General features: G+C 68.0%; 59 protein-coding genes and 4 tRNA genes (1 of these 63 cut by a window edge). 26 read left to right on the top strand and 37 right to left on the bottom strand.

Annotated features, from left to right (window positions below; all coding sequences use genetic code 11):
- Positions 1-629, top strand: the 3' portion of a protein-coding gene (gene purQ, locus AC5Y5E_RS14660; protein WP_499903689.1) for a phosphoribosylformylglycinamidine synthase subunit PurQ. 46 nt of this gene lie to the left of the window's left edge; only the last 629 of its 675 coding nucleotides appear in the window; its start codon lies beyond the left edge, outside the window; the stop codon is at positions 627-629.
- Between the two features lie 27 nt (positions 630-656).
- Here purQ and AC5Y5E_RS14655 read toward each other — a convergent pair whose 3' ends face one another.
- Complete coding sequence (locus AC5Y5E_RS14655; RefSeq protein ID WP_499903688.1) at positions 657-1,472, bottom strand: lysophospholipid acyltransferase family protein; 816 nt, start codon at positions 1,470-1,472, stop codon at positions 657-659.
- A gap of 110 nt (positions 1,473-1,582) precedes the next feature.
- A complete protein-coding gene (locus AC5Y5E_RS14650; RefSeq protein ID WP_499903687.1) occupies positions 1,583-2,050 on the bottom strand; it encodes a hypothetical protein in 468 nt (155 codons plus the stop codon).
- A gap of 107 nt (positions 2,051-2,157) precedes the next feature.
- On the opposite strand from AC5Y5E_RS14650, the gene AC5Y5E_RS14645 reads away from it, so the two are divergent.
- On the top strand, positions 2,158-2,559 hold the full coding sequence (locus tag AC5Y5E_RS14645; RefSeq protein ID WP_499903686.1) for a VOC family protein: 402 nt from the start codon (positions 2,158-2,160) through the stop codon (positions 2,557-2,559).
- On the opposite strand, the gene AC5Y5E_RS14640 is transcribed toward AC5Y5E_RS14645, so the two are convergent.
- From AC5Y5E_RS14640 to AC5Y5E_RS14600, 9 genes are all read right to left on the bottom strand, one after another.
- Positions 2,553-3,020 (bottom strand): cupin domain-containing protein, encoded by a 468-nt coding sequence (locus tag AC5Y5E_RS14640; RefSeq protein ID WP_499903685.1) that lies wholly within the window; start codon positions 3,018-3,020, stop codon positions 2,553-2,555. The two genes, AC5Y5E_RS14645 and AC5Y5E_RS14640, sit on opposite strands and share 7 nt — an antisense overlap.
- 3 nt (positions 3,021-3,023) lie before the next feature.
- Entirely contained in the window at positions 3,024-4,478 is a 1,455-nt protein-coding gene (locus AC5Y5E_RS14635; RefSeq protein WP_499903684.1) for a dihydrolipoyl dehydrogenase family protein, read from the bottom strand.
- A 3-nt stretch (positions 4,479-4,481) separates the two neighbouring features.
- On the bottom strand, positions 4,482-5,174 hold the full coding sequence (locus AC5Y5E_RS14630) for a haloacid dehalogenase type II (protein WP_499903683.1): 693 nt from the start codon (positions 5,172-5,174) through the stop codon (positions 4,482-4,484).
- A 2-nt stretch (positions 5,175-5,176) separates the two neighbouring features.
- Positions 5,177-5,770, bottom strand: coding sequence for a TMEM175 family protein (locus AC5Y5E_RS14625; RefSeq protein WP_499903682.1), 594 nt, complete (start codon positions 5,768-5,770; stop codon positions 5,177-5,179).
- A gap of 11 nt (positions 5,771-5,781) precedes the next feature.
- Positions 5,782-6,213 (bottom strand): VOC family protein, encoded by a 432-nt coding sequence (locus tag AC5Y5E_RS14620; protein ID WP_499903681.1) that lies wholly within the window; start codon positions 6,211-6,213, stop codon positions 5,782-5,784.
- The gene (locus AC5Y5E_RS14615) at positions 6,210-7,091 is read right to left on the bottom strand and encodes a DUF427 domain-containing protein (protein WP_499903680.1); all 882 of its coding nucleotides are present in this window, start codon (positions 7,089-7,091) and stop codon (positions 6,210-6,212) included. The genes AC5Y5E_RS14620 and AC5Y5E_RS14615 overlap by 4 nt, the downstream gene beginning before the upstream one ends.
- Positions 7,092-7,145: 54 nt before the next feature.
- Complete coding sequence (locus AC5Y5E_RS14610) at positions 7,146-8,192, bottom strand: zinc-binding alcohol dehydrogenase family protein (protein WP_499903679.1); 1,047 nt, start codon at positions 8,190-8,192, stop codon at positions 7,146-7,148.
- 132 nt (positions 8,193-8,324) lie between these two features.
- Positions 8,325-9,662: a TetR/AcrR family transcriptional regulator gene (locus AC5Y5E_RS14605; protein WP_499903678.1), complete on the bottom strand. Its 1,338-nt coding sequence runs from the start codon at positions 9,660-9,662 to the stop codon at positions 8,325-8,327.
- 77 nt (positions 9,663-9,739) lie between these two features.
- Complete coding sequence (locus tag AC5Y5E_RS14600; protein ID WP_499903677.1) at positions 9,740-10,612, bottom strand: alpha/beta fold hydrolase; 873 nt, start codon at positions 10,610-10,612, stop codon at positions 9,740-9,742.
- Positions 10,613-10,813: 201 nt separating this feature from the next.
- On the opposite strand from AC5Y5E_RS14600, the gene AC5Y5E_RS14595 reads away from it, so the two are divergent.
- Together AC5Y5E_RS14595 and AC5Y5E_RS14590 are read left to right on the top strand one after the other, a co-directional pair.
- Complete coding sequence (locus AC5Y5E_RS14595; protein ID WP_499903676.1) at positions 10,814-11,530, top strand: SDR family oxidoreductase; 717 nt, start codon at positions 10,814-10,816, stop codon at positions 11,528-11,530.
- 24 nt (positions 11,531-11,554) lie between these two features.
- Complete coding sequence (locus AC5Y5E_RS14590) at positions 11,555-13,255, top strand: MOSC domain-containing protein (protein WP_499903675.1); 1,701 nt, start codon at positions 11,555-11,557, stop codon at positions 13,253-13,255.
- A 3-nt stretch (positions 13,256-13,258) separates the two neighbouring features.
- Here the strand turns inward: AC5Y5E_RS14590 and AC5Y5E_RS14585 are convergent, their stop codons facing one another.
- From AC5Y5E_RS14585 to AC5Y5E_RS14575, 3 genes are all read right to left on the bottom strand, one after another.
- Positions 13,259-13,999, bottom strand: coding sequence for an SDR family NAD(P)-dependent oxidoreductase (locus AC5Y5E_RS14585; RefSeq protein WP_499903674.1), 741 nt, complete (start codon positions 13,997-13,999; stop codon positions 13,259-13,261).
- Between the two features lie 69 nt (positions 14,000-14,068).
- Complete coding sequence (locus tag AC5Y5E_RS14580) at positions 14,069-14,866, bottom strand: family 1 encapsulin nanocompartment shell protein (RefSeq protein ID WP_499903673.1); 798 nt, start codon at positions 14,864-14,866, stop codon at positions 14,069-14,071.
- Positions 14,863-15,882, bottom strand: coding sequence for a Dyp-type peroxidase (locus tag AC5Y5E_RS14575; protein WP_499903672.1), 1,020 nt, complete (start codon positions 15,880-15,882; stop codon positions 14,863-14,865). Before AC5Y5E_RS14575 ends, AC5Y5E_RS14580 begins: the two co-directional genes overlap by 4 nt.
- A 51-nt stretch (positions 15,883-15,933) precedes the next feature.
- On the opposite strand from AC5Y5E_RS14575, the gene AC5Y5E_RS14570 reads away from it, so the two are divergent.
- Positions 15,934-17,190: a M18 family aminopeptidase gene (locus AC5Y5E_RS14570; RefSeq protein ID WP_499903671.1), complete on the top strand. Its 1,257-nt coding sequence runs from the start codon at positions 15,934-15,936 to the stop codon at positions 17,188-17,190.
- A gap of 14 nt (positions 17,191-17,204) precedes the next feature.
- Complete coding sequence (locus AC5Y5E_RS14565; protein WP_499903670.1) at positions 17,205-17,552, top strand: VOC family protein; 348 nt, start codon at positions 17,205-17,207, stop codon at positions 17,550-17,552.
- 103 nt (positions 17,553-17,655) lie between these two features.
- Here the strand turns inward: AC5Y5E_RS14565 and AC5Y5E_RS14560 are convergent, their stop codons facing one another.
- Positions 17,656-18,051: a nuclear transport factor 2 family protein gene (locus tag AC5Y5E_RS14560; RefSeq protein WP_499903669.1), complete on the bottom strand. Its 396-nt coding sequence runs from the start codon at positions 18,049-18,051 to the stop codon at positions 17,656-17,658.
- A gap of 125 nt (positions 18,052-18,176) precedes the next feature.
- Here AC5Y5E_RS14560 and AC5Y5E_RS14555 point away from each other — a divergent pair, with 125 nt between their 5' ends.
- The 6 genes from AC5Y5E_RS14555 (at position 18,177) to purM (ending at position 25,103) form a co-directional block, all read left to right on the top strand.
- Positions 18,177-18,965: a helix-turn-helix domain-containing protein gene (locus AC5Y5E_RS14555; RefSeq protein ID WP_499903668.1), complete on the top strand. Its 789-nt coding sequence runs from the start codon at positions 18,177-18,179 to the stop codon at positions 18,963-18,965.
- Positions 18,966-18,982: 17 nt separating this feature from the next.
- Positions 18,983-21,268, top strand: a complete 2,286-nt coding sequence (gene purL / locus AC5Y5E_RS14550) for a phosphoribosylformylglycinamidine synthase subunit PurL (protein WP_499903667.1) — start codon at positions 18,983-18,985, stop codon at positions 21,266-21,268.
- A complete protein-coding gene (locus tag AC5Y5E_RS14545; RefSeq protein ID WP_499903939.1) occupies positions 21,256-21,870 on the top strand; it encodes an Rv0804 family intramembrane glutamic endopeptidase in 615 nt (204 codons plus the stop codon). Before purL ends, AC5Y5E_RS14545 begins: the two co-directional genes overlap by 13 nt.
- A 3-nt stretch (positions 21,871-21,873) precedes the next feature.
- Complete coding sequence (locus tag AC5Y5E_RS14540) at positions 21,874-22,263, top strand: sterol carrier family protein (RefSeq protein ID WP_499903666.1); 390 nt, start codon at positions 21,874-21,876, stop codon at positions 22,261-22,263.
- A gap of 138 nt (positions 22,264-22,401) precedes the next feature.
- The gene (purF, locus tag AC5Y5E_RS14535; RefSeq protein WP_499903665.1) at positions 22,402-23,937 is read left to right on the top strand and encodes an amidophosphoribosyltransferase; all 1,536 of its coding nucleotides are present in this window, start codon (positions 22,402-22,404) and stop codon (positions 23,935-23,937) included.
- Positions 23,938-24,008: 71 nt separating this feature from the next.
- Positions 24,009-25,103 (top strand): phosphoribosylformylglycinamidine cyclo-ligase, encoded by a 1,095-nt coding sequence (gene purM / locus AC5Y5E_RS14530; RefSeq protein WP_499903664.1) that lies wholly within the window; start codon positions 24,009-24,011, stop codon positions 25,101-25,103.
- A 49-nt stretch (positions 25,104-25,152) separates the two neighbouring features.
- Here purM and AC5Y5E_RS14525 read toward each other — a convergent pair whose 3' ends face one another.
- Together AC5Y5E_RS14525 and ygfZ are read right to left on the bottom strand one after the other, a co-directional pair.
- Positions 25,153-25,329 carry a DUF3073 domain-containing protein gene (locus tag AC5Y5E_RS14525; protein ID WP_499881748.1) on the bottom strand — a complete coding sequence of 59 codons (177 nt, stop codon included), beginning with the start codon at positions 25,327-25,329 and terminating at the stop codon, positions 25,153-25,155.
- Positions 25,330-25,476: 147 nt separating this feature from the next.
- Entirely contained in the window at positions 25,477-26,571 is a 1,095-nt protein-coding gene (gene ygfZ / locus AC5Y5E_RS14520; protein WP_499903663.1) for a CAF17-like 4Fe-4S cluster assembly/insertion protein YgfZ, read from the bottom strand.
- A gap of 110 nt (positions 26,572-26,681) precedes the next feature.
- Here ygfZ and AC5Y5E_RS14515 point away from each other — a divergent pair, with 110 nt between their 5' ends.
- Positions 26,682-27,548, top strand: a complete 867-nt coding sequence (locus AC5Y5E_RS14515; protein ID WP_499903938.1) for an aminodeoxychorismate lyase — start codon at positions 26,682-26,684, stop codon at positions 27,546-27,548.
- A 250-nt stretch (positions 27,549-27,798) separates the two neighbouring features.
- Here the strand turns inward: AC5Y5E_RS14515 and AC5Y5E_RS14510 are convergent, their stop codons facing one another.
- The 6 genes from AC5Y5E_RS14510 to lmeA all read right to left on the bottom strand — a co-directional run bounded on the left by AC5Y5E_RS14510 (position 27,799) and on the right by lmeA (position 31,703).
- Positions 27,799-28,467, bottom strand: coding sequence for a heme-binding beta-barrel domain-containing protein (locus AC5Y5E_RS14510; RefSeq protein WP_499903662.1), 669 nt, complete (start codon positions 28,465-28,467; stop codon positions 27,799-27,801).
- A gap of 143 nt (positions 28,468-28,610) precedes the next feature.
- Positions 28,611-28,913 (bottom strand): DUF1416 domain-containing protein, encoded by a 303-nt coding sequence (locus AC5Y5E_RS14505; protein WP_499881751.1) that lies wholly within the window; start codon positions 28,911-28,913, stop codon positions 28,611-28,613.
- Between the two features lies 1 nt (position 28,914).
- Positions 28,915-29,748 (bottom strand): sulfurtransferase, encoded by an 834-nt coding sequence (locus AC5Y5E_RS14500; RefSeq protein ID WP_499903661.1) that lies wholly within the window; start codon positions 29,746-29,748, stop codon positions 28,915-28,917.
- A 38-nt stretch (positions 29,749-29,786) separates the two neighbouring features.
- A complete protein-coding gene (locus tag AC5Y5E_RS14495) occupies positions 29,787-30,251 on the bottom strand; it encodes a DUF4395 domain-containing protein (protein ID WP_499903660.1) in 465 nt (154 codons plus the stop codon).
- A gap of 226 nt (positions 30,252-30,477) precedes the next feature.
- Positions 30,478-30,894, bottom strand: coding sequence for a thioredoxin family protein (locus AC5Y5E_RS14490; RefSeq protein ID WP_499903659.1), 417 nt, complete (start codon positions 30,892-30,894; stop codon positions 30,478-30,480).
- Complete coding sequence (gene lmeA / locus AC5Y5E_RS14485; protein WP_499903937.1) at positions 30,891-31,703, bottom strand: mannan chain length control protein LmeA; 813 nt, start codon at positions 31,701-31,703, stop codon at positions 30,891-30,893. The genes AC5Y5E_RS14490 and lmeA overlap by 4 nt, the downstream gene beginning before the upstream one ends.
- A 174-nt stretch (positions 31,704-31,877) precedes the next feature.
- Between lmeA and AC5Y5E_RS14480 the strand changes: the two genes are divergently transcribed.
- The 6 genes from AC5Y5E_RS14480 to pstB all read left to right on the top strand — a co-directional run bounded on the left by AC5Y5E_RS14480 (position 31,878) and on the right by pstB (position 37,642).
- On the top strand, positions 31,878-32,657 hold the full coding sequence (locus AC5Y5E_RS14480; protein ID WP_499903658.1) for a winged helix-turn-helix transcriptional regulator: 780 nt from the start codon (positions 31,878-31,880) through the stop codon (positions 32,655-32,657).
- The gene (gene mshD, locus AC5Y5E_RS14475) at positions 32,654-33,577 is read left to right on the top strand and encodes a mycothiol synthase (RefSeq protein WP_499903657.1); all 924 of its coding nucleotides are present in this window, start codon (positions 32,654-32,656) and stop codon (positions 33,575-33,577) included. Before AC5Y5E_RS14480 ends, mshD begins: the two co-directional genes overlap by 4 nt.
- Positions 33,578-33,735: 158 nt before the next feature.
- Positions 33,736-34,860 carry a phosphate ABC transporter substrate-binding protein PstS gene (pstS, locus tag AC5Y5E_RS14470; RefSeq protein WP_499903656.1) on the top strand — a complete coding sequence of 375 codons (1,125 nt, stop codon included), beginning with the start codon at positions 33,736-33,738 and terminating at the stop codon, positions 34,858-34,860.
- Between the two features lie 44 nt (positions 34,861-34,904).
- Entirely contained in the window at positions 34,905-35,942 is a 1,038-nt protein-coding gene (gene pstC, locus AC5Y5E_RS14465) for a phosphate ABC transporter permease subunit PstC (protein WP_499903655.1), read from the top strand.
- A complete protein-coding gene (gene pstA / locus AC5Y5E_RS14460; protein ID WP_499903654.1) occupies positions 35,939-36,853 on the top strand; it encodes a phosphate ABC transporter permease PstA in 915 nt (304 codons plus the stop codon). The genes pstC and pstA overlap by 4 nt, the downstream gene beginning before the upstream one ends.
- Before the next feature lie 12 nt (positions 36,854-36,865).
- Entirely contained in the window at positions 36,866-37,642 is a 777-nt protein-coding gene (gene pstB / locus AC5Y5E_RS14455) for a phosphate ABC transporter ATP-binding protein PstB (RefSeq protein ID WP_499903653.1), read from the top strand.
- A gap of 6 nt (positions 37,643-37,648) precedes the next feature.
- Here pstB and phoU read toward each other — a convergent pair whose 3' ends face one another.
- The 5 genes from phoU to AC5Y5E_RS14430 form a co-directional block, all read right to left on the bottom strand.
- On the bottom strand, positions 37,649-38,317 hold the full coding sequence (gene phoU / locus AC5Y5E_RS14450) for a phosphate signaling complex protein PhoU (protein ID WP_499903652.1): 669 nt from the start codon (positions 38,315-38,317) through the stop codon (positions 37,649-37,651).
- A gap of 58 nt (positions 38,318-38,375) precedes the next feature.
- Positions 38,376-40,481: an LCP family protein gene (locus AC5Y5E_RS14445; protein WP_499903651.1), complete on the bottom strand. Its 2,106-nt coding sequence runs from the start codon at positions 40,479-40,481 to the stop codon at positions 38,376-38,378.
- Between the two features lie 204 nt (positions 40,482-40,685).
- The gene (gene dusB, locus AC5Y5E_RS14440) at positions 40,686-41,819 is read right to left on the bottom strand and encodes a tRNA dihydrouridine synthase DusB (protein ID WP_499903650.1); all 1,134 of its coding nucleotides are present in this window, start codon (positions 41,817-41,819) and stop codon (positions 40,686-40,688) included.
- Positions 41,820-41,823: 4 nt separating this feature from the next.
- Positions 41,824-42,846, bottom strand: coding sequence for an acyl-ACP desaturase (locus AC5Y5E_RS14435; RefSeq protein ID WP_499903649.1), 1,023 nt, complete (start codon positions 42,844-42,846; stop codon positions 41,824-41,826).
- Between the two features lie 167 nt (positions 42,847-43,013).
- A complete protein-coding gene (locus AC5Y5E_RS14430) occupies positions 43,014-43,628 on the bottom strand; it encodes a TetR/AcrR family transcriptional regulator (protein WP_499903648.1) in 615 nt (204 codons plus the stop codon).
- Positions 43,629-43,696: 68 nt separating this feature from the next.
- Between AC5Y5E_RS14430 and AC5Y5E_RS14425 the strand changes: the two genes are divergently transcribed.
- Positions 43,697-44,710 (top strand): oxygenase MpaB family protein, encoded by a 1,014-nt coding sequence (locus AC5Y5E_RS14425; RefSeq protein ID WP_499903647.1) that lies wholly within the window; start codon positions 43,697-43,699, stop codon positions 44,708-44,710.
- A gap of 6 nt (positions 44,711-44,716) precedes the next feature.
- On the opposite strand, the gene AC5Y5E_RS14420 is transcribed toward AC5Y5E_RS14425, so the two are convergent.
- From AC5Y5E_RS14420 to AC5Y5E_RS14410, 3 genes are read right to left on the bottom strand one after another with little or no spacing between them, the layout of a single operon-like run.
- On the bottom strand, positions 44,717-44,920 hold the full coding sequence (locus tag AC5Y5E_RS14420; RefSeq protein WP_499903646.1) for a zinc transporter Slc39a7: 204 nt from the start codon (positions 44,918-44,920) through the stop codon (positions 44,717-44,719).
- The gene (locus AC5Y5E_RS14415; RefSeq protein ID WP_499903645.1) at positions 44,917-45,327 is read right to left on the bottom strand and encodes an ArsR/SmtB family transcription factor; all 411 of its coding nucleotides are present in this window, start codon (positions 45,325-45,327) and stop codon (positions 44,917-44,919) included. The genes AC5Y5E_RS14420 and AC5Y5E_RS14415 overlap by 4 nt, the downstream gene beginning before the upstream one ends.
- Before the next feature lie 18 nt (positions 45,328-45,345).
- Positions 45,346-45,846, bottom strand: coding sequence for a nucleoside deaminase (locus AC5Y5E_RS14410; RefSeq protein ID WP_499903644.1), 501 nt, complete (start codon positions 45,844-45,846; stop codon positions 45,346-45,348).
- 90 nt (positions 45,847-45,936) lie between these two features.
- Here AC5Y5E_RS14410 and AC5Y5E_RS14405 point away from each other — a divergent pair, with 90 nt between their 5' ends.
- Positions 45,937-46,836, top strand: a complete 900-nt coding sequence (locus AC5Y5E_RS14405; protein ID WP_499903643.1) for an SAM-dependent methyltransferase — start codon at positions 45,937-45,939, stop codon at positions 46,834-46,836.
- Here AC5Y5E_RS14405 and AC5Y5E_RS14400 read toward each other — a convergent pair.
- Together AC5Y5E_RS14400 and AC5Y5E_RS14395 are read right to left on the bottom strand one after the other, a co-directional pair.
- Positions 46,826-47,623 carry a TIGR04255 family protein gene (locus tag AC5Y5E_RS14400; RefSeq protein WP_499903642.1) on the bottom strand — a complete coding sequence of 266 codons (798 nt, stop codon included), beginning with the start codon at positions 47,621-47,623 and terminating at the stop codon, positions 46,826-46,828. The genes AC5Y5E_RS14405 and AC5Y5E_RS14400 overlap by 11 nt on opposite strands.
- Before the next feature lie 125 nt (positions 47,624-47,748).
- Positions 47,749-47,821, bottom strand: a tRNA-Lys gene (locus AC5Y5E_RS14395).
- 135 nt (positions 47,822-47,956) lie between these two features.
- On the opposite strand from AC5Y5E_RS14395, the gene AC5Y5E_RS14390 reads away from it, so the two are divergent.
- The 3 genes from AC5Y5E_RS14390 (at position 47,957) to AC5Y5E_RS14380 (ending at position 48,238) form a co-directional block, all read left to right on the top strand.
- Positions 47,957-48,029 (top strand) — tRNA-Glu (locus AC5Y5E_RS14390).
- A 29-nt stretch (positions 48,030-48,058) separates the two neighbouring features.
- Positions 48,059-48,135: transfer RNA gene (locus AC5Y5E_RS14385), tRNA-Asp, on the top strand.
- A 26-nt stretch (positions 48,136-48,161) separates the two neighbouring features.
- Positions 48,162-48,238 (top strand) — tRNA-Phe (locus AC5Y5E_RS14380).
- Between the two features lies 1 nt (position 48,239).
- Here AC5Y5E_RS14380 and AC5Y5E_RS14375 read toward each other — a convergent pair.
- The 4 genes from AC5Y5E_RS14375 to AC5Y5E_RS14360 form a co-directional block, all read right to left on the bottom strand.
- Complete coding sequence (locus tag AC5Y5E_RS14375; protein WP_499903641.1) at positions 48,240-49,919, bottom strand: PE family protein; 1,680 nt, start codon at positions 49,917-49,919, stop codon at positions 48,240-48,242.
- Between the two features lie 53 nt (positions 49,920-49,972).
- Positions 49,973-50,425 carry a tautomerase family protein gene (locus tag AC5Y5E_RS14370; RefSeq protein ID WP_499903640.1) on the bottom strand — a complete coding sequence of 151 codons (453 nt, stop codon included), beginning with the start codon at positions 50,423-50,425 and terminating at the stop codon, positions 49,973-49,975.
- 19 nt (positions 50,426-50,444) lie between these two features.
- Positions 50,445-51,587: an LLM class flavin-dependent oxidoreductase gene (locus AC5Y5E_RS14365; protein ID WP_499903639.1), complete on the bottom strand. Its 1,143-nt coding sequence runs from the start codon at positions 51,585-51,587 to the stop codon at positions 50,445-50,447.
- 84 nt (positions 51,588-51,671) lie between these two features.
- Complete coding sequence (locus AC5Y5E_RS14360) at positions 51,672-53,384, bottom strand: CocE/NonD family hydrolase (RefSeq protein WP_499903638.1); 1,713 nt, start codon at positions 53,382-53,384, stop codon at positions 51,672-51,674.
- Between the two features lie 77 nt (positions 53,385-53,461).
- Between AC5Y5E_RS14360 and AC5Y5E_RS14355 the strand changes: the two genes are divergently transcribed.
- Both AC5Y5E_RS14355 and AC5Y5E_RS14350 read left to right on the top strand, forming a co-directional pair.
- Positions 53,462-54,052: a TetR/AcrR family transcriptional regulator gene (locus tag AC5Y5E_RS14355; protein WP_499903936.1), complete on the top strand. Its 591-nt coding sequence runs from the start codon at positions 53,462-53,464 to the stop codon at positions 54,050-54,052.
- Positions 54,053-54,088: 36 nt separating this feature from the next.
- Positions 54,089-54,775, top strand: a complete 687-nt coding sequence (locus tag AC5Y5E_RS14350; RefSeq protein ID WP_499903637.1) for a M15 family metallopeptidase — start codon at positions 54,089-54,091, stop codon at positions 54,773-54,775.
- Positions 54,776-54,807: the final 32 nt, after the last annotated feature.

The raw sequence follows: 54,807 nt of genomic DNA, 5'->3' as shown, positions 1-54,807 counted from the left end.
ATGTGGACGCCGCCCGCGCGGCGCGGCGCGTCGGCGCCGAGGCGGTCGGTCTGTGGCACGCCGACGCCGACCTGAAGGGGGTCGACGCCGTGGTGGTACCCGGCGGCTTTTCCTACGGCGACTACCTGCGCGCCGGCGCGATCGCCAGGTTCGCCCCGGTGATGGCCGAAGTGGTCGACGCCGCGGGACGCGGCATGCCGGTATTGGGAATCTGCAACGGTTTTCAGGTGATCTGCGAGGCGGGGCTGCTGCCCGGCGCCCTGACGCGCAACGCGGGTTTGCACTTCGTGTGCCGCGACGTGTGGCTGCGGGTGGCCTCGACCTCGACGGCATGGACCTCGCGTTTCGAGCCTGGTGCGGACCTGCTGGTGCCGCTGAAGTCGGGCGAGGGCCGCTACGTCGCCCCCGCCAACGTGCTCGACGAGCTGGAGGGCGAGGGCCGGGTGGTTTTCCGCTACCACGACAACCCCAACGGCTCGCAGCGTGACATCGCCGGGATCAGCTCGGCCAACGGTCGCGTCGTCGGGCTGATGCCGCATCCCGAGCACGCCATCGAGGCGCTGACCGGACCGTCCGACGACGGCCTGGGCCTGTTCTATTCGGCGCTGGACGCCGTGCTCGCCGCGTAGCCGAAAACTACTGCCGCACAGCTTACTTCAGCCCAGGATAGGGAACCGGCGCTGGTCCGCGAGCTGCTGGAGCGCGGCTTCCATCACCGCGCGCACGTGCATGTCGACCTCGTCGACGTCGGGATTCTCGCCGAAGAGGGCGGTGACCTCGATGGGTTCGAGCACCTCGGTGACGATCTTGGCCGGCAGCGGCAGGTTGGGCGGAAAGATCACGCTCAGGCCGAACGGGAGGCCGAAGCTGACCGGCAGGATGTTCATCCGGGCCTTGGTGAGTCGCAACGTGCGCGCCAGCCAGTTGCCGCGGGTCAAAAACAGCTGGGTCTCCTGGGCGCCGATGGACACGGTCGGCACGATCGGCACCCCGGCTTCGATGGCGGTCCGCACGTATCCGGTGCGCCCGTCGAAGTCGACGATGTTCGCGTTGAAGGTGGGCCGGTAGGCGTCGTAGTCCCCGCCCGGGAAAACCAGGACGATCGCGCCTGAGTGCAACGCCGCGGCGGCGTTTTCCCGGCTCGCCTCGATGACGCCGAGGCGGCGCAGCCAACCGTCCAGGGGGCCGATGAACAGGCCGTAATGGGCAAGGGTGTACACGGGGCGGTCGTAGCCGAACTTGTCGTAGAACGCCGGCGAGAAAATGAACACGTCCGGCGTGAACATGCCGCCCGAGTGATTGGACACCACCAGCGCCCCGCCGGTCGACGGGACGTTCTCGAGATTTCGCACCTCGGCGCGGTACCACCGCTTGACGAGGGGACCCAGGGCTTCGGCGACCCTTCGGGTGAAGTCCGGGTCCCATTTGGTGGTTTCGCGATTCTGGACCGCCCGCCGTTGCGCACCTGCCACTCGCTACGGATTGCCGATGTGACAGGGGCCTTAAACCTAGGCGCCGAACGTAACGCCACCGCGAAATACCGCCCACAATTTCGCCATGACGCTACGCTCGGCGCCGCCTCTCAGCCGGCGTCACACACCAACGCGGAGGTCGGCTGAAACTCGACGACGGGGGCCAACTGACCCAAGAGGTCGATCGCGTCCGCGATGGCGGCGTCGACGAATGCGGCAAAGTCCTCGAAGGAGGCGCCCTTGCGGATCCATTGCGACCTGCGCGCCACCACGCCGATGCGGTCCGGGTCGGACGAGCCGTGGACGACTGCGGTCACCTCACGGTTCTGCGCGTTCCAGGTGTCGGCGAAGTGCATCAGCCAGGGACGGTCGGCGGCGGGGAAGAAGCACGCGGGCGTCACGCGAATGATCAGCACGTCGCCCTGCGTCGGGCAGACCTCGAGGTGGACATGCAGCCGCCGCGGACGGGTGTTGGCGACGTAGAAAAACTCGCCGTCGTGCCGGCCCCGGAAATACCGGCTGCCGCGCGTGCACAGATAGCGTTCGACCAGGTTCGCGCAGACCGGTTCGGTAGTCATGAGATCGATGGTGAGGCCATTGGCTTTGCGGATCCTTTGAGCCGAGCTAGCCGGGACCGAAGAATATGTTGAGAATTGGCTGAGCGAGGGGATTCCGAGGAGGGTCGATGGTGGGTTTCGCGGTGGAACGTATCGACCATATCGTGTTGAACTGCAACGACGTTGAGGCTACCGCTGCGTGGTACGAGCGGGTGCTGGGCATGAGGCGGGAGACGTTCGGGCCGTCGCGACGAATCGCCGTGTCGTTCGGGGACCAGAAGCTCAATCTGCGACCGGTCGGGGCGCTGGCCGACGATCCGGACTGGGTGACCGGATCCGTCGAAGCCGCCGGCTCCGCGGACCTGTGCTTTGTCACGCGGTCGACGCCCGACGACGTTCGTGCCCGCCTCGCCGCGTGCGGGGTCGACATCGTCTCGGGGCCGGTAACCAAGGTCGGGGCGCTGGGGCCGATGACCTCGCACTACTGCCGCGACGTCGACGGAAACCTCATCGAAATCGCCGTCTACTGAGCGTCTTTCAGCGGATACAGCTCGGGCAGGTTGATGACGATGGCCTCTTGGGTGCTGCGCGCGATCACGACTTCCGCGGGGGAGTTCGGATCGGGATTCTCTTCCCGGTGCGGCAGATACGGCGGGATGAAGATGTAGTCGCCGGGCGCGGTCGCGATGCGCACCTCTTGGACGCCGTCGTGGAAGACGAACTCCGGGTTGCCGCTTCGGACGTAGATCGCGGTCTCCGATTCGCCGTGATGGTGGTTGTCCGAAGCGGAACTCGGTGCGGCGTGTGTCTCACCCATCCACAGCTTCTCCGCACCGACCGACTTGCCGGACAGGGCGGCGAAGCGGCGCAGTCCTTCCGATTGAGCGGTGTCGGAACTGAGGTCCGCCGCCTTGATGTGGTGCACGCGGTGGCGCGTCACCTCGGTGGTCGCGTCGTCGAAGTCGGGGTGAAATCCGTCTGCGGTTGCCATGGGTCAATTATCGTCCGTCGAGTCCCGATAGGCCTCGAGCAGTCTCAGCCACACTTCGCTGATCGTCGGGAAGCACGGCACGGCATGCCACAGCCGGTCGACGGGCACCTGGCCCGCGACGGCGATGGTCGCCGAATGCAGCATTTCGGTGACCCCGGGTCCGACCATCGTGACGCCGAGCAGGTGGCCCCGATCCGCATCGACCACCATCCGCGCCCGACCGGTGTAGCCGTCGGCGTAGAGCTTGGCCCCCATCACCACGTCGCCGATTTCCACGTCGACGATACGGACGCGGTGTCCGGCTTCCTGGGCCTCCCGGGCGGTCAGGCCGACCGCGGCGGCTTCCGGGTCGGTGAAGAAGGCCTGCGGGACGGCGTGATGGTCGGCGGTCGTCGCGTGCACGCCCCACGGCGCGGTGTCCAGCGGCTTTCCCGCCGCGCGGGCCCCGATGGCCGCACCGGCGATGCGTCCTTGGTATTTGCCCTGATGGGTCAGCAGGGCCCGGTGATTGACGTCGCCCGCCGCATACAGCCAGCCGTCCTCGACGGCCCGCACCCGGCAGGTGTCGTCGACGTCGAGCCAACCGCCCGGCGTCAGCCCCACTGTGTCGAGACCGATGTCGTCGGTGAGCGGCGCCCGGCCCGTGGCGAAAAGCACCTCGTCGACTTCCAATTCGGAGCCATCGCCCAATTCGAGGACCACTCGGGCGCCATCGGGCCGGCGCAGCGCCCGGACCGATGTTCCTACGCGGACGTCCACGCCCGCCTCGACGAGCCCGCGGGCGATGAGTTCGCCCACGAATGGCTCCATGCGGGGCAACAGGCCAGAGCCGCGGGCGAGGAGGGTCACCTTCGAGCCCAATCCTTGCCAGGCCGTGGCCATTTCGACGCCCACGCCGCCGGCACCGACGACGGCGAGCCGCATCGGGACGTGGCTGCTGTCGGTGGCCTGACGGTTGGTCCACGGTCTGGCCTCGGCCATACCGGGCAATTCGGGCAGCGCGGGCCGACTCCCGGTGCAGACCACGACCGCGTGCCGCGCGCCCAGCTCCGTCCGCTCGCCGTCTTGGGCGGTGGCAGTGACTCGTCGCGGACCGTCCAGCCGCCCATGCCCGCGGATCAGCGTCGCGCCGATTCCGCCCACCCAATCCGCCTGGCCGGTGTCGTCCCAATCGGTGACATAGCGGTTGCGGCGGCCGAAGACGCCCGCGCTGCTGATGGAACCGCCGACCGCCTCGCGCGCGCCGTCGACCCGTCGGGCGTCCGCAACGGCAATCACCGGGCGCAGCAACGCTTTACTGGGCACGCACGCCCAATACGAACATTCGCCGCCGACGAGCTCGCGCTCGACCACCGCGACACTGAGACCCGCCGCCCGCGCACGCTCCGCGGCATTCTGACCGATCGGCCCGGCGCCGAGCACGACCACGTCGAAGTCCTGTTCGATAACCGCTGCCATACGTCAGCGCCTCCCCTCGATCAGTCGCTCGGCCAGCTCGCAGATGTCGCTCACCACGAGGTCCGGTTGTGGCAGCCCGTCAACCGGCAGCGGCGGGTTGCCGGGCCGGGTGATGAGAGCGGAGCTGAAGCCGACGTGTTGCGCGCCCAGGGTGTCCCACACGTGGGCGGCCACCATCATGCATTCGGCGGGCGCTATCCCGAGCGTGTCGCATACGTGCCGGTACACCGCCGGAGCAGGCTTGAATGCGTGGCAGGTGTCGACGCTCAACTGGTGTTTGAAAAAGCCGGCCAGGCCCGAATTCTGCAGCGCCGTGAGCCCGTTCGGGTTGGGCGGCGAGTTGGTCAGGGTGACCAGGCGGAATCCGTTGTCGCGCAGGGCGGCGAGTCCGTCCGCCGCGTCCGGATGCGCCGGCATCGTTAGCAAGCCGGTCTTGAGGCGACGCAGGTCGTCGTCGGTGACGTTCACGTGGTAGACGTCGCCGAGCATGCGCAGCACGCCCTGGGCCAGCGTGGAAAAGTCCACGTAATTCTCCGCCAGGGTGATCGTCATCGAGTACATGACGAGTTGCGCGAACCATTCGCGCAGCACTTGTTCGTCGCCGAACTTCTCTGCGAAAAGTGGTGCCAGCGAGTCGATGTCGAGCAGCGTCTCGTTGACGTCGAAAACCAGCACGGACGGCGTGGTAGTCGGCATGGCTAACCCTCGGCTTCCTTGGGCGAGTGCACATCCGGCCGCAAGTACCCGACCAGGCATAAGCAGATCAGGGCCATGCCGCCGATTGGCCACCAGATTGCCAAGACCGCCGCCGTGGCGAATACACCGACCGTTACGAACGACCGCATTCGCAGCATCCTGCGCATCAGATGGGTGACGTCCTCGTGCGCGGGTCGGTCGACCAGTTCCCAACACAGCGCGAGATAGGTGATGTTGACGAGAACGAAGACGGAGGCATACAGGGACACCGGCGCCGCCGCCAGCCTGCTGTCGGCGATCCACTCGGTGGTGACCGGGATGAGGGACACGGAGAAAAGGTGAGCGAAGTTGGACCACACCAGCCGCGGTGTCGACACCTCCGCGTAGCTGAACAAGTGATGATGGTTGACCCAGACGATCGCGATGAACAGGTAGCTGACCACATAGCTCAGGCCGGTGGGCCAAAGCGGTAGCAGAGCGCTGAAGCTGTGAGCGGTTGGGGGCTTGAGCTCCAACACCAAAACCGTGATGAGTACCGCGAATACGCCGTCGGAGAACGCCCCGATCCGCTCGGGGCCAGTCTTTCGCGTGGCCACGCCATACACCTTCACGCCGGCTGGTGGTTGCGTTCCTGCAACACCCATGCGTTGCCGTCGGGATCGCCGAAGTCCGCGAAGCTCGCGTAATCGGCGCGGCCGGGGTCGGGGCCCGGGAGGAACCCGCCGCGCCAGCCGCCCTCGGTGTTTTTGTGGCGGATGTCGCTGACGGTCACTCCGCGGTCGGACAGTTCCGCGCGGTAGCTCTCGATGTCCGGAACCACCAGATACAGGCCCCGCAGCGATCCAGGAGCTACGTCGGTCAGGCCGACACCGAACTGGATCGAGGTTGCCGAGCCTTCCGGCGTCAACTGGATGACCCGGAATTCGGGTGCGGGCGCGTAGTCGACATCGACGTTGAAGCCGACCTGGTCGCGGTAGAACCGCAGCGAGCGGTCCGGATCCCCAACGGGCAGGATGACAACCTCGAACAGGGCCTTCACCGTATGCCCCCGGTGGGCGTCTTATGGAGTACCTCATCGATGTCGAGTCCGCGGTCGACGCCGTGGGGTAGCACGGTTTGGCCGGGCTCGAGCCGTAGCTGTCTGCCGTCGAGATAAACGTCGATCTTATCGGGTTCGAAGGACACCAGGTTGGTAACGCGCCCAACCTCGGGCCACGCGTTGAGGTATGACCAGGCCGCCCGTTGGCGACCGCCGATGTCATAATACGAGCAGATCCCCTTGTACGGGCAAAAGGTCTGCAGTGAAACGAGTTCCAGGGTGCTCTCGTCGACGTCCTCCCTGGGCGCATACCACCGCGGCGCGAAACCGGATTCGTACAACGCCAGCGGGTGCTTTGTGTCGGCGACCACCTGGTCACCATCCCGGACGACGAGATGCCGTGAAGTGGAACGGATGTCGATGCGATGGTAGGCGTCGGCGGCATGGCCGACGATGCGATCGTCCTCTTCGTAGAAGGCGTCCATGGCGCGCCAGGCGAATGCCACCCGCCCGTCCAGAACCGCTGCGTGCGGTGGCAGCGCGATGTGCTGCCAGGCCGCATGATTGGTCTCTCGCTCGGGAACTCGGACGGTGAACCATTGGGTGTCGCCGAGGTCGCGGTGCTCAGTGACCCTGTCCTCGGCGACCAGAACCTCCGCCTCGATATCGCCGCGCGGGAAGTAGGCGACGGGATAGCGGCCCGGCTCGTGCAACAGGACGACGTCTTCGCTGTCGGCTATCCAGTGATCCGCGAAGCTCGCCCTCATGCGCCGCCGCAATGGTTCGGCGAACAGCAGTCGTGGTGGGAGCGGTTGCTCGGTCAGGAAGTGCCCCACCGATCCGGTGGCCAGTGGGCCTTGTTGCCAGGCCAGCCCCATGATTGTCCCCTCTCATCCCGAAACCCCTTGCTGCGAAGTCGCTTCCGCCGGTCATCACTCCACGACGACGACCATCTTGCCGCCGGCTTCCCCCGCCTCCATCACCCGGTGAGCTTCGCGGATCTGGTCGAACGAGAAGACTCGCGAGGGCTTTGCGTCCAGCCGGCCCTCGGCGACCTGCCGCGCGATGTCTTGCAGGGGCACGTCGGATAGCGGAAACCCCGGAGTACCAAATACGAAGCTGCCAAAGAAATTCCAGTTCACCCCGCTGGCCATTCTCAGCAGCGGGTTGAAATCGCCGATCGGGTCCAGCCCGCCCAGCCATCCCGCCAGGCACGCCGCGCCGCCGCGGCGCAGCATGTCGAGAGAATCCAGGATGGTGCTGTTGCCGACCAGATCCAGTACGGCGTCGACCTCCTTGGCTTCGGGGAGCTGGGCGGCGAGGTCACGCCTTTCCAGCTCGACGCGCGACGCGCCCAACTCCTCGAGCATCCCAAAGCGGCCGCGGCTCCGCGTGGTGGCGATCACGCGAGCGCCCGCAGCGACTGCCATCTTGAGCGCGGCCTGCCCGAGTGATGACGTGGCCCCGCGCAGCACCAGGTTCTGTCCGGCTTTGAGATCGAGGTTGCGGAAGAGGCATGTCCAAGCGACCGCATAGGTTTCGGGCAGCGCCGCCAGGTCGGACCACGGCAGGTCGGATTCGATCAGGGCGACGTTCCCGGCGCGCACGCGGGTGTATTCGGCGTAGCTGCCGTTGATGGTGCGGCCCAGCCCGCCCATCAGCGCCGCGACCTTGGCACCGACCGGGAACTCGCCGCCGGGGCACGAATCGACGATGCCGACGCATTCGATGCCGCTGACTTCCGCGGCCTCGGCCCACTCGCCACGCCGCATGTGCATTTCGGCGTGGTTGATCCCAAATCCCTTGATCTCGATCACGACCTCGCCGTGCTTCGGCAGCGGCTTGGGGATGTCGGCATAGACGAGGCTGTCGAGGCCGCCGAACCGCTCGAGGATGATCCCTCGCATGGATTTCCCGCCGGACTCTTCCCGGACCACTGCCGGTGCGGTGGGCAGTTGGGGCGAATCGGGGGTCGACACTATCTGCATCTTCCGTTCGGATATCTCGACAGGTGACGCCGCGCTGGCCCCCATTATGCCCCGCCGTCCACATCTGCTGAATGGGCCATTCAACCCAGTATTATGGGCTATCCGGCCCAATCTGTCCAGGGGTCAGGGTTTACGTGTGCCGCGCGCTTTGCGGGTCGGGGGGCTTGACGCGAAGGAGCGCACATAGTCGACGGCGGCGATGACGGCGGCCCGCATCGGCTCCGGATCACCGGTGGCATAGGTCACCGTCGCGCCGCCCTGGTGTGCGAGAACCAGCGACGCGGCGAGATGCCGCGGGTCGGCGTCGGGGCGCAGATCGCCGCGGCGCCGCATCGCCGTGAGGCCCTCCTGAAACAGCCCGATCCACTGGTCGTAGCCGGCGGAGAGATCGTCGTGCACCTCGTCGTCGGCGTCGATCAGCTCACCGGCCAACGAGCCGTAGACACACCCGCCGACGCGGTAGACGGTCTCGATGTCGGCGGCGACGGCGTCGGCCCACGATTGCAGGGCTGCGAGGCTCTCGAGTGCGCCCAATGCCGGTCGGGTGTGAAATGTTCGTACGTCGTCGCGCCGCGCGGCGATGACGCGTCGGGTCAGATCGCGTTTGTCGGTGAAGTAGTGCGAGATCTGCGAGCCGCCCACGCCGGCGCTTCGACGCACCTGTTCGATGCTGGTGTTGGCGACGCCGCGCTCGAACATCAGCCGGGCGGCGACCTCGACGATCCGCTCCCGGGTCGCCAGCCCCTTGCGGGTAAGCGGTGATGCGTTGTTGTCGTTGGCTTTTCGTCCTACATCGCGACCGCGCGCGCGGCGAGCGGGCCGCGGAACCCGTTCGGCGGCATCGGTGGCGAACGTGCGTAGGTAGTTGACCGCGAAACGAACGGCGTCGGCGTGCGGCCATTCCGCTCGATAGGTGAAGGCCAGGGTGCCGCCTCCCTGGTGAGCGCTGACGATGACCAGCGCTATGCGTCGCGGGTCGGCATCCGCGACCAGAACACCGCCGTCCTTCATACGTCGGATGGACTCCTCGAGGAGGTCGGCCCACTGCCAATATCCGGCCCCCAGCGTGTCGCGCGTCGCTTCGTCGGACTTCGCCAACTGCGCGGCCAGGGCGTGGTAGGTGGGAGTGCCGAAGTATCCGATGCGTCTGAGGTAGCGCATGTTGAGGTCGATCCACCGCTCGTAGTCGTCGAACGACTGCAGGCCTTGGAGCCGCGGCTGGCGGTGAAAGTCCAGAACCACGCCGATCTGGCGTTTTATGACCGCGCGGATCAGCGCGCTCTTGTCCGCGAAATAATGCGCGAGCTGAGAGCCGCTGACCGATGCGGCCCTGCGCACGTTCTCCATGTTCGCCGCGGACAGGCCCTCGGTGACGATCAGCTGGGCGGCCGCCTCCACGATTCGGTCGCGGGTGGCGCGCCCCTTGGCGGTCAACCGTTGTTCCTCTTGAACATCGGCCATCGCGTCAGGCTAGCCCGCGAGCGGCGCGAACTATGGGATATTCATCCCATTGATGGGCCGTGCCGACCGCGGACCGGTCAGGCGGCCACGGGGACCTTGGCGAGGAAGTCGCGGACCAGCTCAGCGACCTCGTCGAGCGCGGACTCGAGCAGGAAGTGTCCGCCATCGAGCAGGTGGATCTCGGCATCGGGCAAGTCGTCGGCGAATGCTTGCGCGCCGGCCGGGCCAAAGATTTCGTCCCCCCGCCCCCACACCGCCAACAAGGGCACCTGTGAAGTTCGGAAGTACTCGTGCAGGCGCGGATACAGCGGTGCGTTGGTCGCGTAGTCGCGCAGCAGCTTCAGCTGCACTTCGTCGTTGCCCGGACGAGATATCAGCGCGTAGTCGTGGTGCCAGGATTCCGGGTCGACCAGGCTCTCGTCGGAGACGCCGGTGACGTACTGCCACCGGGTGGCGTCCAGCGTGAGGAACTGCCGAACAGCGGCCTCGGTGTCGGCCGTCGGCTCATTTTGATAGGCCCACAACACTTTCCAGAAGCTCTCGACGAATCCTGCGTCGTAGCCGTTGCCGTTCTGGGTGATGATCGCGGTGATGGCGGAGGGATCGCGGAGCGCCAGGCGCCAGCCGATCGGCGCCCCATAGTCCTGTACGTACATGGCGTATCGGTCGATACCGAGCGTGCGCAGCAGGCCGGCTGTCAACTCGGTGAGGGCGTCGAAGGTGTAGTCGAACTCGTCCACGGACGGCGCGTCCGAGAGGCCGAAGCCCAGGTGGTCGGGCGCGATCACGTGGTACCGGTCGGCCAACGCCGGGATCAGGTTGCGGAACATGTAGGAGCTGGTGGGAAAGCCGTGCAACAGCACCAGCGCCGGCGCTGCCGGATCGCCGGCCTCGCGGAAGAACAGCCGATGACCGTCGACGGTGGCGTATCGATGATGAACAGCCGGCATGACGTTCCTCCTGAGCCCGCGCGCCCGGACGAACGCGCCGCATGCAGTTCTGGGTTATACAACCCAGTATGCACCAGACCGTCCAGCGCGCAACAGTCTGGGACCGATACGTTGCCGCGGCCAGTGCGCTGACATATTCTGGGCTGGCCATCCCATTTTAGGGAATGCCTCGTCCGACCTCGCCGAAGGAGCAGACACCGCATGGGTAATGCGTTGCGGGAGCAAACGGTCCTGGTTGTCGGACGCGGCAGCGGGATCGCGCGCGCCGTCACCCTGCTCGCGCAGTCGGAGGGCGCACGGGTGATCGCGGCCGGGCGAGACCACGCCAAGCTTGCCAGCGCCTACCGCGGCGCCGGCGTAGCCGCCGAGGTCGTCGACGTCACCGACGATGTGTCGATCGCCGCCCTCGCCGACCGGGTGGGCGGCGTCGACCACGTAGTGTCGACCGCGTCGGCGCGCGCCCGGGGAAAGCTGGGCGACCTGGACCGTGAGAGCCTGCAGCTGTCGTTCGACACCAAGGTCATCGGGCCCGTGATGCTGGCCAAATACTTTGCACCCCAGGTTAAACCGGGCGGATCATTCGTGCTGTTCTCGGGTGTGCACGCGTTCAAGCACAACGTCGGCTATCTCGGGGTCGGCGTCACCAACGGCGCCGTCGACTTCCTCGCCCGCTGGCTGGCCGTCGAACTCGCGCCCATCAGGGTCAACGCGATTTCTCCAGGAGTGATCGATACCGGAGCCTGGGACGCGATGGGCAACGACGGCAAGCGGGAGTACTTTCAGCAGATCGCCGACGGCAACCCCGTGGGAAGGATAGGCACGCCGGATGATGTCGCCAAGGCCGTGCTGTTTGCGATGACGAACACGTTCATGACTGGTATGACGCTGAAGGTGGACGGCGGCGAGCCGCTGGTCTAGGTCGAGGCAGTTAGAGGTGACGCGGTGCCCAGGCTTGTTTCGGTAAATGTGGGCATGCCCAAGGATGTGCAGTGGCGGGGTAAAACCGTCCACACCGGGATCTGGAAGGCCCCGGTCGACGGGCCGGTCATGGTGCGCCGCCTCAACGTCGACGGTGACGGCCAGGGCGATCTTGGCGGCCACGGCGGTGAGCAACGCGCGGTCATGGTCTACCAGGTCGAGTCGTATGACTTCTGGAAGGACTACCTGGGTCGCGACGACCTGGCACCAGGCCACTTCGGTGAAAACTTCACCATCGACGGTCTCGCCGACGACGAGGTCTGCATCGGGGACCGTTACCGCATCGGCGAAGCTGAATTCGAGGTGACCCAACCGCGCGTCACCTGCTTCCGGGTCGGTATGCGCCTCGACGAGCCGAGGATGCCCAATCTCCTTGTCTCCCAGCACCGCCCAGGATTTTATCTGCGGGTGATCAGCGAGGGCACTGTTCGCGCCGGCGACGACATCGTGCGGACCCGGCGCGGCCGTCATGAGCTGCGCGTCGCCGACGTCGACGCGCTGTTGTACCTGCCGAACCGCGATACCGAGCTGCTCCGTAAGGTCGTCGACGTTCCGGCGCTCAGCCCGGGCTGGCAGCAATCTTTCCGCGACATGCTGACCGAGCCCGGGAGCGCCGCGCCACCGATCGGTGTCGAACCAGCATGGGACGGATTTCGTCCGTTGCGGGTCAGCCAGATCCGCCGGGAAAGCCCCGAGGTGTTGTCGATTCGCCTCGAGTCCGCGGACCATGCCGCGTTGCCCCCGCCGCTTCCCGGCCAATACCTGCCCGTGCGGATTGCCGGAGCCGGCGAGCCGGCGCCCCTGCGCAGCTACTCGCTGTCCGGTGATCCCGCCGCGGGCGTTTATCGGATCAGCGTCAAACGCGAAGAACACGGTCTGGTGAGCGCCTGGCTTCACACCCACATCCAACCGGGGGCGGTGATAGACGCGGCCGCCCCACGCGGCGACTTCTGCCTCACCGAGGAGGCCATTCCGGTCGTCTTTTTTTCGGCAGGGATCGGCGCGACGCCCGTCCTGGCGATGTTGCACGCCCTCTCGGCGGCCCGCAGTACCCGCGACATCTGGTGGCTGCACACCACCCGCAGTCCCCAAACCCAAGTGTTCGCAGAGGAAGTCGCGGCCCTCATCGGCTCCTTACCCCACGCTCGGCAGCGCGTCTTCTACACCGAAACGCAGGGCCGCCTGAATCAGGAGGCGATCACCGCCCTGGGCCTGCCCTCCGACGCGACCGTTTACCTTTGTGGCCCGACGCAATTCATGACAGATATCCGCGATTGCCTCCGCGCCGCAGGCTTCGACCCCGCGCACGTTCACAGCGAACTCTTCGGTGCCCTCCCGGCAATCAACCCCGGCGTCGTCGCCACGGGCGAGCGCACGCCGCCGCACCCGCCCGTCGGAACTCCAGGCAGTGGGCCGTCGATTACCTTCGCGCGCAGTGGCTTGGCGGTCAACTGGTCACCGGGCTATGCCAGCATCCTCGACCTCGCCGAGGCCTGCGACGTACCGACCCGATTCTCGTGCCGAAGCGGCGTGTGTCACGTCTGTGTGACTGGCGTGGTGGCCGGGACCACAACATACGTGCAAGCACCGTTGGAAGAGCCCGGCGACGGGGAAGTGCTGATCTGCTCGGCCGTGCCGCGCAGCGACCTGGTGCTGGACCTCTGAGGGTTACGGCGCGATCGCGAGTTGTCCGCCCGTCGCGTGCAGGACGGCACCGTTGACGTAGCTCGCCTCCGGAGAGCCGAGAAAGACGACCGCGCTGGCGATCTCGCGAGGATCGGCCGGCCGGCCCAGTGCCGTGGTCGCGCCCAGCCCCTCGACCAAGCCCGGCAGCACGTTGGTACCGGGTGTGTCGGTCGGGCCCGCGGCCACCGCGTTCACCCGCACTCCCGACTTGCCGAACTCGTCGGCCCACACGCGCGTCAGCTGTTCGAGCGCGGCCTTGCTCGCGCCGTAGATGCCGGCGCCGCGCGCCGCCACCGAGGCGGCGAGCGTGCTGACGTTGACCACGGCGCCGCCGCCGCGTCGAGCCATCGCCGGCGCAAGTTGTTGGACCAGGATGAACGGCGCACGGATGTTGACGTTTACATGCTCGTCGAAGGTCGCGTCGTCGGTGTCGGCGGTTTCGCCGAATTTGTAGATGCCGCCGTTGTTGATCAGGATGTCCACGTCGCCCGCCTCGGCGGCCAACCGTCGCACGTCGTCGGCGTCACCAAGGTCCGCGGCGATGAAACGGGCCTTGCCGCCGGAACATTCGATTTCACGCACCACCTCGGCGCCGCGCTCCGCACTACGCCCGTGTACCAAGACCTCGGCGCCGCGATCCGCGAGTTGCAGGGCAATCGCGCGACCGATACCGGATGTGGCGCCGGTGACCAGGGCGGTCGAGCCGGCCAAAGCTGCACCCATGAAAAACCTGCTTTCGCGGAGAGGTGTTCACTTGCTTCTCCCGCAGCAGTGGCCCAGCGAGATTTATTCCTATGGCGCGAGGCAGACCGACGCTTCGGCGGTGTAACACAGGAACGTCAGGGTCTCCTGCAGATACAGCTGCACGGTGTCGGCGTCGTGGCCCAGGTACCCGATCGCGACGTCGGTGCCCAGCTGCAGATCGAAGTCGCCGCCGCGGGTGGTCAGCACGAATGCGCCGTCGATGGCGGGCGCCCAGATGATGTCCCCGTCGACCAACCGGTTCAGGTGCTCGCGGATGGGATAGCCGTGCTCGGTCGTCTCACTGACCTTGGTGTAGACCTCGGCGGCTAGCAGCACCGAGTACGGGCCGTCGACACCGGCCAGCCGCAGCCCGGTCAACGCCTGCGAAATCGCGTCGGGCATGTCGCGGGGATCCTCGGGCAGCTTCAACGGCGGGTTGGAGCTGCAACTACGGATGCCCTCGATGGATCCGGCGGCATAGCCCTCGAAGATGGCACGGTCCTCAACGAATGCGAGCTTCTTGGCTGCCTCCTTGACCGGGTCCCAGTCCGAGTCGTTCGCGCCGCGCTCGACGTTGTCGATCTCGTATCGCGACAGGGTGAACGGAACACGCAGGCGGACAAGGGGTTTACTGGCGCGAAGGTGCGCCACCACGCCGTCGGTGGGCGCGTCGACGTCGAGGAGGCGCCCGGTGCTGACCGCCGCGGTGACCGGTCCGCCGGGCTCGCTCACGTCGACCACGCGCCGTCCCGCGATATGCCGCTTGAACGTCCGGGTGGCCTCCAATTCGATTTCCGCCCAGGCGACTTCGGTGACAGGTGCCAGGTCGCGGTAGAGGTTGTTCATCGAGTGGTTCCTTTCAGGCTGCCAATCGCGAGTGAGCCGTCATCAGATGCCGGTGCGGCCGGTCGCGCTGTCACTAGCGGGGTCGGCAAAGGCGGTGGGTCGTCGAGGAAATCGACGGTGGGGGAGAAGAACAGTCCGCCCGTGACCGCGGTGGAGAAGTCCAGGATGCGGTCGGTGTTGCCGGGCGGGTCGCCGAGGAACATGTTCTCCAGCATCTGTTCGGTGACGGTCGGCGTCCGCGAATACCCGATGAAGTACGTGCCGTACTCGGCCTTGCCCAACTCGCCGAAAGGCATGTTGTGCCGCACGATCTTCAACTCGGTGCCGTCGTCGTCGGTGATGACGTTGAGGGCGATGTGGGCGTTGTCGGGCTTGTCGGAGTCGTCGAGTTCGATGTCTTCGAGCTTGGTTCGGCCGATCACCAGTTCCTGCTCGGTGACCGACAGCGAATTCCACGACGACATGTCGTGCAGGTACTTCTGCACGTGCACGTAGCACGAGCCGGCGAAGTCGGGGTCCTCGTCGCCGACGGCGGTGGCGCTGACCGCGATTGGGCCGTCGGGGTTTTCCGTGCCGTCCACGAAGCCGAGCAGGTCGCGGTTGTCGAAGTACCGGAACCCGTGCACCTCGTCGACCACGGTGACCGCGCCGGCCATCGAGCGCAGGATGCGGTCGGCCAATTCGAAACAGACGTCCAGGCTCTCGGCCCGGATGTGGAACAACAGGTCCCCGGGTGTGGCCGGGGCGGTGTGCCGCGGGCCCTTCAGCGCGACGAACGGATGCAGTTCGGCGGGCCGCGGCCCGGAAAACAGGCGGTCCCAGGCGTCCGAGCCGATCGAGGCGATCGCCGACAACCGTTTCGGCGGCTCGCGGAATCCGATCGCGCGCACCAGCCCGGAGATTCCGGCCAGCGCGTCGTGCACCGCCGCCTCCCCACCGTCATCGATGGTGACCACGATGAAGATTGCGGCAGGTGTCAGCGGCTGGAGGATGGGTTGGGGCTGAACCGGAGGCACTCTGCCGACCCTATCGTGGCGACGGCGACGCCGACAGCCATGATGGTCACCATGCCGGCCAGCGTCGCAGGCCTCTGCGAATTCATCGACGCCTCACCGTCGCCGTTTCACACCTGCGCGACGGTGGCCGCCCGGCTGGCCGGTGCGGGATACGCCGAAGTCGCCGAGACCGACCGCTGGCCGGACCGACCGGGGCGCTACTACGTCGTGCGGGCCGGATCGCTGGTCGCCTGGAATTCGGACGGCCCCGACGGGCCGTTCCGGATCGTCGGCGCGCACACCGACAGCCCCAACCTGCGGGTCAAACAGCACCCGGACCGGTCGGTCGCGGGTTGGCGGGTGGTGGCCCTCGAGCCGTACGGGGGTGCATGGCTGAACTCCTGGCTGGACCGCGACCTCGGCATCAGCGGTCGGCTGTCGATCAGGGAGGGCGGCGGGGTCGGCGAGCGGCTCGTCCGCATCGACGACCCGATCCTGCGGGTGCCGCAGCTGGCGATCCACCTGGCCGAGGATCGCAAGTCGCTGACCCTGGACCCGCAGCGACACGTCAACGCGGTCTGGGGCGTTGGGGAACAACCGGGTTCGTTCATCGACCACGTCGCCGAGCGGGCCGGGGTCGCGGCGACCGATGTGCTGTCCGCAGACCTGATGACGCACGACCTCACGCCGTCGGCGGTGGTCGGCGCCGACGCCGGCCTGCTGAGCGCGCCGCGGTTGGACAACCAGGCCAGCTGCTACGCCGGCACTGAGGCGTTGGTGGCGGCCGAACCGGGGGACTTCCTGCCGGTGCTGGTCCTCTTCGACCACGAGGAGGTCGGATCGACCTCCGACCGCGGCGCGCAGTCCAACCTGCTGAGCACCGTCCTGGAGCGGATCGTGCTCGCCGCCGGCGGCACCCGGGAGGACTTCCTGCGCCGGCTGCCGGCGTCGCTGCTGGCCTCGGCCGACATGGCCCACGCCACCCACCCCAACTACCCCGAGCGGCACGAGCCCGGCCACCTGATCGAGGTCAACGCCGGGCCGGTGCTCAAGGTGCACCCGAACCTGCGGTACGCCACCGACGGCCGCACCGCGGCGGCCTTCGAGCTGGCCTGCCGGCAGGCCGGGGTCGGGTTGCAGCGTTACGAGCACCGCGCCGACCTGCCGTGCGGTTCGACGATCGGGCCGCTGGCCTCGGCACGGACCGGCATCCCGACCGTCGACGTCGGCGCCCCGCAGCTCGCGATGCACTCCGCGCGCGAGTTGATGGGCGCGCACGACGTCGCCGCCTATTCGGCCGCGCTGCAAGCCTTTCTGTCGCCCCGCTGACCTACGATCCGGCCATGGCGCTAAACGTAGAAATGCTCACGTTCGACTGCGGCGATCCGGACGGGCTGGCCGGCTGGTGGGCCGAACAGTTCGGCGGCAAGACACACGTCATCCTCGCCGACGAGTTCACGGCGGTGACCTTCCCGGAGGGGCTGCGGCTCGGGTTCCAGAAGGTGCCCGATCCCACCCCGGGGAAGAACCGGGTGCACCTGGACCTCGGCGCGGCCGACGTCGACGGCGAGGTGGCGCGGCTGACGGCCGCCGGGGCGACCGAGGTCGGCCGGCACCAGTTCGGCGACACCTTCCGCTGGGTGGTGCTGGCCGACCCCGAGGGCAACGTCTTCTGCATCGTCAAGCAGTAGCGCCGAGGGTGCGCCCAGGGCGTTGATTGTGAGGCCTGGGCGGGAAAATCTGCGGGTTCCCGCCCTGCGTGCACACCGAAAGCCGTGAGCGCACACTCAAGGCTCAGCCCTGGGTGAGGATCGGCGGGTCGTAGCGGATGACGTTCTCCACCACGATCCCGTCGCGGGTGCGCACCCGGTCGATCCCCCGGATCTGGAATGGGCCGTCCGGGCCGGTGCCCCGGCCCACGTAGTGCAAGAACACCAGCTCCTCGCCCTCGGCGGCGCCGGGAACGGTGGCGCTGTCCACCACGTCGAGCGTCAAATCCGGTGCGGCGTCCAGCAATTCGGCGATCTTTGCCGTGTAGGGCGTGATCCCGCGGACAGGCTCGGGGTCGCCCGGCCAGTAGCCGACGATGTCGTCAGCCAGGATGTCGAAACCGCGCGACATGGTGGGCGCGGCCCAATACGCGGCGAACACCTCGGCGCTGAATTTCGGGGCGGATTGGACGTCGGTCATGGTTCCTCCTTGACTCAGGCGCTCCGATCGAGCGCGTCATCTCAAGCCTGGGCGGGTGCGGTGCGGCGGCACAATTACCTCCGAGGTCATCGCGACGGGTACGCTCGCGTGGTTACCGTGGCTTCGTGAGCCACGCGACGGTCGGTGTCCTGCTGCGCGAATGGCGCACGCGTCGACGGGTCAGCCAGCTCGACCTGTCGCTGAGCGTGGGGGTGTCGGCGCGGCATCTGAGCTTCATCGAGACCGGGCGCTCCCGGCCCAGCCCCGAGATGGTGCTCGCGCTCGCCGAGGGCCTCGACGTCCCGCTGCGCGAACGCAACGCGCTGCTGCTGGCCGCCGGATTCGCCCCGCGCTACCAGTCGCGCCCGCTCGAGGACGGCGCGCTGTCCCCGGCGCGCGCCGCGGTGCAGCGCCTCCTGGACGCCCACGACCCCTACCCGGGCATCGTCATCGACCGCTGCTGGAACATCGTCGGGGCCAACGCCGCGGCGTCCGCGCTGACCGCGGGCCTGCCCCAAGACCTGCTCGGGCCGCCGCCCAACGTCTACCGGTTGTCCCTGCACCCCGACGGGCTGGCCGTCCGCACGCTCAATTTCCCCGAATGGGCGGGTTACCTGCTGCACCAGCTGCGGCGCACCCTCGCGCTCACCGGCGACCCGGCGTTGCGGGCGTTGGACGAAGAGGTGCGCGGATACCCGGGCGTCGCGGCCGCCGCCAGGGCGTGGAGTTCACCGCCCGACAGCGCGTCGCTGCTCGTGCCGTTCGAGCTCGATGCCGGTGCTGGGCAACGGCTGTCGATGTTCACGACGCTGACGACGTTCGGGACCCCGCTCGACGTCACCCTCGCCGAGCTCGCCGTCGAGCTGTTCTATCCGGCCGATGACGAAAGCGCCCGCCTGCTGCGCGGCGACTAGCTCTCTAGACTGTTCCCGTGACAACCGCGCGCACCCAGGTCATCGACACCGTCGAACACGCCGCGACCACCCCCGACCAACCGCAACCGTTTCACGAACTCGGCCTCAAGGACGACGAATACCAGCGGATCCGCGAGATCCTGGGCCGCCGTCCCACCGACACCGAGCTGGCGATGTACTCGGTGATGTGGAGCGAGCACTGCTCGTACAAATCGTCGAAGGTGCACCTGCGCTACTTCGGTGAGACCACGACCGACGAGATGCGCGCCGGCATGCTGGCCGGCATCGGCGAGAACGCCGGCGTCGTCGACATCGGCGACGGCTGGGCCGTCACCTTCAAGGTGGAATCGCACAACCACCCGTCCTACGTCGAGCCCTACCAGGGCGCGGCGACGGGCGTGGGCGGCATCGTCCGCGACATCATGGCCATGGGCGCGCGCCCGGTCGCCGTGCTGGACCAGCTCCGGTTCGGCGCCGCCGACGCGCCGGACACCCGCCGTGTCGTCGACGGTGTCGTCCGCGGCATCGGCGGCTATGGCAACTCGCTGGGGCTGCCCAACATCGGTGGCGAGACCGTGTTCGACGCGTGCTACGCCGGCAACCCGTTGGTCAACGCCATGTGCATCGGCGTATTGCGCCAGGAGGACCTACATTTGGCGTTCGCGTCGGGTGCGGGCAACAAGATCATCCTGTTCGGCGCGCGGACCGGGCTCGACGGCATCGGTGGGGTGTCGGTGCTCGCGTCGGACACTTTCGATGCCGAGAATTCACGCAAGAAGCTGCCGTCGGTTCAGGTGGGCGACCCGTTCATGGAGAAGGTGCTCATCGAGTGCTGCCTCGAGCTCTACGCGGGGGGCCTGGTGATCGGCATCCAGGACCTCGGTGGGGCCGGATTGGCCTGCGCCACTTCCGAATTGGCGTCGGCCGGGGACGGTGGGATGGCGGTCCAACTCGACACCGTCCCGCTGCGAGCCAAGGAGATGACGCCCGCCGAGGTGCTCTGCAGCGAGTCGCAGGAGCGCATGTGCGCCGTGGTGGCGCCGGAGAACGTGGACGCCTTCATGGCGGTGTGCCGCAAGTGGGAGGTGCTGGCCACGGTCGTCGGCGAGGTCACCGACGGCGACCGGCTGCGGATCACCTGGCGCGGCGAGACCGTCGTCGACGTGCCGCCGCGCACTGTGGCCCATGAAGGCCCGGTGTATCAGCGTCCCGTCGCGCGCCCCGAATCCCAGGACGCCCTGAACGCCGACCGCTCGACGGGCCTGCCCCGGCCGGTCACCGGCGCCGAGCTGCGCGCGACTTTGCTTGCGCTGCTGGGCAGCCCGCACCTGTGCAGCCGCGCGTTCATCACCGAGCAGTACGACCGCTACGTGCGCGGCAACACCGTGCTGGCCGAGCATGCCGACGGCGGCGTGCTGCGCGTCGACGAGTCGACCGGCCGCGGCATCGCGGTGTCGACCGACGCGTCGGGCCGCTACACGCTGCTGGATCCCTACGCCGGTGCCCAACTCGCGCTGGCCGAGGCGTACCGCAACGTCGCGGTCACCGGCGCGACCCCGGTCGCGGTGACCAACTGCCTCAACTTCGGTTCGCCCGAAGACCCCGGGGTGATGTGGCAGTTCTCGCAGGCGGTCCGCGGGCTGGCCGATGGCTGTGCGGCCCTTGGGATTCCGGTGACCGGCGGCAACGTGAGCTTCTACAACCAGACCGGGTCGGCCGCGATCCTGCCCACGCCGGTGGTCGGCGTGCTCGGCGTGATCGACGATGTGGCGCGGCGCATTCCCACCGGTCTCGGCACCGAACCCGGGGAGACTCTGCTGCTGCTGGGCGATACCCGCGACGAGTTCGACGGTTCGGTGTGGGCGCAGGTGACGGCCGACCACCTGGGCGGGCTGCCGCCCAGGGTGGACCTGGCGCGGGAAAGGCTCCTGGCCGAGGTGCTGACCTCGGCGTCGCGCGACGGGTTGGTGTCCGCGGCGCACGACCTGTCCGAGGGTGGCCTCGCCCAGGCCATCGTGGAATCGGCGCTGGCGGGTGAAACCGGTTGCCGCATCGTGCTTCCCGAGGGCGCGGATCCGTTCGTGATGTTGTTCTCCGAGTCGGCCGGCCGGGTGTTGGTGGCGGTCCCGCGCACCGAGGAGAGCCGGTTCCGGTCGATGTGCGAGGCGCGGGGGCTGCCCGCGGTCCGCGTCGGCGTCGTCGATCAGGCCTCGGATGCCGTCGAGGTTCAGGGCCTGTTCACCGTGTCGCTGGCGGAATTGCGCGAGACGTCCGAGGCGGTGCTGCCGCGATTCTTCGGGTAGCTCGGTTGCGCGCGCTGTCGCTGGCGGCCGCGCTGGTCGGGTGGAGCTTCGTCAGCCCGCGGCTGCCGCTGGTGTGGCGGGTGACGCTGCAGGCCGGTGTGGGCGCGCTGCTGGTGTTGGTGACCCGCGCACCGCTGGGCCTGGGCCCGTCGCGGCTGGGGGCGGGGATGCGGCTGGGGTCGGCGGCCGGGGCGGCCGCGGCGGGCGCGATCGCCGCGACGACGACTGTGCCCTTGGTGCGTGCCTCGATGGCGGCCCACGAGCCGCCGGGTTCCCTGCCGGGTTGGCTGCTGCTGCGCATACCCGTCGGCACCGTCTGGGCCGAGGAGGCCGCCTTCCGCGCCGCGCTGGCCGCCGTGGGCTCGCGCGCCTTCGGCCCGCGCGGCGGAAGATTGTTGCAGGCCAGCGCTTTTGGGCTTTCGCACATCCCGGACGCGCGGGCGACGGGTGCGCCGGTAGCGGGCACCGTGCTGGTCACCGGTGTCGCGGGCTGGCTGTTCGGTTGGCTGGCCGACCGTTCCGGCAGCCTCGCCGCGCCGATGCTGACGCACCTGGCCATCAATGAGGCCGGTGCGGTCGCCGCGGTGGCCGTGCAACGCTGAGGTATGCCCGCCCGTCAAAGCGCCGACCCGGCCCAGGCCCGGCAGGCGGTGCTGGTCGTGCTGGACTGGCTGCGCGACGATTCCCACCCGGCGCCCGACCGGAACGCCCTCGCGACCGCCGTGCGGCTCACGGCGCGCACGCTGGCCGCGGTGGCGCCGGGTGCCAGCGTCGAGGTCCGGATTCCGCCGTTCGCTGCGGTCCAGTGCATATCCGGGCCCCGGCACACCCGCGGCACGCCCCCGAACGTGGTGGAGACCGATCCGCGGACCTGGCTGCGGCTGGCCACCGGGCTTTTGCCGCTCGACGAGGCAAAAGCGATCGGGGCGGTGCGGCTGTCCGGCTCCCGGGCGGGTGAAATTGGCCACTGGTTGCCCCTGTTCGGTGTCAGCTGAATACAACCCTGAACTGCAGGTTTAGAGTTATGAATCGGGATTTTCGGTGCTCAACACGCCCGTTGGATTCGGCGCCGGGCCCGTGCTGCCCGTAGACTCCGGTACGTCACCAATCGTTCGCCAGGGAGCCGCCGAACCGTGACCGTCGCTGGAGTAGAAGCACCCGAGCAGGACTTGAACTCCCCCCGTGAAGAATGCGGCGTGTTCGGGGTCTGGGCCCCGGGTGAGGACGTCGCCAAACTCACCTACTACGGCCTGTACGCGCTGCAGCATCGCGGGCAGGAAGCCGCGGGCATCGCCGTCGCCGACGGATCCCAGGTGTTGGTCTTCAAGGACCTCGGCTTGGTCAGCCAGGTGTTCGACGAGCAGACGCTGGCCGCGATGCAGGGTCACGTCGCGATCGGGCACTGCCGCTACTCCACCACGGGCGACACCACGTGGGAAAACGCCCAACCCGTGTTCCGCAACACCGCGGCCGGCACCGGGGTCGCGTTGGGGCACAACGGGAATCTGGTCAACACGGCGGAACTCGCCGCGCGCGCCCGCGATGAGGGGCTGATGGGCACCCGATGCCCCGCTCCGGCGACGACCGACTCCGACATCCTGGGTGCGCTGCTCGCCCACGGCGCGGCCGACTCCACCCTGGAACGCGCGGCGCTTGAGCTGCTGCCGACCGTGCGCGGGGCGTTCTGCCTGACGTTCATGGACGAAAACACGTTGTACGCGTGCCGCGATCCCTATGGGGTGCGGCCGCTTTCGCTCGGACGGCTCGACCGCGGCTGGGTGGTGGCGTCCGAAACGGCCGCGCTGGACATCGTCGGCGCCTCGTTCGTCCGCGACATCGAGCCCGGCGAGCTGCTGGCCATCGACGCCGACGGCGTGCGCTCGACGCGGTTCGCCAATCCGGAGCCCAAGGGCTGCGTCTTCGAATACGTCTACCTCGCGCGGCCCGACAGCACGATCGCCGGCCGGTCGGTGCACGCCACCCGGGTCGACATCGGTCGCCGCCTGGCGCGCGAATGCCCGGTCGAGGCCGACCTGGTGATCGGCGTGCCGGAGTCGGGCACACCGGCCGCCGTCGGATACGCCCAGGAGTCCGGCATCCCGTACGGGCAGGGCCTGATGAAGAACGCCTACGTCGGGCGCACGTTCATCCAGCCGTCGCAGACCATCCGCCAGCTCGGCATCCGGCTGAAGCTCAACCCGCTCAAAGAGGTGATCCGCGGCAAGCGGCTCATCGTCGTCGACGATTCGATCGTGCGGGGGAACACCCAGCGGGCGCTGTTGCGCATGCTGCGCGAGGCCGGCGCCCTCGAGGTACACGTGCGCATCGCCTCACCGCCGGTGAAGTGGCCGTGCTTCTACGGCATCGACTTCCCGTCGCCAGCCGAGTTGATCGCCAACGCCGTCGCGGATAAAGAGGAGTCGCTCGAGGCGGTCCGCCAGGCCATCGGCGCCGACACGCTCGGCTACATCTCGCTGCGCGGCCTGGTGGCGGCCTCCGAGCAGCCGGCGTCGCGGCTGTGCACCGCCTGCTTCGACGGGAAATACCCGATCGAACTGCCCGAGGAGTCCGCGCTGGGCAAGAACGTCATCGAGCACATGCTCGCCAACGCCGCACGCGGATCCGGCCTCGACGATCTGGCACCCGATGAAGTGCCGATCGTCCGCTGACCGAAGCCGCTCCCGGTGCTTCAAAGACGCGTGATACCGGCGCGAAGCGCCGCCCGGTAGCCTTTATCGCGATGACGGATCCCGGAAAAAGCCCCGGACGAGACCCGGGCGGTCAGGGCATCACCTACGCGTCCGCTGGGGTGGACATTGAAGCCGGTGAGCGCGCCGTCGCTTTGTTCAAGCCGCTGGCGACCAAGGCCACCAGACCCGAGGTGCGCGGCGGGCTGGGCGGCTTCGCCGGACTGTTCGCTCTGCGCGGCGGCTACCGCGAGCCGGTCCTGGCGGCCTCCACCGACGGCGTCGGCACCAAGCTGGCGGTCGCCCAGGCGATGGACAAGCACGACACCGTCGGCCTCGACCTGGTCGCCATGGTGGTCGACGATCTCGTGGTCTGCGGCGCCGAGCCGCTGTTCCTGCAGGACTACATCGCGGTCGGCCGGACGGTCCCGGAACGGCTGAGCGCGATCGTCAGCGGCATCGCGGAGGGCTGTGTGCGCGCCGGCTGTGCGCTGCTGGGCGGCGAAACAGCCGAACACCCCGGCCTGATGGAACCCGACCACTACGACATCTCGGCCACCGGCGTCGGTGTCGTCGAGGCCGACGACGTGCTGGGCGCCGACCGCGTCAAACCCGGCGACGTCATCATCGCGATGGGCTCGTCCGGGCTGCATTCCAACGGGTATTCGCTGGCCCGCAGCGTCCTGCTCGAGATCGACCGGATGAACCTCGCCGGTTACGTCGAGGAATTCGGCCGCACCCTGGGTGAAGAACTGCTGGAACCGACCCGCATCTACGCCAAAGACTGCCTGGCGCTGATGGCCGAAACCCATGTCCGGACGTTCTGCCACGTCACCGGCGGCGGGCTGGCCGGCAACCTGCAACGCGTCATCCCGCCCGGCCTGGTCGCCGAGGTCGACCGCGGCACCTGGACGCCCGCACCGGTGTTCGCCATGATCGCCCAGCGTGGCCGCGTTGCGCGCGAGGAAATGGAGAAGACCTTCAACATGGGCGTCGGCATGATCGCCATCGTCGCCCCCGAAGACGAGGACCGCGCCCTGGCCATGTTGACCGCGCGGCACCTGAACTGCTGGGTGCTCGGCACGGTCGGCAAAGGCGGAAAAGACGGCCCACGGGCGAAGCTGGTCGGGCAGCACCCGAGGTTCTGACACAAACTGTGCCGATGCTCAGCGCATCGGCACAGTGGCGGTAAGAGGTTCAGCGACGCCAGTCGTCGGCGTCGGCCCAAGATTCGTCTTGGCCGTCGTCGCTGGGTTCGTCGGCGGACGTGCCCGACAGCTCCTGCTGAAGCCGCTGGAAATCGGTCTGCGGGGAACTGTATTTGAGTTCTCGTGCAACCTTGGTCTGCTTTGCCTTAGCCCGGCCGCGGCCCATGGGGGAACCCCCTCGCGCAATAACGGAGCGGCCTAACAAGTAGGCGGCTCCGATCTCTTGGTGTCGTTATTGTCCTGCCGACAGTTTACCGTGCCTCACGGTCCGGTGTCGGTGACCCCTGTCCGCTGTGGCGGACGTCATCGACGATTATCTCGCACCGCCCCGCAACCGTTCAACGGCTCGCCGTCCCGCGCCGACGTGTTCGGTGGCGGGCAGTGAATCGGCGTCGATCGCCGCGGCCACGTCGCCCTGTGGGCCGGTCGCCAGCTCGGTGTCCGCGGGCAGGCCGCGCTTGACGAGCGCCAGCGCCACCGGCCCGAGATCCACGTGCTCGACCACCGTTCCGAGGCGTCCGACGGTGCGACCGCCGGCGAGCACCGCGTCTCCCGTGGCGGGCCGCTCCACCGATCCGTCCAGATGCAGCAACACCAGCATCCGTGGCGGTTTACCCAGGTTGTGCACCCGAGCGACGGTCTCTTGTCCGCGATAGCAGCCCTTGTCCAGGTGTACGGCGCCCTCGCCGGGACCACCGATCCACCCCACCTCGTGGGGGATCGTGCGCTCGTCGGTGTCGATGCCGAGCCGCGGGCGCAGCGCCGCCACCCGGTGCGCCTCGTACGCCCATACCCCGGCCGCGCGCACGCCGGCACGCGCCAAGCGGTCCCGCCAGCCGGCGGCCTCGCCACGCGGAACCAGCACGTCCAGTTCGATCGGGCCGGCGGGGGCGCCGGGCATCCGTCGCGCAAACCCGCCACCGGGGACCGGAACCGCGGTCGGCTCGGTCGGCAGAGCGTCGATGCCCAGCGCGTCGAGCACCGCCGGATCGGCCAGCCGCGGACCCAGCAGCGAGAGCACCGCCAGGTCCGCGCCGCTCGGGGTGACCTCGGACCAGAACACCATCTTGCGCAGGTATTGCAGCAGCGGCTCGCCCCGCCACGGCTCGGTGTCCAGGTAAGTGGTGCCGCCCAGCTCCGTCTGGATCCAGTGGTCCTCGACGCGGCCCTGGCCGTCGAGGCTGAGGTTTTGGGTGCTCGCGCCGTCGGGCAGTTCGGCGACGTGCTGGGTGGAGATGCTGTGCAGCCAGGTCTGCCGGTCTTTGCCGGTAAGGGTGAGGACCGCGCGGTGCGAGCGGTCGACCAACACCGCGTCGGTCTCGGCCGCCCGCTGCTCGCCCAGCGGATCGCCGTAATGCCAGACCGCGCCGGCGTCGGGCCCGGGATCGGGTGCGGGGACGGGATTCACGCAATCAACTCTACGGACCCGTTGTGCGCCCAGCCGCACGCTCGAGCGCGACCGTGCGGCTGGCCGCACCCTCGCGGCTAGGCTTAGCCTCCATGGCCGACCAGACGGGTGTGATCGTCACGCTGGACGGCCAGGCGCACCCGCCGGGGACGCCGCTGTTGCACGCCGACGACTTGGCGGCCGTTCGCGGCGACGGCATCTTCGAGACGCTGCTGGTGCGCGACGGCCGTGCCTGCCTGGTCGGCCCTCACTTGCAGCGCCTGACGCAGTCCGCCAAGATGATGGACCTGCCCGTGCCGGACCTCGCCGCCTGGCGGAATGCCATCGAGGAGGCGGCGCGGCGGTGGGCCGCCGGCACTTCCGACGAAGGCGCCATGCGCTTGATCTACACCCGCGGCCGCGAGAGCGGTTCGCCGCCGACCGCCTACGTGATGGTCAACGCCGTCCCGGAACGGGTGAGCGCGGTTCGCCGCGACGGGCTCTCCGCGATGACGCTGGATCGTGGCCTGCCGGCCCGGGGCGCCGACGCCATGCCGTGGCTGCTGGCCGGCGCCAAGACGCTGTCGTATGCGGTCAACATGGCCGCGCTGCGGCACGCCGCCCGGCAGGGCGCCGGCGATGTCATCTTCGTCAGCGCCGACGGCTACATCCTGGAAGGCCCGCGCTCGACGGTGGTGATCGCCGCGGAACCGGGCGCGGACGGGAATCCGTGTCTGCTGACACCGCCGCCCTGGTACCCCATCCTGCGGGGCACCACGCAACAGGCGCTCTTCGAGGTGGCCCGGGCCAAGGGCTACGACTGCGACTACCGCGCGCTTCGGGTCGCGGACCTGCTTGCGGCCCAAGGGATCTGGCTGATATCGAGCATGACCCTGGCGGCACGGGTGCACACGCTCGACGGACGCCGACTGCTCCGATCCCCGATCGCCACCGAATTCGCCGAACTGGTCGACGCGGCCATCGTCAGCGATCGCTGAGCGCTGAATTCGGTTGTCGGCTCGCGAAATCCCCGGTACGGTCGGCCGTACACAGGGAAGGAGGTGGTCCGCGAAATTGATAGCTTCATGGACATGTGAGGTGGCTACGCGCTAGCTGCATTGGCTCGGAAGAGTCGGCGATCAACGCGCGCTGGCGAATTCCCCGTAGCCACCCGGCCCCCGAGCTTCCGGTCAGTCCAACCAGGAGCTTTGCTCGGGGGCCGCTCCATGTCAGGACGCCGGTAGGACGTTACCCCGCGAACCGCGACAGCCGCGCCGAAAGATGGGGCACCAGACCGCCGTCGGCGTCCACCCGCTCCTCGACGTAGGCCAGGTCGCCGCCTTCGACGATGCCGTAGAGCCGCTTGGCGCCGCCGACCAGCAGACCCGATCGGCTGCGGGCCAGCGCGTCGGTCACCAGCTCCCACGACGACTGCGTGCGGGGCCGCCCGTAGAACAACTCGATGTACCCGGCCGAATGGGCCAACAACAACTCGATCGCCTGCGACTCGGTGGGATCGTCGTCGGGATCGCTGACGAAGCGCCAGAAGCCCGTCTCGCGCAGGCCGGGTTCGGAGTACCCGCCCGCGTCATCGAGCCGCCAGGACCGCGCTTCCCAATTCAGATAGTCGCCGCCGTCGTGCGAGACCACGATCTGCTGGCCGAACCGGTAGTCCCCGTCGGCTCCGCGGCCCTCGCCCTCGCCTCGCCACACCCCGACCAGCGGCAGCAGCGCCAGCAGTGCGTCGTTGAGGTTCGCCCCTTCGCGCAGATTCGCGGTGTCGGCGGGCACCGGCAGATCGTCGAAGCCGGGGATGTTGCGGGCCGCCGTAACCTTGGCGCGCTCGGCGGCGGCAGCGACCGCGCGGTCGCCCGAGCCGCCGGAAACGACCGGGCCGTCAGGATCCTCGGAAGTCACGACTCGTCAGTGATGAGCCGGTAGAGGGTGTACAGCGCGAACCATGAGATGACCACGACCGCGACGACCAGCATGATCTCGAAGAAGAGCACCACGGGAACGAGTCTATTCGTCCCGGGAGTCCCCGGGGACCGGCCGGTCCGTCAGGCGATCTTGACGTCGACCTCGTGAACGCCGGCACCGGACGGGGCCACCACGGCGTCGCCGTTGCCGACGGGGGACAGCGCGCGCAGCGTCCAGGATCCCGGTGCGGCGAAGAACCGGAAGTCACCGGTGGCCGACGCGACCACCTCGGCGGTGAATTCGTCCGACGAGTCCAGCAGGCGGACGAACGCGCCACCCACCGCCTGACCGTCGCCGTCCACAACCCGTCCGGTGATGACCGTTTCCTTCTCCAGATCGACGCTGGCGGGCAACGTCAGTCCTTGCTTCGGTCCAGAGCACATATCAGCTTCCCAACTCGATCGGGGCACCCACCAGGGAGCCGTATTCCGTCCAACTGCCGTCGTAGTTCTTGACATTCCGATGGCCGAGTAATTCCTGCAGCACGAACCAGGTGTGCGACGAGCGCTCGCCGATTCGGCAGTACGCGATGGTCTCCTTGGCGCCGTCCAGGCCGGCGTCGGCGTACAGCTTGGCCAGCTCCTCGTCGGACTTGAAGGTGCCGTCCTCGTTGGCGGCCTTGCTCCACGGGACGTTGATCGCGCCCGGGACGTGGCCCGGCCGCTGGCTTTGTTCCTGCGGCAGGTGGGCCGGGGCGAGGATCTTGCCCGAGAACTCGTCGGGGGAGCGCACGTCGACCAGGTTCTTGACGTTGATGGCCGCGATGACCTCGTCGCGGAAGGCCCGGATGCTGTTGTCGGGCGCGGCCGCGGTGTAGGACGTGGCGGGCCGGCTGACCGTGTCGGTGGACAGGGGGCGCCTGTCGAGCTCCCACTTCTTGCGGCCGCCGTCGAGGAGCTTGACCTTCTCGTGGCCGTACAGCTTGAAGTACCAGTAGGCGTAGGCGGCGAACCAGTTGTTGTTGCCGCCGTAGAGGATCACGGTGTCGTCGTTGGCGATGCCGCGGTCGGACAGCAGCTTGGAGAATTGCTGTGCGTCGACGAAGTCGCGCTTGACCGGGTCCTGCAAATCGGTGCGCCAGTCCAGCCTGATCGCGCCGGGGATGTGACCGGTGTCGTAAGCGCTGGTGTCCTCGTCAACTTCCACGAAGACGACGTTCTCGGCGTCGAGATTGCTCTGGGCCCAGTCCGCGGAGACCAGGACGTCGGAGCGTGCCATGGATGGGTTCCTTTCGATTGCTGCTGATGAACAGGGGGCTAGGAGGGAGAGGGGCGCAAGCGTGCGACCAGCGGGTAGATCTGGCAGCCCAGGCAGATGCCGAAGGCCGCGTTCAGGAAGGCGGCGACCAGCGCGAATGCGGTGGCGATGACTCCGACCAGGAAGGCGCCGGCGGCGAATCCCGCCGCGGCGACGACCGCGAAGATCAAGCCGACGAGTTGGGCGAACTTCAGCGGCGCGACCGGCTCGCGCTCCGTGACCGGCCCCAGCCGGGGCGCCACGGCGGTGGCGAAGATGCGCCCATAGGGATGCCGGCGCGGGCCGCCGACGGCGCCGATCGCAAAGACGACGGCCTGCGCCCCGAGAATGATTGCGGCGACCGGCGGGCTGAGGGCCGAAACGACGAGCGCGGCGACCAGCACCGCGGTGGTGACCCAGGCGGCAAACCTGGGGCCGCGGACGTCGACGCGGTCCGGCTCGACGGCGGTGTTGCTGCTCGGCACGGTGTTACTCCTAGAAATCTTGTTGCGCGGAAATGGGGGAGGCACGACTTGGAAAGCCTCGGTGGGGGCTCCGAAGCTGCTCCGAGTGCGCGCGGCGGCGCCGCTACTCAGCAGCTACAGCAACAACAACAGCCCGCGATGCGGCACAGTTCGACTGTGCGACGCGTGGTGAGCATGGGCTCGAGGCGGGCTGACACGTCGGCAAGCTTACCCAATGACGCCGTCGTCAAGCCAACAGCGGCTGCAGCACCGAGCGCAGGTCGGCGGCCTTCGGTACGCCGGACGCCCGGTACCGCTGTCGCCCCTCGACGTCGAAGATCAGCGTGGTGGGCAGGGAGAGCACCGAAAACCGTCGGGCCGTCGCCGGATCGGCGTCCAGGTCGATCTCGAGGTGGGCGACGTCGCCCATGTCCTCGCAGACCTGGTGCACCACCCGACGGACCCGATCACACGGCCCGCACCACGGGGCGCTGAAATGCACGACGGTCGGGCCGCTACGAGACAGGCCCAGGTCCGCGGTATCGGTGTCGGCGCCCCGATCGGCGGCGATCTCGCGGACGTGCCCCGAGCGGCGCGTCAGCAGCCATCCGGCAAGGGTTGCCACCAAGAAGGCCGCTACGGTCGCGCAGACGACTGTGGTCATGACTGCTTGAACCCCTCGAGGGCGACGGTTACTCCCTGCGTGACGCCCTCAATGATGATGTCGGACCCACGGGCCCCCTCGGACGTCGGCGCCACGCCGAACGGAAGCCGCTGGTTGGCCAGCCTGGTGCTGAAGGCGCGCAGCACCGCGTCCCGCTTGGCGTCCGGAACGGGTTGGTTGGCGGTGTCGGGGCCGGTGAGGACGCCGGTCGGGGTGAACACCAGCGTCGCCGGGTCGTCGGGGGCGATGGACAGGTCGACCGAGACGCTGACCCGGTGGTCGAAGTCGGCCGATTTGGGCGTGCCGCTGAACACCAGGCCGTGGCTGTCGGAGATGCCCGAGGCGGTGACGCCGCCGGTGGCGGTGTTGGTGACCGCCGGGGGCGCCTCGACCATCAGGTCGGTGATGCCCATGTACCGGCCCAGGTGAATCGAATCGACGATGATGCGGCTCTCCAGCCGGCCCACCGGCAATTTCGCCTCGGGCCTGATCAGCCAGGACGCCTGGGTTAGATCGACCGAATACATGGTGGCCTCGAGGGTGGCGGTGCCGACCATCGTGTGATCGACCGCGTTGGCCTTGATCTCCACCTGGCTGTAGCGGTGACCCATCGCCTGCGGGATGAAGGGGAAAGCCACGATCGCGACGAACGGGTCGGACCCCAAGTTCGCCACCTTTCGCATGCTGGTCGATAGCCGGTATTCGGCATAGATGCTGGTTCCGTAGTCGACGCCGACGGCGCCGATGACGATCACGGCCACCGCAGCGCCCGCCGCCGCGACGCCGATCAGCACCTTGCGCATGCGCACATTGTCGCGTAATCGCATTGCCGCCGCGTCATGCACTGTCCGGTGGCGGGCCTCACACTGGCAGATACCCTGCCCCGAAAAGGCAGGTGGCACGTTATCGTTAGATGACCTGGCAACCAACGCGTCGTGGCGTTATCGAAATTGGGAGACGCCTTTCCCACGATTTGGAGGGGCTTGTTGGAGCTTTTACTGCTGACCTCGGAGCTGCACCCCGACCCGGTGCTGCCGTCGTTGTCGTTGCTTCCCCACACCATTCGGACGGCGCCGCCAGAACCCTCCTCGTTGCTAGAGGCCGGAACCGCGGACGCCGTGCTCGTCGACGCGCGCACCGACCTGTCGTCCGCGCGCGGCCTTTGCCGGCTGCTGAGCACGGCGGGCCGGTCCGTCCCCGTCCTGGCGGTGGTGAGCGAAGGCGGCCTGGTCGCCGTCAGCGCCGACTGGGGTCTCGACGAGATCCTGCTACCCAGCACCGGGCCCGCCGAGATCGACGCGAGGCTGCGGCTGGTGGTCGGTCGCCGCGGCGGGCTGGCGGACCAGGAGAGTGCCGGCAAGGTGAGCCTCGGCGAGCTCGTGATCGACGAGGGCACCTACACCGCGCGGCTGCGGGGCCGCCCGCTCGATCTGACCTACAAAGAGTTCGAGCTGCTGAAGTACCTGGCCCAGCACGCCGGCCGGGTGTTCACCCGCGCGCAACTGCTGCACGAAGTGTGGGGCTACGACTTCTTCGGCGGCACCCGCACGGTCGACGTGCACGTGCGACGGCTTCGGGCCAAGCTCGGCCCCGAGTACGAGGCGTTGATCGGCACGGTGCGCAACGTGGGTTACAAGGCCGTCCGCCCGGCGCGCGGCCGCGCGCCGCTCGCCGAGCCCGATGATGTCGATGCCGTCGACGACGCCGAGGCCGACTCCGAGGAGCTGCAAAACCCGCTGGGCGACCCGCTGCGCAGTCAGTGAGCCCGCCCGAGTGGCGCTCCACACTGACCGCCGATGAGCAGCGGGGGGTGCGCGAACTCATCTCGGCGGCAACCGAATTCGATGGGGTAGCGCCGGTGGGCGAACAGGTGTTGCGCGAACTCGGGCACGACCGCACCGAGCACCTGTTGGTCACCGGTGGCCAACCGGGCTCGGTTACCGGCTATCTCAATCTGAGCCCGCCCCGCGACGGCGGCGCCGGGATGGCCGAACTGGTGGTGCACCCGCGGGCGCGCCGGCGCGGTATCGGCGCCGCGCTGGGACGCGCGGCGGTGACCAGGACCGGCGGGCGGAACCGATTCTGGGCGCACGGCACCCTCGAGCCGGCCCGGGCGACCGCGTCCGCGCTCGGCCTCGTCGCCGTGCGCGAGCTGGTCCAAATGCGGCGATCGCTGCGCGACGCCGGCGACCCGGTGCCGCCGGTCCCCGGGGTGCAGATCCGCACCTACTACGGCACGTCCGACGACGCCGAGCTGTTGCGGGTGAACAACGCGGCATTCGCCTACCACCCCGAACAGGGCGGGTGGACCGAGGCCGACTTGGCGGAGAGGCGCAGTGAACCCTGGTTCGACTCGGCCGGCTTGTTCCTGGCCTTCGGCGCCCGCGACAGCGACGAGGCGGGCAGGCTGCTGGGGTTCCACTGGACCAAGGTGCACCTCGACCGACCGGGTATGGGCGAGGTCTACGTCGTCGGCGTTGATCCCGCGGCGCAGGGCCGGCGCCTGGGGCAGGCGTTGACGGCCACCGGGATTCAGTACCTGGCACGGCGGCTGTCCGGTTCGGCCGAACCGACTGTGATGCTCTACGTGGAGTCCGACAACGTCGCCGCGGTGCGGACCTACGAGCGCCTGGGATTCACCATCTACAGCGTCGATACCGCTTTCGCGCCGGCGCCCGGCTGACCCTCGTCGTGTGGATGCGAAGTGTTCACATTGCATTCACCTCGACCGACTTCTCTGGGTCCTATCGGCGCATATTTTCGCGGTGACTTGGCAACCTCCTTTGGGGAGTGGCCAGCGGCGCCCGGATGCGTCCCGAAATGCGTCAGAAAGCGAGATCGGTGAGGCTCGACAGGCACGGCAGGGCGCTGACGGTCGTCGCGCTGGCGCTGGCCATCTGCGGTGCAACCCTGACCGCCTGCGGCAGCGACGACAACCGCCGCGGCGCGTCGCCGGCCGCGATCTCGGGACCCACCGGCACGGCGGGCTGCGGGGGCAAGAATGGGTTGACGGCGGAGGGTTCGACCGCCCAACTGAACGCGATGTCGCTGTTCAACCAGGTGTGGGGGCAGTACTGCCCGGGCAAGGGCGTGTCGTACAACCCGACCGGGTCGGGCGCCGGCCGCGAGCAGTTCATCGCGGGCCACGTCGACTTCGCGGGGGCGGACTCGCCGCTCGTCGCCGACCAGATCGGCCCGGCCGCCAAACGCTGCGACGGAAACCCGGCGTGGGATCTGCCGCTGGTTTTCGGCCCGGTCGCGCTGGTGTACAACCTGCCCGGCGTCCAGCAGCTGGTCGTCAGCAGCGACGCCCTGGCCAAGGTCTTCAGCGGCAGGATCACGGTCTGGAACGACCCGATCCTGGCGGCGCTCAATCCCGGGGTGGCGCTGCCCGCCACCAAGGTGGTGCCGATCTACCGGGCGGACTCGTCGGGAACCACCGACAACGTCCAGAAATATCTGACGGCCGCCGCGCCGCAGAGCTGGACCCGGGGCGTGGGCACGGAGTTCCAGGGCGGCGTCGGCGAAGGGGCCGCGAAGTCGGCCGGCGTGATCCAGGCCGTGCGGGCCACACCGGGTGCCATCGGGTACGTCGAGAAGGGGTTCGCCGACCAGGCCCGGTTGCCGTATGCCCTGATCGGCACCGGCAACGGCGTGGTTCCGCTCACCGCCGACACCGCCAACAAGGCCATCCAGGCGGCCAGCTTCGTGGCCGACGGCAACGACCTGGTGCTTGATCTGAACCCGGTGTACGCCGGACAGCAGGAGGGCTCGTATCCGCTGGTGCTGGCCACCTACGAGATCGTGTGCTCGAAGGGTTACGACGCAGATACCTCCGCGGCGATCAAGTCGTTCCTGGGCGTGGCCGCGACCAACGGGCAGGCCGGCCTCGCGTCCGCCGGTTACGTTCCGCTGACCGATAAGGTCAAGGGGCGATTGGTTACCGCGATCAATGCCATGCAGTGACCGGTGGGCGCGAGGAGCGACAGCAGAACTGTGACGGGATCACAGTGACAACGCCAGACCCATCCGCAGCGGGTTCGGGTGCGGTTGTCGCTGCGCCCTTTCCGGAATCGCCGGTGGTGCCGATCAGCCCCTGGGGACGTGCCCAGCCGCGGATGGGCGACAGGATATTCCGTTGGCTCGCCAGGGGTTCGGGCGTTCTCGTCGTTGTCCTGATCGCGGCCATCGGCGGGTTCTTGCTGTTGCGCGCGATTCCGGCGCTGAGGCGCAACCGCGAGAACTTCTTCAGCTACGGGGATAGCTGGGTCACCACCGACACGTCGGCCATGCACTTCGGAATCCCCGAGCTGCTGCAGGTGACCGTGTTCGTCTCGGTGTTCGCCTTGGTCCTGGCCATGCCGGTCGCCCTGGGCGTCGCCCTGTTCATCACGCAGTACGCGCCGCGGCGGGTCGCCGGGCCGCTGGCCTACGCGGTCGACCTGCTCGCCGCGGTGCCCTCGATCGTCTACGGCGTGTGGGGCCTGTACGTCCTGGCGCCGCAGCTGCGGCCGGTCGCCAACTGGCTGAATCACAGCCTCGGATGGTGTTTCCTGTTCGCCACCGGCAACGCGTCGGTGGCGGGCGGCGGCACCATCTTCACCGGCGGGATCGTGTTGGCGGTCATGATTTTGCCGATCATCACCGGCGTGACCCGGGAAGTGTTCGTCCAGACGCCGCACGAGGAGATCGAGGCGGCGCTGGCGCTCGGCGCCACGCGCTGGGAAGTGGTCAGGACGACCGTGCTGCCGTTCGGGCGATCCGGTTACGTCAGTGGCGCGATGCTGGGCCTGGGCCGCGCCCTGGGCGAGACGGTCGCGCTGCTGATCATCTTGCGGGGTACCCAGGCCGCGTTCGGGTGGTCGCTGTTCGACGGCGGCTCGACCTTCGCGACCAAGATCGCGGGCGCGGCAGGGGAATTCGACGACCGGTTCAAGGCCGGCGCCTACATCGCGGCGGGGCTGGTCCTGTTCCTGCTCACGTTCCTCGTCGACACGCTGGCCCGCGGAGCCGTGGCCGGCGCCGGCAACCGCGGGGGCGGTCGATGACCTCGATGCTCGACCGTCCGCTCAAGGCGCGGGCCCTGTCCGACCTCGGCCGCCGCCGTCGGGTCGCGAACAACACCGCGACCGCGTTGGTGACCATCTCGATGGTGATCGCCGTCATCCCGTTGCTGTTGGTGCTGTACTCGGTAATCGCCAAGGGGCTCAAGGCGGTCGGGTCCACCACGTGGTGGACGCATTCCCAAGCCGGTATGACGGCGTTCGTGGCCGGCGGCGGCGCCTACCACGCGATCGTCGGAACCCTGCTGCAGGGACTGGTGTGCGCCCTCATCTCGGTGCCGATCGGCATCATGGTGGCCATCTACTTGGTCGAATACGGAGGCGGAACACCACTGGGCCGGCTGGCCACCTTCATGGTCGACATGTTGTCCGGCGTGCCCTCGATCGTGGCGGCGTTGTTCATCTACGCGCTGTGGGTGGCGACGCTGGGGCTGCCCCGGTCCCAGTTCGCGGTGTCGCTGGCGTTGGTCCTGTTGATGTTGCCGGTGATCGTGCGGGCCACCGAGGAGATGCTGCGGATCGTTCCGGTGGACCTGCGCGAGGCCAGTTACGCGCTGGGCATCCCGAAGTGGAAAACCATTGCCCGCGTCGTGATTCCCACCGGGATGTCCGGCATCATCACCGGGATCATGCTGGCGGTGGCCAGGGTGCTGGGTGAGACGGCGCCCCTGCTCATCCTCGTCGGATATTCGCAGTCGATAAACTTCGACATCGCACACGGGTTCATGGGATCGCTGCCCGGCATGATGTACGACCAGACGTCGGCCGGCGCGGGCGTCAACCCGGTGCCCACGGATCGGTTGTGGGGTGCCGCGCTAACCCTCATTCTGGTCATCGCGGTCATCAATGTCGGGGCCAGGGTGATCGCGAAATTCTATGCCCCCAGGAAGTCGTAGGCAGGAGCACTAGTGGCCAAGCGGTTGGACCTCAAATCCATCAACATCTACTACGGGTCGTTCAAGGCGGTCGCAGATGTGACGATGTCAATCCTGCCCCGCAGCGTGACCGCGTTCATCGGTTCGTCGGGCTGCGGCAAGACGACCGTGCTGCGGACGCTGAACCGGATGCACGAGGTTATTCCCGGCGCCCGGGTCGAGGGCAGCGTGCTGCTGGACGACCAAGACATCTACGCTCCCGGTATCGACCCGGTCGGTGTGCGCCGGGCGATCGGCATGGTGTTCCAACGGCCGAACCCGTTCCCCGCCATGTCGATTCGGGACAACGTGGTCGCCGGCCTCAAGCTCCAGGGCGTGCGCAACCGCAAGCTGCTCGACGAAACGGCCGAGCACTCGCTGCGCGGCGCGAACTTGTGGGAAGAGGTGAAGGATCGGTTGGACCGGCCCGGCGGTGGATTGTCCGGTGGCCAGCAGCAGCGCCTGTGCATCGCGCGCGCGATCGCCGTGCAGCCCGACGTGCTGCTGATGGACGAGCCGTGCTCGGCGCTGGACCCGATTTCGACGCTGGCCATCGAAGAACTGATCAGCGAGTTGAAGCAGGACTACACCATCGTCATCGTCACGCACAACATGCAGCAGGCCGCCCGGGTGAGCGATCAGACGGCGTTCTTCAACCTGGAGGCCACCGGAAAGCCCGGCCGGCTGATCGAAGTCGACGACACCGAGAAGATCTTCTCCAACCCGACCCAGAAGGCGACGGAGGACTACATCTCGGGCCGCTTCGGCTAGCGAACGCTAGCGCGCAGGCGGTTTGGTCTCGTCCTCCGGCAAGCTGCCGGTCGCCTGGAAAATGACGCGCCTCGCCACTTCCACCGCGTGGTCGGCGAAGCGCTCGTAGAAGCGGCCCAGCAACGTCACGTCGACGGCCGCCGCCACACCGTGCTTCCACTCCCGGTCCATCAGCACCGAGAACAGGTGCCGGTGCAGATCGTCCATGGCGTCGTCTTCCTCGCGGATCCGGGCGGCTTTCTCCGGGTCGCGCGACAACACCACCTCTTGCGCGTTGTTGCCCAATTCGACTGCGACCCTACCCATTTCGGCGAAATACCCGTTGACCTCCTCGGGCAGCGCGTGCTGGGGATGGCGCCGGCGTGCGATCTTCGCGACGTGCAAGGCAAGCGCGCCCATCCGGTCGATGTCCGCCACCATCTGGATGGCGCTGACGATGGACCGCAGGTCGCCGGCGACCGGTGCCTGCAGCGCCAGCAGCACGAACGCGCTTTCTTCCGCTTCGGCGCTCAGCGTCGCGATTTTCTCGTGGTCGGAGATCACTTGTTCGGCCAGCACCAGATCCGCCTGCAGCAGGGCCTGGGTGGCCCGCTCCATGGCGATCCCCGCCAGCCCGCACATCTCGCCCAGGCGCTCGGATAATTCCGAGAGCTGCTCATGGTAGGCCGTCCGCATGCCGCCAAGCCTACGTTCTCGACGCCGGAAAAGGATGGCGCCTTAGCGCCAAAAATCTTTACTCGCAGGTGGTGTCGGCCGCGTTGGTGACCGTCAGGTCGTCGGGCAGCTTCGTCGGAGTGTTGCCCGACCCGCGTTCGATCTGCATGCTGATCGACGAGCCGGTGGGCGCGGGAGTGGCGACCGAGTTGAAGTCGGGCCCCAGCACCACCTGGATGACTTGGCCGTAGCCCGACACTCGCTGGACCTTCGCGTTGGCGAACGACGAGGCCACCGTGGCGGCGGCCTGCTCGTTGCCGGGCGAGAACAACACCGTCGTCGTGCTCACCGAGCTGGGATAGTCATCCGGCGACATCACGTTGAAGCCGTTGCGCTTGAGCTGGCTGGTCGCGGTGGTCGCCAACCCGCTCTGCGTTGTCGCGTTGGATACCCGCACCGTCACATCCTGCGGCGCCGTCGTCGTCACCTGCTGCTGCTGGGCCTCCGGGGTCGCGGTGGGGCTCGGCGCCTTCTTGGCGGTGGGCGCCTTGCTCGGGCCCGAACCCGGCGTCGGGGTGGACGAGGTCCCCAAATTCAGCGCGTTCTGGTCGTTTTCCTCGGGCAGCGGGTCGTCGTTGATGATCGCGTCGAAAAGCGCCCGCATGTCGGCCATCCGTGGGGGCTCGTCGCCGTTCTGGTCCGTCACGCCGGTGGGCACGGTGACAAACGTCATGTGTCCGGCCGCCATCCCCTGCAGCGACTGACCGAGCTGGACCAGGTCCTTGGTCTTGACGTTGTCGACGGAGGTGTCGTTGATGACCATGTTGACGACGTTGTTGAGCTTGTTGAGGTCGAGCAGGGTGTCCTCGGAGATCAGCGACCGCAACAGCGAAGACAGGAACAACTGTTGGCGCTTGATGCGGCCGTAGTCACCGTTGGTCTCAGTGGTGACCTGGCGGGCCCGCACGTAGTTGAGCGCGGTCGGCCCGTCGAGCACCTGGCGCCCCCCGTGTTCGAGGACGGTGCCCAGTTCGTAGTCGTGTATCGGTGTGCGGCTGCAGACTTCGATTCCGCCGAGGGCGTCGACCATCTTCGCGAAGCCGGCGAAGTCGACGGCGATGAATCGGTTGATGCTCAACCCGGACAGCTTCTGGATCTCCTTGACCAGACATTTCGGGCCGCCGAACGCGAAGGTCGAGTTCAGCTTCGTCTCGGTGTAGACCGTCTTGGGACCCCAGGTCTTGGTCTTCTGGTCGTAGAGGGGTCCGTACTTGCCGGTGTCGGGGTTCCACGCCTCGCATTGGATCGGAGTGATCGCGAGGTCGCGGGGGAACGACACCGCCACCACGCGTTTGCGGTTGGCGGGAATGTTGACCAGCATCACGGTGTCCGACCGCGCCCCGCCGGCGTCGTCGGCGTCCCCGGCGCCCATGTTGGCGTTGTCCCCGGACCGGGAGTCCATCCCGACGATCAGGAAGTCTTCGTCGCCGTACTGGCCGCCGGGATCGCGGATGTCGCTCGAGTTCGGGTCGAGTGCGTTGACGATGTTGAGGCGGTTGTTCTTCGACGCGCTCCACTGCCACGCCCCGCCGGTCAGGGCCAGCGCCAGCACCGCGGAGAATGCCGCCATGGAACGCACCGCCACCAAGATCGGGCGTCGCCGCCGTCGCTTGGCCTTCGGCTCGCGGTTCTCGGATTCCCGCTCGGGGGCGGGGCCGGCCTCGGTCTCATCGGGTTCGAACTCGTCGTAATCCGCGTAATCGGCGGCCTCGAGGTCGGGCAGCTCCGGCGCGGGCTCGGACAGATAGGCAGGTGTCTCGATTACCTGCGTTTCCTGCAGGTCGACGGGCAGGCCGGACCCGGCCTCGGGAATTTCGGCGTCCGGTGCGGCGTGGTGGTGACTGGGCCGGGCGGTGCTCGGGGCCCCGACCTTGGCGATCAGATCGGCGACCGTGAGCCCGCCGTCGGTGTGGGACCCCGCCTTTTCGGCCTCGACCAGCGGCGGCTCGACGGCCTCAACGCTCTCGAAAGGCTCGACGCCCTCGTCCGGGGCCGGCTCGGCCAGCCAGCGGTGGACGCTGTGATCGGACAGCGGTTGCGCGAACCGCTCCCATGGGGCGGCGCCCAGCGTCGGCGGAGGGGTGCGCCGAGGGCCACGAGTGGCGTCAGTGCCGCCATTACCCATGTCCGATCGGCCTCCAAAACCCTGGTGCAACTCTGATGCGACGCCGGACTAGCCATCAGCGCCGCGAGCCGTGCCACCCGTGGGTCGCACGGTGTTCCCGCGCTCCCGCGGCGGCACGCAACCGACCCCCACCGAAGCGCAATGCAGCAAGGTCCACATCGTACTGAGTTATCGGCGCGGACGCGATTTCGCGCGTGTTAACGCTTAGCCGCCAGAGTGCATGACGTCCGCCCCCGCGGGCACCGTGCAGTCGTCCGGGTCGGTCAGCCAGCCGTCGGGAAGGGCCACGCGGGCCGGTGAGCCCTGCCGACCGCGAGGGCCGCTCGCCGCGTCCGGAAACGGGACGGTGCGGTCCAGCCGGTCGACCAGAATGTCGAGCTCATCCAACGTCGTGACCATTGCCAGCGCCCGACGCAACTCGGATCCGGCGGGAAATCCGTGCAGGTACCAGGCGACGTGCTTGCGGATGTCGCGCATGCCCTTGTCCTCGCCGAAATGCGCTGCCAGCAGCCGGCCGTGCCGGCGCACAATGTCGGCGACCTCGCCCAGCGTGGGCGGTGTCGGGGCCGGGCTCCCGGTGAACGCGGCCGACAACTCGGCGAAGAGCCAGGGCCGGCCCAGGCAGCCGCGACCGATGACGACGCCGTCGCATCCCGTGCTGGCCATCATCGCCAACGCGTCGCTGGCGTCATAGATGTCTCCGTTGCCGAGCACCGGGATGGTCCGCACCTGCTGCTTGAGCAGGGCGATCTGGTCCCAGTCGGCGGTGCCCGAGTAGCGTTGCGCCGCCGTGCGGGCGTGCAGCGCGACCGCGGCCGCGCCCTCGGCCTCGGCGATGCGGCCGGCGTCCAGGTGGGTGTGGTGCTCGTCGTCGATGCCGATCCGGAACTTCACGGTCACGGGGATGTCGGCGCCCTCGGTGGCCCGCACGGCCGCGGCGACGATCTGGCCGAACAGCCGCCGCTTGAACGGCAGCGCCGCCCCGCCGCCACGCTTGGTGACCTTGGGCACCGGGCAGCCGAAGTTCATGTCGATGTGGTCGGCCAGGTTCTCGTCAGCGATCATCCGGGCGGCCGCGTAGGTGGTCGCCGGGTCGACGGTGTAGAGCTGCAGCGAGCGGGGTGACTCGTCGGGCGCGAATGTCGTCATGTGCATCGTGACCGGGTGTCGCTCGACCAGAGCGCGCGCGGTCACCATCTCGCAGACGTACAGCCCGCTAACGGTGCCGACCTTGGATAGTTCCAGCTCACGGCACAGCGTCCGGAACGCGACGTTGGTCACGCCCGCCATCGGGGCCAGCACCACCGGGCTGGCGAGCGTGATCGGACCGATGCGCACGGCCCTACCGGCGGCTCATCGCCAGCTTGCCCGCGGTCTGGTGCAGCTCGAATGCGGTGGTCCTCTTGCCCGTGCGGGCCTCCCGGTCGAGTTGGCGCCGCTTGGACACCTCGAACTTGTCGCAGGCTGCCTCGAGTTCCTTGATCAGCAAGGCAAGGTCTTCGCGCAAGTCGGCAGCCTCACCGGTGATGTCATCACGCTCGAAGAAGCGCCATTTCTTAAGAACCGGCATGACGACGTCGTCGAGGTGGATGCGGGGGTCGTACACGCCCCCGACGGCGATCAAAACGGCTTTGCGCCGGAATTCGGGTACCTGGAAGCCTGGCATCTGGAAGTTACGCAGAATCTTGTGCAGCGACTTCGTCGCCTGGTTGGGATCGATCTCGAACCCGGCCTCACTGACGTCGCGGTAGAAGATCATGTGCAGGTTCTCGTCGGCCGAGATCTTTGCCAGCATCTGGTCTGCGATCGGCTCGTTGCAGGCCTTACCGGTGTTGCGGTGCGAAATCCGGGTCGCCAGCTCCTGGAACGTGACATAGATGACCGAATCGAACAGGCTCTCGGCGAACAGGTCTTCCCGAACCTGGTGATTCTGGCCCGGGCTGAAGCCGCGGTTCACCACCTCGATGCGCAGCTTCTCCAGTTCGACCGGGTCGACCGCGCGGGTCACCACCAGGTAGTCGCGCAGCGCGATCCCGTGCCGGTTCTCCTCGGCGGTCCACCGGTTGACCCACTGCCCCCACGCGCCGTCCATACCGAAGTTCATCGCGATCTCGCGGTGATACGAGGGCAGATTGTCTTCCGTCATCAGGTTCTGCACCATCGCCACCTGGGCGAGGTCGGAGAGCTTGCTCTCCTCGGGGTGCCAGTCCTGGCCGCCGAGGGCGTAGTAGTTCTTGCCGTCCGACCACGGGATGTAGTCGTGCGGGTTCCAGGGCTTGTGCACGCTCAGATGCCGGTTCAGGTACTTCTCCACGACCGGTTCGAGTTCATGCAAAAGCTGTAAATCAGTCAGCTCCGCTGACATGGCCCCTCCAGTTATCTGTGTCTGCGGGTAGCAGTCAATATATCTGTGTCTCCCGGTAGCATCAAGTTCCTCGCAGCGCGCCGCGCGGCCCAGTTTTCGGCGGTGGACGGGCGTCGCGGAAAACCCGCCTCGTTACGGCTAGCCAGTGCGGGGTGTGCGCGAAACCGCTACTCGGGCATCTCCTGCTCGGCGGGCGGTACGTAGGGCGCCGCGGCGTTGAAGAGCATGTTGACGCAGTAGTCGATGAACTGCTTGCGGGTGGCCCCGAGCCGGCCGTTGAGGTAGGCGGTGAACAGGCTCGTCAACCCGCCGACCAGGCTGGTGGCGATCAACTTCTGCAGCACCGGATCGCCGATGCGCGACAGCTTGCGCTGCAGCAGGTCGATGAAGTTGGGCATCCATTCCGCGCCCGACCGCGTCAACACCGGCTCCACCGCGGGCGCCAGGAGCAGCACCCGGCCCCGCACGGGGTCGTCGACCATGAGCTCGACGAACTGTTCGACGGCCTCGCGCGGCGTCTTCGCCGAGGTGAGGGTGTTCATCGCGCGCGTGCAGACGTCGTCGTACACGGCGCGCACGAATTCGTCGCGGTCGGCGAAGCTTTCGTAGAAGTAGCGTTCGGTGAGCGCGGCCTTCCGGCATACGGCACGCACCGTCAGCGCGGGGCCGCGGTCGCTGCCGAGCAACTGCACGCCCGCGGTGATGAGGTTGTCGCGGCGGAGGGCGAGGCGGCTCTCGAGGGGCACGCCGGTCCAACGCCCCCGTCGTTGACCCGTCTGCACATCGCTCCTAAGCTCTAAAGTGACAACGCACGTAGTCAGAATTGCCACATACTTACGGGGATCCAATAGTGACTCAACATACGTCCGCGGCCCGCCCGCTGAACAGCGGCGCCTCCGATGGTGTCGCCGGTGGGTGCCCGGTGTCACCGCTGGGCTACGCCACGCCGCCGAGCCCCCTCGGGCCCGATTCGTTGACCTGGCGGTACTTCGGCGACTGGCGCGGCATGCTGCAGGGTCCGTGGGCGGGATCCATGCAGAACATGCACCCGCAGCTCGGCGCGGCGGTCATCGACCATTCGACGTTCTTCCGGGAGCGCTGGCCGCGGTTGCTGCGCTCGCTGTATCCGATTGGTGGCGTCGTGTTCGACGGCGACCGTGCCCCGGGCACCGGCGCCGAGGTGCGCGACTATCACACCGACATCAAGGGGGTCGACGAACAGGGCCGGCGCTACCACGCGCTGAACCCGGATGTCTTCTACTGGGCGCACGCCACCTTCTTCGTCGGCACCATCCATGTGGCAGAGCGGTTTTGCGGCGGGCTGACCGAAGCGCAGCGGCGCCAGCTCTTCGACGAGCATGTCGAGTGGTATCGCATGTACGGCATGAGCATGCGGCCGGTGCCGGCATCCTGGGAAGAGTTCCAGGAGTACTGGGAGCACATGTGTCGCAACGTGTTAGAGAACAACTACGCCGCGCGCGCGGTCCTCGACCTGACCGATCTGGCCAAACCACCGTTCGCCCAATGGCTTCCGGACGCGGCGTGGGCCGCGCAGCGCAAACTGATGGCCCCGTTCTTCGTGTGGCTCACCGTCGGTCTCTACGATCCGCCCGTGCGCGAGCTGATGGGCTACCGGTGGTCGCGCCGCGACGAATGGCTGCACCGCCGGTTCGGCGATCTCGTCCGCCTCGTCTTTGCCTGCGTACCAACGCGATACCGCAAACACCCGCGGGCGCGCGCGGGCTGGGATCGCGTGACCGGGCGTATTCCGCACGACACACCCCTGGTGCAGACGCCGGCGCGCAACCTGCCGCCGCTGGATGAGCGCGACAACCCGAAGCACTACTGTCCGAGGGTCTCCTAGCTTCCGCTACTCGTGCGCGTGGCCGTGCGCGCCTTCGAGGTCGCACTGGTGCACGTGCGTGTGAGTGTGCTCGGTTCCGTCGTCGTGGGTGTGCGCGTGCTCGTGCGTGACGTGGTCGTGGTCGTGCGTGGTGTGCGCGTGTGAGTGAGCGCCGTCGGCATGGCGGTGCTCGTGCGCGTGCGGTGCATCGTGGCTGTGCTGTTCGGTCATCGTTTACCTTTCGGGTGTGAAATAGGTTGTCGTTTAGGGCCGTTGGACACCGCCTTCAGCCCGCCCTCGGCTCGGTGATGGAGGGGAACACCGGGGCCGGCGTGCTCCGCGTTGCGCACCGCGTCGATGACGAGCTGGCGAACGTGGTCGTTCTCCAGGCTGTAAAAGATGGTGGTTCCCTCGCGGCGCGTCTGGACCAGCCGCGCCATCCGCAGCTTGGCCAGGTGCTGGGACACCGACGGCGCGGGCTTGCCCACGTGCTCGGCGAGTTCGTTGACCGACATCTCGCGATTGGTCAGCGACCACAGCACTTGTACGCGGGTGGCGTCGGCGAGCATCCGGAACACCTCGACGACGAGGCCGGCCTGGTCGTCGGGCAGGCGGCCTTCGCTACTATCTGCATGCATACGCAGATAGTAGCCGCTTCATCCCGGCGGAACGACCGTGGCTTGGCGCCGGCCGCCGTTGCATTCGTTCCAGAACCGGTAGACGTCCACCGCCGCTTCCTCGGGTTGGTAGCGCATCGGCAGCCGACGGTGGTCCCAGGCCTTGGCGAACTCGTCGTAGAACGTGGCGAGCTCGAAGTACTTGCGGTCATCCAGGTAGTACTGCCCGTAAGCCTCGCGCGTGGTGAGGAACACGACTTCCCTGGGCGAGCAGTAATACAGCGAGCCCAGGCACATCGGGCACGGGTGGGCCAGCACGTAGATGGTGCTGTCGACGAGGTGCTCGGTGCCGAGTCGCATGCACGCCTCGCGGATGGCCAGTATCTCCGCGTGCGCGGTCGGATCGTTGGTCTGGGCGACCCTGTTGGCGCTCTCGGCCAGGATCTCGCCGTCGTTGACGATGACCGTGGCGAACGGGCGACCGCCCTCGGCGACGTTCTGGCGGGCCAGGTCGATCGTCCGCTGGGCGAAGTCCGTCACAGGTCGCAGGGTAGTCCCGCGCGGATGGGTGAGCGGCGCTGTGATAGTAACTAGATTGTCTATGTTTTTCGGCTGGGATGAGGAAACACCATGGCGCGGACCGATCGTGATCGTTGGGACCTTGCGACGAGCGTCGGGGCCACGGCCACCATGGTCGCCGCCCAGCGGGCGCTGTCGACCGACGAGAAGTTGATCGACGATCCGTACGCGGCGCCGTTGGTGCGCGCCGTCGGCATCGACGTCTATGTCCGGTTGGTCAACGGCGAGATCCCGGTCGGCGCCGAATCCGAGTTCGACCCACAGCGCATGGCGCGCGGGATGGCCTGCCGCACCAGCTTCTACGACCAGTTCTTCCTCGACGCCGCGCAAAGCGGCATCAACCAGGTCGTCATCCTGGCGTCGGGGCTCGACGCGCGCGCGTACCGACTGCCGTGGCCTGCGGGCACCGTGGTCTATGAGATCGACATGCCGGAGGTGATCGAGTTCAAGACGCTGACGCTGCGCGACCTCGGCGCCGAGCCGACTGCCGAGCGGCGCACCGTCGCGATCGACCTGCGTGACGACTGGGCCGCGGCGCTGCGGGGCGCCGACTTCGACCCGAAGGCTCCCGCGGCCTGGAGCGCCGAAGGCCTATTGGTGTACCTGCCCGACGAGGCCCAGGACGCGCTGTTCGACAACATCACCGCGTTGAGCGCCCCCGACAGCCGCCTGGCTTTCGAATTCGTGCCCGACACAGCCATTTTCGCCGACGAGCGGTGGCGCGCACACCACGACCGGATGAGCGAACTCGGGTTCGAGATCGACTTCAACGATCTCGTCTATCACGGTCACCGCAGCCACATACTCGACCATCTGCAGCAGCGCGGCTGGCGGACGTCGTCGCAAACCGTCAGCGAGTTGCACGCCGCCAACGGCTTCGTCTATCCCGACGACGAACTCGCCGAAGCCTTCGCCGACGTGACTTACACCCGCGCGACGCTTACCGGCTGAGCAGGTCGTCCTTCAGGCGGTCGGTGAGCATCTCCTGGAACACGGTGCGGGCCGGGTCGTACAGGTCCTGGAAGGTCGCCAGCACGGTGTTGCGGTCGTACTCGGGGATCGAGCCGAGCGGAGTCCAGAAGCTGTCGATGTCCATCAGGAAGAACGGTCCCTGTTGGGCCGGCATGGTCCGGCGCAGGTGGTAGCTCGCGTCCAGCGCCTGACCCACGCCCGGGCCGTAGCGCACGATCATGGACTTGCCCGGCTGCGCCTCCCGGTAGACCGCCGCACCCTGCCATTCCGTCAGGGTCAGCCCGGCGGGCGCGATGCGCTGCGGTCCGAGCAGCGGCTCGGCGATCCAGTTGCTCCATTCGATGCGGCCATCCACACCCTGCGGGACGCGGATCTCGAGGACGTAGCGCAGGCCGAGGCGTTCCACCCCGACGATCGGCGAGAACTGCGCGCGGGCGTCGATGACCCGCATCACCAGGTCGACCAGCGTCTCGAAGTTGCTGTAGGCGGTGGTTTCGATCACGACCGCCTGGGTCTTCATCGAGGCGGCGAGCGTGTTGTCGCGGTTGACGTAACGGACGAAGCGCTCGGCGGCCGGTTGCGGTTGCCCGCCGGCGCCCATCGCCCAGGCGACGTCTTGCGCCTGGCGTTCGATGGGCAACAGGTCCGCGAGCAGGCGCCTCAGCTCCGCGCTCGATGATTCGGTGAGGGAATCCGTTGCTGGGTGACGGATTTCCATGGTTACCAGGGCTACTGGCGCGTTTGGGTAGGCCGCATCGACACTCATCTTGCCGAGCATAGTCAAGGCGTTCGACGGTGAAACCGGGGCCTGCCGCGCGCCCGTGGGGCCAGGAGCTCGCAGACTCGGCCGTGGCGCCGTCGGGCATCTGTCGGGCAATAAGCGCTGGTCAGTGCCCCCACTAGGACTCGAACCTAGGACCTGCGGATTAAAAGTCCGTAGCTCTACCAACTGAGCTATAGGGGCGCGAACGTTCAGGATACTGGGTTGCCGGCGGGGCTCGGACGCCGCTCGTTTGAGGATTGGGCCTGCGGTGACCTAAGCTGACGTGGCTCCCAACGGTAACTGCGTTGCGAGTGCCCCCGAAGTGATTCGGTTCTGGCCCCCATCGTCTAGTGGCCTAGGACGCCGCCCTTTCACGGCGGTAGCACGGGTTCGAATCCCGTTGGGGGTACGCGACGCGGAGACGCGGAGCAACAGCGAGGCCCTGTGGCGCAGTTGGTTAGCGCGCCGCCCTGTCACGGCGGAGGTCGCGGGTTCGAGTCCCGTCAGGGTCGCCAACACGGCGAGGCACTCAATGCCTTCCGGCCAGGTAGCTCAGTCGGTACGAGCGTCCGCCTGAAAAGCGGAAGGTCGGCGGTTCGATCCCGCCCCTGGCCACCAATCAGAAACTCCCGTACGGCGTCCCGGTGACGATCGAATACGCGGCCTCCCCGAGGACGGCAACTTCCAAACCGCCTAGCATCGGCAACAATCCGACATCGGCGGCGATCGGGGAGCCGATCGCGTTGACGAGCCCGGTGAGGGGCTGACCGTTGACCATCTGGGTTACCCCGTTCAAGAACAGGTTCAAGTCGTAGGACGGCAACGAGACGAGCACGGCGGTGGTGATGTCCGCCGACGGAAGCAGCGTCGAGTAGGCCGTCGAGAACGCCGTCGTCGCGGCGCCGACGATCTGCGTGTTCGCGGCCTCCAAGCCCGAGATGAGGTCGGTTATCGAGGGCTGCCCGGTGGGCGGGGCCGGTGTGCCGGGCGCCGATGAGAATGATGTGAGCGCCTGCGATAGGTCGTGCAGCGACGGCAGCTGCGGGGGGCCTTCGGCAGAAAGGTCGCCGATCGCGGCCCCGACGCCCTGATGAAGCCCACTGACCAGGGCCGGCCCCAGCGCCGCCGTGTCGCTGAGCGGCGGTAAGAATCCGAACGGGGTCGGCACGTCGGCCGGCCCGGTGGACCAGCCGAAATTTGGATCGCCGTAGCCCCAGTTGACCAGAGGCCTCAACACCGGCTGGACCAAATCCGCGATCGGGTTGCCGACATAGGGGATGTACCGCACCGGATCCAGCAGCGGCAGGTTCTGGGTCGGAATCATGTAGAAGGTGGTGGTCGTCGGACCCTGGGTCGGCAATACCACCGCCGAATTGATCTGCGTGGGAGTGAGGTTCTCATAGCCTCCATGCACGGTCACCATTCCCGCCACGGCATTCAGGTCGGCGAAGATATCGATCGGGTATTGCGGGAAGTCGGCCCAGCCGTCGTATTCGAGCGTGTAGACCTTGGTCGCGAAGTCATTCGTCGGCATTGGGCCAAGGGTAGAAAAGCCCAACGTCGGCAAGCTCAAATCCGGGAAGCGCGCGTCCCAGCCGCCGTTGGGATTCATCGAATTGCCAAGCAGCACAAAGTTTATCGGTAGATTGCTCGGCGTGCCGGCGGGGTCCAACAATTGCATTTCCAGCGCGGCGATGTTGGCGCCCTGCGAATAGCCCAGAACGTTCACGGTGTTTCCGGCGGTGAGTTGCTGTTGGATCGCGTTGTTCAGGGCCGTGACGCCCCGGGCTATCGAAATGTTTTGCATCAAGTCTTTGATGCCGCTATCCGGGTATTCGCCCGCCGGCATGAACAGTGCCTGCACCAGGCCGACGGGGAAATTGGGTGCGACGTACTTGCTGACTACGTTGGCCACGAAATCCGGCGGAGGGAAAGGCATTCCGCTGCCGCCCAGCACGAATGTCACCGGCGGGTCCGTCGCGCTGGTCGTGCCGCCGGTCGCGGCGAGCGCCGCCACACCGGCGGCCTCGGTGCTCGCGTAAGCGTCGCCGGCCGCGGACAGCGCCCGGGCGAACTCACTGTGGAACGCCGCCGCCCGCCCGATCAGCGCCTGCCACTCCCGGCCGTACGCGGTGAATAGGCTCGCAACCGCCTCGGACACCTCATCGGCGGCCGCCGCCACCACGCCGGTTGTCCTGCCCGCCGCGGCCGCCCCGGCGCCGTCGAGTGTCGAACCAATCGCCGACACCTCGGCGGCCGTCTGCGCCATCAGCTGCGGCTGCGCGAACACGGACGCCATCGGCCCCTCCCTCCTACGCCAGCATAAAGCGGTCCGGCGGGTTGGGCGGGCGTTCAGGCCAGGCGTTCGTCGGGCATGTCCTCAGCCACAAGGCCTTTCACCTGTTGGTAGTAGATGACCTTGCCGCCGCCGGCCCAATTGCCCTCGGGGACCTCGTGGATCAGCGTCCAAACGTGAAATGCGCGCGGGCCCTGCGGCTCGATTCCCGCCGCGGTGCACACCGCACCGTGCACGTCGGCCGCGAGTTGTTCCTTGCGGTGCCGATCCAGCGCCCCTTCGAACACGGTCAGGTCAACCCGGAAGCGGGGCGCGCCCGGGCCGCGGCCGCCGACCGAAAGCTCGCCGGCCTCCACCGGGCGCAGGTACACCCACGTGTTGTCCCGCAGAAACGGTGTGTCCGGGGCGCGTTCCGCGCGCAGCAGCGCGGTCACCAGCTCGTCGGCCAGCCGCCCCAGCGCGTCGTCGTCCACCGAGCCACGCACGAACGTCAGATCGATCATCGGCATCGCAAGACCATCTCCTCGCTCAGAGTTTCCGCAGGCCGCGCACGACCTTGATGTAGGGCGCGCTCGCGGACGCGCTCTTGCGCAGGCTCGGTTGGATCGCGCCGGCGTTGCCCACCACGAGATACCGCATGCCGTTGTCGCGGAACTCCGCGATCTGTTCGACGACCTCGTCGGGCGTGCCCACCGCGAACAACTCCTCGACGAGCGATCGCGGGGCCTTAGCCGCATAGGACAGCGCCGTATCCTCGTCGATCAACTGCGGAATGAGGTCCTGCACGCCGGCGAAGTCGGCGCCCATCGGGTGTTCCGCGCCGTGGCGGGCCCAGTCCTTGGCGGGGCAGTTGAGCGTAAACACCTTGGCGATATCGGAATTCACTACTTCGTCAACCTCGCCGCGGGACCGGCCGGTCACAATGAAGCGGATGAGCGCCGGGGTGATCGCCATCGGGTCGCGTCCCGCATCCGACGCCGCGGCCCGAACGATCCCGAGCTGCTCGCCATATTCGGTCGCACGCGTCGTGCCGGGGAACCACCCGTCGGCGTATCGCCCCGTGGCGCGCATCGTGCGCGGCCCGTGCGCGGCGATCCAGATCTGCGGCCACTTGCCCTTGTACGGGGGCAGCGCGAAAGTCGCGTTGTGCAACGGGAAGAACGGCGAGTCGCGGGTGACCAACTCGCCGTTGGAGTTCCACAGCGCCCGGATGGTGGCCACCGCCTCCTCGAAGCGGGCCACCGGCTTGGACCAGTCGACGCCGTAGGGTGCGTTGCTTTCCCGCTCGCCGGTTCCGATGCCCAGCACCGCCCGGCCCCGCGTCAACAGGTGCAACGACGCCACGGCCTGTGCGGTGACCGCCGGATTGCGCCTGCCGGCGTCGGTCACGGCCACCCCGAGGCGCATCCGGCCGAGCCGGTTGCGGCCGGCCAGGTAGCCGAGCATCGTCCACGGCTCGAGGTGAGCGTCGATCTTGGGGATCACCCGGGCGGCGCCCACGTGCCTGGTGTTCCACATCGACGGCGGCCACGCCGAACTGAGGTGGTCGGCCACCCAGAACGAGTCGGCCCCGCAGGCGAGCCCGGTCAGGTAGTCGGCGTGGATCAGCGGCTTCGGGCCGAAGCGCGAATTGATCGTGTTGTGCATGACGCCCACGCCGAGACCGGCCATCGTGTTCGCTCCTCCGAGCCGCGGCCGCAGACTAGCCGATCGGCTACCCGGGACGATAGATCACGGATCGCGGTTCATCAATGGTTAGCCGAGCACCGGGATCAGCAGCCGCGACGACGAACGAACCGTGTTCAGGCTGCTGGTGCCGACGCTGGCGTGGCGGAAGTTCATGATCACCGGCGCCGACGGGTCCTGGTCGTCGCTGGTGAGGATCAGGCGTATCCGGTGGCCGGCCCGAAACCGTCGGGCGTTGGGCACCAACGGGATTCGATACTCGACGTTCTCGCCCAGCGGCACCCCCTGCGCGGTGCGGCACGGCAACACTGGCGCGCCGGGGCGGCTGGCCGCGTCGTCGACCTCGCGCATGCTGGCCCGCAGCCAGCCCGCCGTCACAGCGGTGGCCTCGCCGCCGGGCGCCACGTCCTGCAGCGTCGCCATCCAGGCGGTATCGATCGCCGTCGCCGAGGCGACCAGCCGCAGCTCGATGTCGCCGACCACGTCGACGTCCTCGCCGAGCGGTTCGCTCGTCCAGGTCAGCGCCGACGGCGGATCGATTGCGCTGGGCCTGGCCCGGCCCAGCCCGCCGCCCAGGACCATGAATTCGCGACCGCCCGGCTCACCTTCGCCCTCGCCCAGGGTGCCGTCGACGCGAAGGGCGAGTTCCCGATGCGGGGCTTGCGACGGCGGCCACGAGTCGGCGGTGCGCCACTCGTCGGCGCCGGGTAGGAAGTACCGGATCGGTGGCCCGTCGGTGATACCGGTGTCGCGGCCCTTCAGCCAATGGTCGTACCAGGCCAGCGCCTCGGTGTGCATGCTCTCCCACGGCCATGTCAGCCCGTACTTGCCCAGCATGCCCATCCGAACGCAAGCGTTGTCCGACAAGCCATTCCACGTGGTGAAGGTCGAGGGAAGGTGCAGCGGCACGTTCTCCCAGTCGCACCCGAGGTAGACCGGTATGTCGATTTCCTTCAATAGCGGCAACAGGTTTCGCTGCTCCCACCACTCGTCGCGGGTCGGGTGTTTGAGGACGGCCTCTTGCCACAACTCGTCCCACGGGTGCGGATTGTGCGGCAGCCGAAGAAGTTGGCGGAGCATGGTCACCGCCGCCTCGCCGTTGGCGGTCTCGAACTTCTTGTGCACGCGTTGGCTTTTCAGCACCCGGCGGGCCAGGCGGACCGGCTTGCTGCGCCAGAGCCTGTCGCTGCGCTCGGAGGTCAGGCCCATCATCGCGAGGAACGGCGTGACGAACGACGAACTGAGCAGGCCGTGGTGGTTGGCACCGTCGTAAAGATCGGCGGTGACGGCGAGCGGGAAGATCGCCTTGAGGTGCGGCGGCCGCTCCACGGCCGCTTCGAGCTGGGTCATCGCGAAGTAGCTGATGCCGATCATGCCGACGTTCCCGTCGCACCAGGGCTGGGCCGCGACCCACTCGACGAGGTCGTACACGTCCCGGCGTTCCTGCGCGTCGAAGAAGCTGAAGGTGCCGCCCGAACCGCAGGTGCCGCGCAGGTTGGCGATGACGTGCACATAGCCGCGCGGCACCCAGAAGTCCGTCACGCCGGCCTCGATGAAGCCGGCCGGGGCGCCCAGGTCCTGCATCTGCCGCGGATAGGGCGACGCGGCGAGCAGCGCCGGGAAGCGGCCGTCGGAGTCGGGCCGATGTACGTCGGCCAAAAGCCTTGTGCCGTCACGCATGGCGATCGCGGTGTTGATGTCGCTGCGCTTCGCGTGTTGCGGCTCGCTGAGGTTGCGGTATTGCCGGCCGGTGGTCTGCGGGCCGTTCAGCATCGTGCTCATAGTTTCACACTACGTTGAAACTAGTCTCAACGCAAGATGAAATTTCACGGTATGGTGTGACCGTGGCAAGACGATCGATCACCCCGGGTCCGCGCGACGGGCGCGGCGTGCTGGCGGCGCGCATCGTCTCCGCGGCCCGCGCGGAATTCGCCGAACACGGCTGGGCCGGCACGGCGATCCGTGCGGTCGCCCGCGCCGCGGACGTCGACCCGGCGCTGATCTACCACTACTTCGGCTCCAAGGAGGGGCTGCTCGACGCCGCCACCGCGCCGCCGCAGAAGTGGCTCGATTCGGTCACCGCGACGTGGGCCACGCCGAAGTCCGAACTGGGCGAGCGACTGATCCGCAATGTGCTGGACATCTGGGCCGACGAGGACATCGGCGCCGCGCTGCGCGCGGTGGTGCTGACCGCCGCCCACGAGGCCAAGACCCGCGAAAAGCTGCGGCTGATCGTGGAGCGCGGCCTGATCGGCGGATCCACCCTCGGGGACGACGAGGACGAGCGGCTGCGCCGCAGCGGCCTGATCGCCAGCCAGCTGATCGGGTTCGCGTTGTTGCGCTACGTCTGGAAGATCGAGCCGATCGCCTCGATGCCCGAGGACGAGGTCGTCGCCGCGATGGCGCCCAACCTGCAGCGCTACGTCGACGGCGACATCGCCGCGGATTGAGCGTGATCCGAGCCGGTGAACCGCGAGAATGAGCAAATGCGTCTGACGGTTGTGCTCGGGGTAGCCCTTGCTTTGGTCGCCGGTGCCGCACCCGCGCAGGCCAATCCTGACGTGCCCCCGGTCAGCGACGCGGCGCGCGCGGCCGGTTTCGTCGACGTCCGCAGTGTGGTGCCCGACGCCATCATCGACCTGCGCTACGCGACGACCAACAACTTCACCCACACGCAGTTGTATCCCTCCGACGCCCGGTGCCTGGTGCACCAGTCCATTGCCCCCAGGCTGGCGACGGCCGCGACGGCGCTGCGCCCGCAGGGCCATGTGCTGGTGTTCTGGGACTGCTACCGGCCGCACGACGTGCAGGTCAAGTTGTTCAACGCCGTGCCCAACCCGGCGTGGGTGGCGCGCCCGGGCGCGTATGCGCACAGCCACGAGTCCGGGCTTTCGGTTGATGTGACGTTCACCAGCGTGCAGCAGCAGTGCCCGCCCGAGCGGCAGGTCGACGGTTTGTGCCTGGCGGACATGGGCACCGACTTCGACGACTTCTCCTCGCGCGCAACGGCTTACGCGACCCAGGGTGTCAGCGCCGACGAACAGGCGAATCGGGCCCGCTTGCGGGACGCCATGCAGTACGGCGGGCTGGCCCCCTACTCCGGGGAGTGGTGGCACTTCGACGGTCCGGGTGCGGCGGTCGACCGCCCGATCCTCAACGTTCCCGTCGATTAGGGTGTCTCGTATAGTGAGACGAAAATTTCATA

The sequence above is a fragment of the Mycobacterium sp. NGS54 genome, from assembly GCF_059812465.1.
This window is presented reverse-complemented; position numbering and strand designations above follow the sequence as displayed.

Coding starts and splice junctions, on each gene's coding strand:
- AC5Y5E_RS14650 (WP_499903687.1), bottom strand. CDS start 2,050: ATGACTACCGAACCGGTCTGCGCGAACCTGGTCGAACGCTATCTGTGC.
- AC5Y5E_RS14645 (WP_499903686.1), top strand. CDS start 2,158: ATGGTGGGTTTCGCGGTGGAACGTATCGACCATATCGTGTTGAACTGC.
- AC5Y5E_RS14640 (WP_499903685.1), bottom strand. CDS start 3,020: ATGGCAACCGCAGACGGATTTCACCCCGACTTCGACGACGCGACCACC.
- AC5Y5E_RS14635 (WP_499903684.1), bottom strand. CDS start 4,478: ATGGCAGCGGTTATCGAACAGGACTTCGACGTGGTCGTGCTCGGCGCC.
- AC5Y5E_RS14630 (WP_499903683.1), bottom strand. CDS start 5,174: ATGCCGACTACCACGCCGTCCGTGCTGGTTTTCGACGTCAACGAGACG.
- AC5Y5E_RS14615 (WP_499903680.1), bottom strand. CDS start 7,091: ATGGGGCTGGCCTGGCAACAAGGCCCACTGGCCACCGGATCGGTGGGG.
- AC5Y5E_RS14605 (WP_499903678.1), bottom strand. CDS start 9,662: ATGGCCGATGTTCAAGAGGAACAACGGTTGACCGCCAAGGGGCGCGCC.
- AC5Y5E_RS14600 (WP_499903677.1), bottom strand. CDS start 10,612: ATGCCGGCTGTTCATCATCGATACGCCACCGTCGACGGTCATCGGCTG.
- AC5Y5E_RS14595 (WP_499903676.1), top strand. CDS start 10,814: ATGGGTAATGCGTTGCGGGAGCAAACGGTCCTGGTTGTCGGACGCGGC.
- AC5Y5E_RS14585 (WP_499903674.1), bottom strand. CDS start 13,999: ATGGGTGCAGCTTTGGCCGGCTCGACCGCCCTGGTCACCGGCGCCACA.
- AC5Y5E_RS14580 (WP_499903673.1), bottom strand. CDS start 14,866: ATGAACAACCTCTACCGCGACCTGGCACCTGTCACCGAAGTCGCCTGG.
- AC5Y5E_RS14570 (WP_499903671.1), top strand. CDS start 15,934: ATGCCGGCCAGCGTCGCAGGCCTCTGCGAATTCATCGACGCCTCACCG.
- AC5Y5E_RS14565 (WP_499903670.1), top strand. CDS start 17,205: ATGGCGCTAAACGTAGAAATGCTCACGTTCGACTGCGGCGATCCGGAC.
- AC5Y5E_RS14560 (WP_499903669.1), bottom strand. CDS start 18,051: ATGACCGACGTCCAATCCGCCCCGAAATTCAGCGCCGAGGTGTTCGCC.
- AC5Y5E_RS14540 (WP_499903666.1), top strand. CDS start 21,874: ATGCCCGCCCGTCAAAGCGCCGACCCGGCCCAGGCCCGGCAGGCGGTG.
- purM (WP_499903664.1), top strand. CDS start 24,009: ATGACGGATCCCGGAAAAAGCCCCGGACGAGACCCGGGCGGTCAGGGC.
- AC5Y5E_RS14525 (WP_499881748.1), bottom strand. CDS start 25,329: ATGGGCCGCGGCCGGGCTAAGGCAAAGCAGACCAAGGTTGCACGAGAA.
- AC5Y5E_RS14505 (WP_499881751.1), bottom strand. CDS start 28,913: ATGTGCTCTGGACCGAAGCAAGGACTGACGTTGCCCGCCAGCGTCGAT.
- AC5Y5E_RS14500 (WP_499903661.1), bottom strand. CDS start 29,748: ATGGCACGCTCCGACGTCCTGGTCTCCGCGGACTGGGCCCAGAGCAAT.
- AC5Y5E_RS14490 (WP_499903659.1), bottom strand. CDS start 30,894: ATGACCACAGTCGTCTGCGCGACCGTAGCGGCCTTCTTGGTGGCAACC.
- pstA (WP_499903654.1), top strand. CDS start 35,939: ATGACCTCGATGCTCGACCGTCCGCTCAAGGCGCGGGCCCTGTCCGAC.
- phoU (WP_499903652.1), bottom strand. CDS start 38,317: ATGCGGACGGCCTACCATGAGCAGCTCTCGGAATTATCCGAGCGCCTG.
- AC5Y5E_RS14445 (WP_499903651.1), bottom strand. CDS start 40,481: ATGGGTAATGGCGGCACTGACGCCACTCGTGGCCCTCGGCGCACCCCT.
- AC5Y5E_RS14435 (WP_499903649.1), bottom strand. CDS start 42,846: ATGTCAGCGGAGCTGACTGATTTACAGCTTTTGCATGAACTCGAACCG.
- AC5Y5E_RS14420 (WP_499903646.1), bottom strand. CDS start 44,920: ATGACCGAACAGCACAGCCACGATGCACCGCACGCGCACGAGCACCGC.
- AC5Y5E_RS14415 (WP_499903645.1), bottom strand. CDS start 45,327: ATGCATGCAGATAGTAGCGAAGGCCGCCTGCCCGACGACCAGGCCGGC.
- AC5Y5E_RS14405 (WP_499903643.1), top strand. CDS start 45,937: ATGGCGCGGACCGATCGTGATCGTTGGGACCTTGCGACGAGCGTCGGG.
- AC5Y5E_RS14400 (WP_499903642.1), bottom strand. CDS start 47,623: ATGAGTGTCGATGCGGCCTACCCAAACGCGCCAGTAGCCCTGGTAACC.
- AC5Y5E_RS14375 (WP_499903641.1), bottom strand. CDS start 49,919: ATGGCGTCCGTGTTCGCGCAGCCGCAGCTGATGGCGCAGACGGCCGCC.
- AC5Y5E_RS14370 (WP_499903640.1), bottom strand. CDS start 50,425: ATGCCGATGATCGATCTGACGTTCGTGCGTGGCTCGGTGGACGACGAC.
- AC5Y5E_RS14365 (WP_499903639.1), bottom strand. CDS start 51,587: ATGGCCGGTCTCGGCGTGGGCGTCATGCACAACACGATCAATTCGCGC.
- AC5Y5E_RS14360 (WP_499903638.1), bottom strand. CDS start 53,384: ATGAGCACGATGCTGAACGGCCCGCAGACCACCGGCCGGCAATACCGC.
- AC5Y5E_RS14350 (WP_499903637.1), top strand. CDS start 54,089: ATGCGTCTGACGGTTGTGCTCGGGGTAGCCCTTGCTTTGGTCGCCGGT.